Below are 57,390 nucleotides of genomic sequence, written 5' to 3' on the forward strand. Positions count from 1 at the left end.
CAATCGCTTCCTTCACCAAATCACCAATCGACAGCAGCCCGATCAGTTGCTCGCCGTCCAGCACCGGCAGGTGGCGCAGGTGGCTGTCGGTCATCACGGCCATGCAGCGTTCGATGCTGTGCTGGCTGTCGGCGGTGACCACGGGGGCGCTCATGATGGCGCGGACCGGGGTGCCTACCGATGAGCGGCCTTGCAGCACCACCTTGCGCGCATAGTCGCGTTCGCTGATGACGCCGACCACCTGCCCGGCTTCCATCACCGGCAGCGCGCCGACGTTTTTCTGCGCCATCATCTGCAGTGCTTCGAGCACCATCTGATCCGGGCCGATGCTGTGCACCTGGCGGTTTTCCACGGCCTTCAACTTCAGCAACTGAGCAGCGGTTTTCATGGGCGTCTCCGATACTTGAGCAACAGGGGTTCCGGCCCCGCGCCACAAGGCGCGGAGTCAGGCATGGATCTGGGTTGCGCGCGGCTTAGCGCACGCCGATTTCCACCACGTCGCCACGCAGCCGCGCCGGCCAGGTGCGCAGGCGTTGCTCCGGGTATTCCAGGCAGGTGCCGTCGGCCAGGCGGAAGTGCTGCTTGTACAGGGGCGAGGCGATCACCAGCTCATCCTTGATGCAGCCCACCAGGCCGCGGCCGATCACATTGGCGCCGGACTGCGGGTCATGGTTGTCGATGGCGTAGAGGGTCTGCTGCGCGGCATCCGGCAGGTAGATCAGCGCCACCTGGGCGCCGTCGTGCCAGACCACCACGCCGCTGTGGCTGACCAGGTCCTGGCGGCTGCACACCGCCTGCCACTGCACGCCGGGCTGCTCGACGAATCCACTTTCGATAGGTTGCAGGCTTGGCGACAGGCTCATCAGAGCACCTCCTCGGTGACAGGGATCAGGTTGAGTTCGGCGGCCATGATCGGCCGGCGCTGGCCGCGTTCCTCGACAAAATGAATGTCCGGGTCGGGGCGCTGGTCGTTGACGAAGGTGCGGAAGCGCTTGAGCTTTTCCGGGTCCTTGAGGGCGTTGGCCCATTCGCATTCGTAGCGGTCCACCACCAGCTGCATCTGCGCTTCCAGCTCGGCGCCCAGCCCCAGGCTGTCGTCGATCACCACCGCCTTGAGGTAATCCAGGCCGCCCTCCAGGCTTTCGCGCCACACCGAGGTGCGTTGCAGGCGGTCGGCGGTGCGGATGTAGAACATCAGGAAGCGGTCGATGTAGCGGATCAGCGTCTGGTCGTCGAGGTCGGTGGCGAACAGCTCGGCGTGGCGCGGGCGCATGCCGCCGTTGCCGCAGACATACAGGTTCCAGCCGTTCTCGGTGGCGATCACGCCGACGTCCTTGCTCTGCGCCTCGGCGCATTCGCGGGTGCAGCCGGACACCGCGAACTTCAGCTTGTGCGGCGAACGCAGGCCCTTGTAGCGGTCCTCGATCTCCAGGGCCATGCGCACACTGTCCTGCACGCCGTAGCGGCACCAGGTACTGCCCACGCAGGACTTCACGGTGCGGGTCGACTTGCCGTAGGCATGCCCGGTCTCGAAACCGGCCGCGATCAGCTCGGCCCAGATGTCCGGCAGCTGGTGCAACTGGGCGCCGAACAGGTCGATGCGCTGGCCGCCGGTGATCTTGGTGTAGAGGTCGTATTTCTTCGCCACCTGGCCGATCACGATCAGCTTGTCGGCGGTGATCTCGCCACCGGCGATGCGCGGCACCACCGAGTAGGTGCCGTTCTTCTGCATGTTGGCCATGAAGGTGTCGTTGGTGTCCTGCAGCGGCACCAGGGAGCGGTCCATGATCGGCTGGTTCCAGCACGAGGCGAGGATCGAGCCGATTGCCGGCTTGCAGATATCGCAGCCGACGTGGCCACGGCCGTGCTTGGCGAGCATCTCGTCGAAACTGAGGATGCCCTCGACCCGCACCAGCGCGTACAGCTCCTGGCGGGTATAGGCGAAGTGTTCGCACAGGCTCTTGTCGACGCTGACGCCACGGGCGATCAGCTCATGCTCGAACACCTGCTTGAGCAGGCCGGCGCAGCCGCCGCAACCGGTGCAGGCCTTGGTCCGGGCCTTGAGCTGGCCGAGCTCGGAACAGCCACCGTCGATGGCCGAGCAGATCGCGCCCTTGGTCACGTTGTGGCAGGAACAGACCGTGGCCGACTCGGGCAAGGCGCCCGGGCCAAGGGTCGGCGCGCCGGCGCTGGACGGCAGGATCAGGCCGGCCGGTTCGGCGGGCAAGGCGATGCCGTTCTGCATGTATTGCAGCAAGGTGTCGTAGTAGCTGTTGTCGCCCACCAGCACCGCGCCGAGCACCTGCTTGCCGCTGGCATCCACCACCAGGCGCCGGTAGCTGGCGGTGGCCTCGTCGATGAACTGGTAGCTGCGTGCGCCCGGGGTCAGGCCCTGGGCATCGCCGATGGAACCGACATCCACCCCCAGCAACTTGAGCTTGGTCGACATGTCCGCGCCCATGAAGGGCTCGCCCGGCTCGCCGCACAGCTGGGCGGCGACGCTGCGGGCCATCTGGTAACCCGGGGCCACCAGGCCGAAGATACTGCCGTTCCAGCTGGCGCACTCGCCGATCGCGTAGATGTGCGGGTCGCCACTCAGGCACCGGTTGTCCACCACCACGCCGCCACGCGGGCCGATCTCCAGGGCGCAGTCGCGGGCCAGGGCATCCTGGGCGCGAATCCCGGCGGAGAACACGATCAGGTCGGTTTCGAGGAAGTCGTCGCCGGCGAAGTTCATCCGGTAGCGGTACTGCTCGCCGGCGCTGATCGACTGGGTGCCCTTGCCCAGGTGCACGCCGACGCCCAGGGCTTCGATCCGCGCCTTCAACGCGCGACCGCCCTGCTCGTCCAGCTGCACCGGCATCAGCCGCGGCGCGAACTCCACCACATGGGCTTCCAGGCCCAGGCTCTTCAAGGCGTTGGCCGCCTCCAGGCCGAGCAGCCCGCCGCCCACCACCACGCCGCGCCGGGCATTGGCGGCCGCGGCGCGGATGGCGTCGAGGTCTTGCAGGGTGCGATAGACCAGGCGCGAATCGCCTGCGGCGCCCTCGATCGGCGGCACGAAGGGATAGGACCCGGTGGCCAACACCAGCTTGTCGTAGTGCACCGGGCCGGCGGCGGTGATGACCTGGCGGTGCTCGCGGTCGATGCGCAGCACCGCCACCCCCAGGTGCAGGGTCAGACCCGGGGTCCGGTACAGCGCGGCATCGCCCAGGGCCAGGGATTCGGCGTCGCGACCGCTGAAATACTCGGACAGGTGCACTCGGTCGTAGGCGCGCATCGGCTCTTCGCTGAAGACGTGCAGGCGGTACTGCTCAAGCGCGCCGTGCGCCACCAGCTGTTCGACGCAATGATGTCCGACCATGCCGTTGCCGATCACGATCAGGGTTTTGTGTGTGTTCAAAGGGGCAACAATGGCATTCATAAATAGCACCCGACCCAAGCCAATCACGGTTTTTTTAAAGCAAAAAAAAGCGCCTGAAACCTCACGGTTCCAGGCGCCTTTGCCTGTTATTTGCGGTGTGCGATCGGGCTGCTGTGCCTGACTCACCGAGTGCCCATGGCCGGTTGGCCGATCGATCCGCGTTGACCGATGGGGCGGCCCGCCCGCGACATGCGCGGTGGGGCGTTAACGGCTGTCTTGCAGCCTTTGTGCCAGGCGGCGCCGCACGCCTTGAAAGGCCGTGCTGGCGGGGTTGCGCGGTCATTCTGCAAGGCTCCCGGATAGCCTACCCCGGGCCAGGAATCGCCTTAGCCTGGTGCAAGGCCGGAGCCGCGAGCCTTATAAAAGTGCAAACCCGGCCGGTTTGCCGACGCGTCAGCGGGTGGCAGCCAGGCGCTGCAAGAATGCCGCGCGCCGCTCGCGGTCCTGCTCTTCCTTGGCCAGCAGCTGCGGCAACAGCGCCTCGGCCCGTTGCCGGTCGAGGATGAACACGCCGTCGTCGTCGCCGATGGCAATATCCCCCGGGTTGACCCGCACCCCGGCCACTTCGATAGGCAGGTTGACCTCCCCTTGCTCGCCGATGCCGCGGGTGGTGTAGGCGCTGATGCCACGGCTGAACACCGGCAGGCGATGCTCGCGCAGGGCGGCGACATCGGTGACCGCGCCCTCCACCACCACCCCGGCCAGGCCCTTGATCAACCCGGCCAGGGTGCGCAGTTCGCCCCAGCAGGCGCACTCCTGATCGCCCACGCACTGGACCACCAGCACATCCCCCGGTTCGCTGAGCAGCAGCGCGTCGCGCAGGATGGCGCCATCCGGGGCGAAGACCTTGACCGTCACCACATTGCCGAGCATGCGCAGCCCGTCGAACAGCGGGCGGATGCCGCGCAGGTAACCCTCGTCGCCAAAGTGGCCGAGGGTCGAAGGCGCGATACCGCGGTAATGCTCGAGCAAGGCGGCGCTGGCGTGGTGTTGGCGTGGAGCGATCATCGGCATTTCCTCGGGCGCAGCAGCGGGCAGGTCGAGCAGTATTCGGCGGGCTCGGTGGCCTCGTAATAGAAGCAGCAGGTGCGGCGAAAGCGGATGCTCTTGCCCTCCTCCAGTTGCGTCGGCGGCCGACGGAAGTGCCGCAGCGGGTTGTAGTCCAGGCCGAACAGCGCTGGCGCGGCCTCTTGCAGCAGCCAGTCGAAGTCCGCCTCGTGGCGCAGGCGGATCAGCGGATCCTCGACCTTGCCCATGCGTTTTTCGTACAGCGAGTAGACCCGCACCGCGGTGTTTTCCCAGAGGATGCGCCGGGAGATGCCGCTGACCCGGTTGAAGGTCTGCCACAGCGGCGCCAGCAGCCCGGCGAACAGCGCCTCGACAATCGCCACGCGCCAGGCGTCGCGCTCACCCGCGGCATACGCCTGGGGCGGCCGGTCCGCCAGCGGCATCGACGATGTCCAGAGCCCGTCGTCATGGCCGTACTCGATCACGCAATCGTCCAGGGACAGCAGCAGGCCCTGGTCGCACACCGACATGGCGTACAGGCAGGCGCCGGTGGCGAGGAAGGAAAAACGCTTGGCCAGCAGCGAGGCGGTGATCGCCCGGGTCGGCGAACCGATCACCGGCCCCAGCTGGTCGAGCAGCGCGATACAGGTTTCATCGTCGAGTAAAGTGCGGGCGCTGAGGGAGCGCTGGCGGTCGCGTTGGGCCATGGGTTTCAGGCGCAGCGGCCCGGATAGCACGCTCCAGTCTTGCGGGTTGAAGGCGGCTTGCAGATTCATTGCGGCAGTTCCCGGCCAAAGGGAATGCACAGCGGCGTGCCGAAAAACGGATCGGGGATGATCCGGCAGTTGAGGTCGAACACCTGCTTGACCAGTTCCTCGGTCAGGATCTCCGCGGGCCGGCCCTGGGCGAACGCGGTGCGCTGGTGCACCGCCACCATATGGTCGGCGTAGCGGCAGGCCAGGTTGAGATCGTGCAGGACCATGACGATGGTCTTGTTCTCCTGGCGATTGAGTTCGCGCAGCAGGTCCAGCACTTCGATCTGGTGCGCCAGGTCGAGAAAGGTGGTGGGCTCGTCGAGCAGCACGATCTCGGTGTCCTGGGCCAGGGTCATGGCGATCCACACGCGCTGGCGCTGGCCGCCAGACAAGGCATCCACCGGCCGCTCCGCCAGCGCCTGCACCCCGGTCTGCAACAGGGCACGCTCGACCATGGCTTCGTCCTGGGCCGACCATTGCTGCATCCAGTTCTGGTAGGGATAACGCCCCAGCGCCACCAGCTGGCGCACGGTGATGCCTTCGGGAGCGCTGGGCATCTGCGGCAGGATCGCCAGTTCGCGCGCCACCGCCGCGGTGGATTTGCGCTGGATATCCTCGCCATTGAGGATCACCGAACCCTGCTGCGGCTTGAGCAGCCGCGCCAGGGATTTGAGCAGGGTGCTCTTGCCGCAGCCGTTGCTGCCGATCAGCACCGACACCTGGCCCGCCGGCAGTTGCAGGTCCAGCCCGTCGATAATCACCTGGCGCTGATAGCCCAGGGTCAGTTGCTGGGTTGCCATCGAGGACATCGGGAATTCCTTAGTGCCGCTGGTTGATCAAAAGATAAAGAAAGAACGGCGTGCCCAGCACCGCGACAAAGATCCCCGCCGGCAGGTCCAGCGGCAGGAACAGGGTGCGCCCGATCAGGTCGGCGAGCATCACCAGGTTGGCGCCGACCAGCGCCGCCATCACCGCCTGCCCGGCAAAGCCCGGGGCCACCAGGCGCTTGGCGATATGCGGCGCGATCAGCCCGACAAAGGCAATCGCCCCGCCCCAGGCCACCGCCGCCCCGGCCAGGGCCACGCTGACCAGCAACAGGCCGGCGCGCAGCCACTGTACCCGCACGCCGATGCCCTGGGCCAAGGCATCGTCCAATTGTTGCACCCGCACCTGGCGCGCCAGCCACACCAGCAACGGCAGGATCGCCAGCAACCAGCCGGCCAGGGCCCGCGGCTCCGGCCAGCTGGCGCCGTAGACGCTGCCGGTGAGCCAGACATAGGCCGACAAGGTGGTGGTCAGCGGGCTGAACACCAGGACAAAGGTGGTCACCGCCGCCAGCAGCGCCGACACGCCGACACCGATCAGCACCAGGCGCAGCGGCGAGGTGCCCTGCTTCCAGGCCAGCAGGTAAATGGCCAGGGCCGCCAGCCCGGCGCCGAGCATCGCCGCCAGTGGCAAGAACTGCGGGCCCAGCAGCAGGGAAAAGAACGACAGGTACAGCACCGCCGCGGCACTGGCGCCGCTGGTGATGCCCAGCAGATCGGGGGACGCCAGCGGGTTGCGGATGATGCTCTGCAAAATCAGGCCGGACACCGCCAGCGCCGCGCCGACCAGGGCCGCCAGCAGCAGGCGCGGCAGGCGCAGTTGCTCGACGATGAACAGCAGGCGCTCGTCGCCGCCGCGCCACAGCAGCTCCAGCACGGTCAGCGGCGACAGGTTGAGCTTGCCCAGGGACAAGGCGCCGAGCATCACCAGCGCCGTCGCCAGCACGGCCAGCAACAGCCGCCACAGGGTCGCCAGGTCGATGCGCCGCGAAAAGCCGGCGGTGCGCAGGGTCAGGGTGTTATTCATAACGACCTCCACGACGGGCCAGGAAAATAAAGAACGGCGCGCCGAACAACGCGGTCATCACCCCCACCGGCACCTCCTGCGGCAGAATCACCAGGCGCCCCAGGGTGTCGGCCAGCAACAGCAGGATCGCCCCCAGCACCGCGCACCCCGGCAGCAACCAGCGATGGTCGATGGACAGGCCCTTGCGCACCATGTGCGGCACCAGCAGGCCGATGAAACCGATGCTGCCCGCCAGCGCCACCGCGCTACCCGCCAGGCCGATGATCAGCACGCTCATCAGCCAGCGGATCAACCCGGTGCGCTGCCCCAGGCCGATGGCGATGGCTTCGCCGGCGTTGAGCACATTGACCTGCCCGGCCAGCAGCAACGCGCCGAGCAAGGCCAGCAAGACGCCCACCAGCAGCGGCGCGGCCAGCGCCAGGTCGCGCTCGGACAAAGAGCCGGCGAGCCAGAACAGCACGGTGTCCAGCCCCTCCTCGTTGACCACCAGCAGCGCCTGGCTGAAGGCGGAAAACAACGCGGTGATCGCCGCCCCCGCCAGGACGATGCGCAGCGGGTTGAGGCTGCCCTGCCCGCGATTGCCGATCAGCCACACCAGGCTGCCGGCCAGCGCGGCGCCGATAAAGGCGCACCACAGCCACTGGCTCATGGACGACAGGGCAAACAGCGACGAGCACAGGATGATCGCGAAGGTCGCCCCGGCATTCACCCCGAACAACCCCGGCGATGCCAGCGGGTTGCGGGTCAGCGCCTGCATCAGCGCCCCCGCCACCGCCAGGCTCGCACCCACGGCGACGGCCATCAGGGTGCGCGCCAAGCGACTGTTGAAGATCAACTGCTGGCCGGCGCTGAGGCTGTCCGGTTGCAGCAGGCCCTTGAGCAACTGCGACGGTTCGATCCAGGTCGCCCCGGCCGCCAGGCTCAGGCCAGCGCACAGCAGCAGGACGACCAGCGCCAGGCCGAGTTTCAGCCCACGGCTCATGAAGACGCCACCAGGCGGGCAATGTCGTCGAGCATCAGGTTGGCGCCGAGGATCCCTCCGGAGAAACTCCAGGCGATGCCATCGACCCGCCACACTTGCTGCTGTTGCACGGCGCGCAGCTGTTGCCAGAACGGGTAATGCACCAGCCGTTCATAGTTGTGCTGCACCGCCTGGCTGTCGCGCTGGAATACAAAAAACAGGTCGGCATCGACCACGGGCAAGTTCTCTTTGCTGGTGAGTTTGATATAGGTGCTCCGGGACTCGCGGGCGACCGGGTTCCAGGCGAAGCCCAGCTCCGTGAGCACCGAGCCGGCGAAACTGCTCGGCAGGTAACTGCGGATGTGGTCTTCACGTACATCCAGCACCGACACCGTGGGCGGCCAGCGCCCGGCGAAAGTCACCTGCAACTGCTCGCGCAAGCGCGCCACCCGCTGCTGCCATTGCCCCAGCAGGCTGCTGGCCTGCTGCTGACGGTTCAGGGCCGCGCCCATCAGCGCCAGGGTGCGCTTGAACTCGAAGACTTCCTCGAGCATCAGCACCGTGCCCATGCGTTCGAGCAGCGGCGCGATGCGCTGGTGGCGAAAACGCGAGGCGACGATCACGTCCGGCTCCAGCAGCACGATGTCCTCAAGGCTAGGCTGGGTTTCCAGGCCAACATGAGGAACCTTCGCCAGCGCCGGGCGCAAATAACGGAAGGTCGGCTTTTCGCTCGAAGACTCCACTACGCCGCAGGGCGTCACGCCCAGCGCCACGGCGCTGTCGGTGGCGCCCTGGAACAGGGTGACCAGGCGCAGCGGTTCGGCGCGGGCGATCCGTGGCAAGGCCAGCAACCCCAGGGACAGGCGCAACAGCGTGCGCCTGCAAGGATGGAGCACCGGGTCAGGCATCGGAAGCCAGCCGCTGGAACGGGTTGACCACCTCGCCCTTGCCGAACGGCATGCTGCCCGGGCCGCCGGCGCGTTCGATCATCGGCGTCAGCAGCAGCTTCTGCGGCCAGCGCGGCGCTTCGAACAGCTGGTGCCTGATCATCGCCCGCGCCTCGTCGTCGAAGTCGATGCTCTGCAACAGAGCGTCCAGCACCTGGCGCAAGGTGCGCCACAGTGCAGTGGCCGGCACGGCGTAGACCTGGGCCAGGGTGTCGATGATCGCCCGCACGTTGACCTGGATCGCCAGGGTCTGCAGCCAGAACAGCAGGTCTTCGGGACGCTGGTGATACAGGGTGTTGGCGTGACCTTTCTTGATCCGGTACTCCGGGTCGGCCATGCCGTTGCGCTCCAGCCACGGCACGAAGATGCGCAGCGAATCGTGGTCGCGCAGCAGCAGGCCCTGGGCCTGGCCGGCCTTCCACACCAGCACCGCGTTCTGCCCGTGCACCTCGCCGAGCATGCCGAGGCGGAACATCCGCAGGTTGACGTCGAAGAAGCGCTGGCACAGCTCGCTGAACAGGGTCAGCACCGAAGCCTGGGTCGCCGGCAGTTCGCGGTACTGCATCCACTCATCGAAGAAGTGCCGGTTGCTGCCGGGCAATGGCGTGCCCAGGGCGGCCATCGGCAGCAGGCGGCAGTCCGGGTCGTCGAGCAAGGCTTGCGGGTAACCACGGACCATCGCCGACAGGTGCCGCGGCGCCTCGTCGAACAGGGTCGCCTGGGGCGGCATGAAGGCCCACCACTTGCTCTCGTCGCACAGGTGCAGGCTCTGCTCCAGCACCGGGTCGAGGCGCCGCACCTGATGCAGCAGCGCCTCGCTGAGGCCGCCGTTGATCATCTTCACCGCCGGCAGGTAGCGCGAGGCGCCCAGGGAATAGATGGCCATCGGCAGCTTGAGGTAGTCGGCGCTGGCGAAACAGGGGGTCATCGAGCGCAGCGACGAGGTGGCGAAGACCGTGGCCTCGCTGAAGTCCAGGCGCTGGCAGTCGCCGCGGGCGAAGGCATCGCCCAGTTGCGCCGGCAATACATGCTCGAACTGCCACGGGTGCACCGGCAAGGCCACGTGGCTGTCACCGATGCCGCGTTCGCGCAGCTCCCCGGCCAGGTGTTCCTGCAAGGTTTCGGGCAACAGGTAGCGCGCCGGGTAGACCTGTTCCAGGTCTGTCACGCCCGCGCCGCCTTGCAGCAGGTCCTTGCGCACCGCCACCCAGTTCAGCGCCACCGGCTGGGCGAACTCGGCCTGGTACTGCTGGTATTCGGCCTGCAGCAAACCCTGCTTGGCCTTGGCCAGCGGGTGGTACGGACGATCGCGCAGCGAAGCCCACTGCTCCATGGTGCGGAAAAAGGTGGCGCCGTCCTGGGCCATCAGGCCTTGGTGGTCGACCCGGTGCTCCAGGGACAAGGCGGTCTGCCAGACGCTGATATGCAGCACTTCGAGGAACAGCGTCAGGCCCTTTTCATTGTCCTGGAAGCGCGGGCCCATGCCGGTGAACACCCGGCGCATGAAGTCCACCGGCCCCAAGGCGGTCCAGCGTTGCTCCTGGCGGGCCAGAACCTGCGTGCCCGGGACCTTTTCCCACTGCTGGGTGATGCCCGGGCGCAGGGCGATGCTGATAAAGCGCTGTTCCTGGGCGTCGCAGCACCACTCCCAGATCCGTTGTTGCCCATCCGCGCTTTCAAGGATTGAGGCTTCAAGGGCTGGCGCTTCAGGATGGGCCTGGCGCCATTGGCTGGCGGTCAGCAACGGCAAGGGTTCGCGGCCAAAGAAGTCTTCGGCGAGCAGGCAATCGATCAGGTCCTGCATCACCAGCTCGGCGGCCATGGTTGTGAAGTTCATCGGATTATTTTCCTTCTAGAGAAAGGGTGGCCAACCTGGCCTGGAGAGCACGAAAGGCAATGCCGCGTTCGTCGCCGAGGACAAAGGCCCGGACCCCGCGCTCGCGCCAGCGTCCCAGATCGCCCTGCTGTCGGGGAATGGCGCAGTACGGCACGCCGGCATGGTCCGCCGCCTGCCAGGCATCGAGCAGCGCCTGCCGGACCGCCGGCTGGTCGATCTGCCAGGGCATGCCGAGGGATTGCGAGAGGTCGGCCGCGCCTTCGAGGATCATGTCCAGGCCCGGTACCGCGGCGATCTGCGCGGCGTTGCGCACGCCGGCGGCGCTTTCGATCATCGCCACCAGCATGATCTGCTCGTTAGCCTGCCCCACGTACTGCGCCAGGCTGTGCTTGCCGAAACTGCCGGGGCGCCCGGCGTTGAGGCTGCGCTGGCCCAGCGGGTGGTATTTGCAGGCGGCAATCGCCGCCTGCAACTGCTCGGCGGATTCGATCATCGGCAGCACGATGCCCTGGGCGCCGCCGTCGAGCAGGCGCAGCATTGTCTTGGGGTTGAGGTCGGCGACCCGCACCAGCGGCGTCAGCTCGTAGGCCTCGGCGGTGCGGATCATGTGCTCGACGGTTTCCGGATTGATCAGCACGTGTTCCATGTCGATGATCACGAAGTCGAACCCGGCCTCGGCGATCAGCTCGATGGCCGCCGGCGCCGGGATCGAACTGATCAACCCGTACACCGCCTGCCCGGCCGCCAGTTTGCGTTTCAGCTGGTTGCTTCTCAGCATGCTTGCGGCCTGTAGGCATGAAGTGGATTGGGCACCGACTTGAAGCGCCGCTCACCGTCGCCCAGCAGGCGGCGCTTGGTCAGCTCTTCCACCTCGTAGCTCGGCGCGAACACGTCGAACAGGCCGAAACGGTCGCGGTGCTGCGGATGGGCGTCCTGGTAGTCGAGGATTACCTCGGCGGTCATTTGCCAGAACTGGCTTTCGTCAAGCTGGTAGTGCTGGCGCAGGAAGATCGCCATTTCCGCCAGGCAGATAAAGAAGAAGCAGTCGCAGGAGAAATCGCGCACCGCGTTGACATCGTCGGTAAGGATGAAGGAGTTGCGATTGAGCTTGGCGTGGCTGGCCGGCAGCGGCACCAGTTCCGGGCACAGTTCGGGACGCGCCAGGTGCGCCGGCGAGTAGCGCACGCCGTCGTGGAAGTCCTTGAGGGCGATGCGCTGCGGCCAGCCCTGCTTGACGATCAGCACGATGTTCTGGCCGTGGGATTCCATGCCGATGCCTTCGGCGTAGAGCATGTGGATGATCGGCGGCACCGTCACCTGCAGCAGCTGGCGGGTCCAGGCCTGCAGGCCGTACTGGCGGATCCAGGCGTCGATGAACGGCTGCTGCGGCCCTGTGCCGTAGCGGTTCTCCACATGGCTCAGGCCGTTGAACGGCACCGCCTGCTCGTCCGCCTTGAGGTACTGATGGAGGCTTTCACGCCAGATCGCCCCCAGGGTGCCGTAGGCCTGGGGACTGCGGGACGGAGGGAGGTGCTGGTAGTCGAAGCTGACCCCGGCCACTTCGCCGAGGATCACGAAATCCAGCTGGCGCGCGGTGCTGTCGCTGGCGATCAGCTGTTGCAGCCAGTCGGTGATGATCGGCCCGTTCAACACCGTGTGCCGCGCTAGGATGCGCGTGCTGGAAGTGTTGGTCATGCTCATGGCCAGCTTGACGTAGGGCCGCTGCTTGGCCGTGGCATTGGCCAGGGTGCGGATCGACTGCTGGGCCTTGTACTGGTCATCCGAGGTGCCGAGGTAGATCAGCTCGCCGCTGAGCAGCTCCGGGTAGAAGGTCGAGACAATCAGGTTTTCCCACTGCCACGGGTGCACCGGCAGCAGCTGGTAGTCGTCCAGCGCCCTGCCCTGGCTGGCCAGTTGTCGCTCGACCTGCTGCCAGCGCTCGGCGCCCAGTTCCTGGCGGATAAAGGCCGGGAAGTCGAGTTTCTGCGAATGGTTGAGCGAGGCCCGGTTGCGCGCGACCGCCAGCCACACCACGGCGATCGGCGCGGCGAACTCCGGGCCGTAGGCCTGGTTGTCCGCCAGGGAAAAGCCGATGCGCGACTTGTAGCACGGGTGGTAGCTGTGGGCGTCCATGAAGTGCTGCTCCAGGGCGTCCACGTCCAGCTGGTGGGCCGGCTTTTCGGTCTGGTAGCCCTGGCTGCGCGCTTGCAGATCCTTGAGCTGGGTCTGCTCCAGTTCCTGGATGAAACGCCCCAGGTGCGGGCTGTCCTGGTAGTCGCCGAGCAGTTCGGCCAGGGCCTGGTGCAGGTCCGGCACGCTGCGCTGGCCACGGCTGTCGAGGCGTTCGAGGCTGGCGGAATCGAGGCGGATCAAATCGAAGCTGGCGCTGAGCAGGCCGTTGCAGTGGTACTCCACCCGCTGCTGCTGGCCGTCGATGCCGAGCACCACGAAACGCCGCTGGCCGCTGTCATGGCCGTGCGGGCCGCCCTCCAGCGGCTGGCTGTCGAACGGCAGCACGCCTTCATACAGCAGGGTCTGCAACAGCTGGCCGACCACCCGCTGCTGGACTTTTTCGTCGATACGCCCATCCACCGTGGCCAGCCAGGCACCGGGGCCGGAGGGCTGGCTTGAGGTTGTCAAGATTGCAGTCGCCATGTTCATACCTTGTGCGAAGAAGGGTTAACGGTGTTCGAGGGCGCCGGGCACAGCCTCGGCGGTCTCGTCGGAAAGGGGAAAACGCCAGGCGCAGGGCAACGCCAGCAGGATCAGCAGGCCGGTGGCCACGAACACCTCGCTGATGGCGGATGACATGCCCGCCTGGGCCTGCACGCCGCCATCGACCAGGCGGAACTCCAGCCACAGCGAGGCGATGACAATGCCCAGGGACGACACCAGGCGCCGCGAGATGTTGTTCATCGCCGCGCCCTGGGTGACCATCGGCTCGGGCAAGGCATTCAGCCCGGCGGTGGTCACCGGCATGTAGGACAGGCCCAGGCCGGCGCCGCGCAGCATCATCAGCGCGAACACCAGGCCGATCGCCGCATTGGCCGGGAGCAAACCCAGCGCCAGGGTCGACAGCCCGGTCAGCAGCAGGCCGATGGACACCACCCGGCGCGGCCCGTGGCGATCCAGGGCGCTGCCGCCCATGCGCCCGAACAGGCTGGCGAACACCGCCGTGCACAGCAGCGCCAGGCCGGTCCAGATGGCGCTGTAGCCGAGCACCGTCTGTACCAGCAACGGCAGCAGCACCAGGCACTCGAACATGCCCACCGACTGCACCACGGCGATGATCACGCTCAGGCGGTAACCGCGCAGGGCGAAGATCCGCAGGTTGAGCAGCGGCGCCTCGCGGCGCAGCTCCAGGCGGACAAAGGCCACCAGGCACAGCAGCGCTACCAGCAGCATTCCCAGGTTCATAGGGTCCATCAGCCCGGCGGCGTGATGCAGGCGACTGATGGCGATCATCAGCAGGCCGATGCCCGAGGCGATCAGCAGGTAGCCGGCCAGGTCGAACGGCTTGCGCTCGGCCGGCTCGGAAGCCGGCAAGACCGCAAGCCCCATCAGCAGCGCGACGACGCCGATCGGCACGTTCATCAAAAACAGCGAGCGCCAGCTGAACCACTCCAGCAGCAGGCTGCCGCACAGCGGGCCCACCGCCGGCGCCAGCATCACAGCCGCGCCCCACAGGCCGGTGACCCGACCGCGCTCGTCCTTGGCGTACACCGCGAAGATGATCGCCAGGGACAGCGGGATCATCAGCCCGCTGGCGATCCCCTGCACCACCCGCGCGGCGATCACCAGGGCGATGGAATCGGCCTGGGCACCGAGCAGCGAACCGCCGATAAACAGCGCCACGCCCCACAGGTACAGGCGTCGCCGGCCCAGGCGCTGGCTGAGGAAGCTGGTCAGCGGCATGGTCATGCCCATGCTGGTCATGAAGGCCGCGACTATCCAGGTGGCCATCAGCGGGCCGATGGCGAACGCCTGCATGAACGCCGGCAGCGCCGGGTTCAGCGAGCTGTTGTTGAGGCTGACGGTCATAGTGCCGAGCAGCACGTTGACCACCACCCAAGCGCGCGGTGCCTTGAAACTCACAGACCGGCTCCTTCGAGCAATTCACCCTGGCGCAGGAAGTGCTGCGCTGGCCGTGGATGACAGAGGAAGTCGGCGTGGGAAATGTTGTAGCCATAGGCCCCGGCCATCGGCAGCACCAGCAGGTCGCCGACGCTGACGCCCTTGAGCGGCTGGGCCCGGCTCAGCACATCCTTGGGCGTGCACAGCTGGCCGACCACGGTCCAGGCCTGCTCTGTGCTGTGCGCCGGCTGCGGCGTGCGCGGCAGGTGAATCAGCGGGTGGTCGTGGCTCTGCGCCGCGGGCAGGCGGAACTGGTGGGTGCCGCCGCGGCACACCAGGAAGTGCTCGCCGTGGCTGGTCTTGGTGTCCAGCACCTCGATCACGTAGTAACCGCAAAAAGCACTGATAAAGCGCCCCGGCTCGAAGCGCAGGATCGGTGCCTCGCTGCCCTGCTCCGCCAGCCGGCGTTCCAGGTAGCGGCACAGGCGCTGCCAGTCGAACTGCTGGCCACTCAGGTAATCGACGCCGATGCCGCCGCCGACATTCAGGTGGGTCAGTTGCTCGGGATGCGCCGCCAGGGCCTTCCACAGCGGCCAGCGTTGCAGGTAGAAGTCCAGCAACTGCTCATGGCGCTCCACCGACTGCTGGTGGGACATGGCGTGCACATGGAAACCCTTGAGGCGCAGGTGGCTGGCGCGGTCGACCCTTTGCACGGCCTCGGCCAGTTCCGCCTCGTCGATGCCAAACGGCGTGGCGGTGCCGGCCATGGCCAGCCGGCTCGACTGGTTCTGCGGCAACTGCGGGTTGATGCGGATGAATACCGGCTGCACCCGCCCGGCTTCTTCGGCCAGGCGTTGCAGGCGCTCGATCTCGTTGAGGCTTTCCAGGTGCACGGCTTCCACCTGATGGGCCAGGGCCGCGCGCAGGTCGGAATCGAGCTTGCCCGGGCCGGAAAACACATAGGGTTTGCGGGTCGGACAGGCCACCACCCGCTCGATCTCGCCGCCCGAGGAAATCTCGAAACCACTGACCAGCGGGGCCAGCGCCGCCAGCACTGGCGCCTCGCTGTTGGCCTTGATCGCGTAATACAGCTCGACCCCGGCCGGCAACGCTGCCATTACCTGGCGCACATGGGCCTGCAAGGCGTCCAGGTCGTAGATGAAGGCCGCCAGCGGATCGGCGCTGCCGGCCCGGGCCTGGTCGATGGCGCGCAGGACCGCCTGGGACAACTCAGCCATAACGGGCCTCCTCGCTCCACGGCGAACTCAGGCTGACGTAGCCGGCCTGGCGGTCGGCCTTGGCGGCCAGGCGCACCTTGAGGTTGGTCTTGCAGGCAATCGGCTGGCCGGCGATCAGCGCGTCCAGCTCCGGCGCCGGGCGTACCAGCTCGTCACGGATGCGCCGCAGCTGTTGCTCGACCCGTTGCCACATCAGCGGCGCCAGGTGCGGGCGTTCCCAACTCAGGGCCAGCACCGCTTCCGACAGGTTGTTGATCAGCAGGCAATAGGTGATCCGGCTCCAGCCCTGCTCGCGGGAATACAGCAGCGACTGGCGCACCCGCGGGTGCAGGCCGACCTCGATCTGCGCCATACCCAGTTCGTCGGTGAGCTTGACCCCCTCGAAGTCCCGCAGCAGCAACTGTCGCGGCTGGCCCTGGTCGTGGATCAGCACAGTGTTCTGCAGGTGCGGCTCCATCACCACGCCGTGGTTGAAAAACAGCGCCAGCACCGGCCGCAGCAGCAACGCCTGATACTGGTCGAACCAGTCCACCAGTTGCTCGTCCGCCAGTTCGCGGGCGTTGAAGCCTTGCAGGAAGTCATGCACCAGCGGCCGCGAATGGATGTCGCGGGCAAACAGGGTGCCGGCCATCACGCTGCGCTCGGCACCGGCGCGGCGGCAGAAGTTCTCCCGCAGGATCGCCCCGGTCTGTTCGCGAAACCAGTGGGCGTCGGCTTCGCTGGCCTGGGCCGGCGCCCAGCTCATGGAACCCGGCTCGGCCACCGCCGACAGCCCGCCGAGGGTCTCGGCCTGGGTCCGCTGCAGGCGCTGGAACAGCTGGTCGATGATCAGCGTGCTTTCCAGCTCGTACCAGGCGTTCTTGCGCACGCAATTGGTGATGCGCACGTTCAGCGAGCCCTTGATGAAAAAGTCGTGGTCCTCGATGTACCAGGTGCGCATCGAGGCCGTCGGGCTGGCGAGCGGCCCAGTCGGCCCGTGGTCGATCACCTCGCCCAGCTCCAGCAAGCGCTGCACGCGGCGGTCCTGCATGAACAGCTCGGCCTGCACCGGGTGCATGCAGATCATCGCGTGCCCCGGGCGCGTCCGGCCCTGGTCGGCGAAACCGGCCATCACCTGCTCTTCGCTGAGGCCGCTGGCGGTCACCCGCAGGCCCTGGCGCGGCACCTCGAACAGATGCAGCGCGGTCTCGGCCTGGAATTCCGGGGCATAGGTTTCCTGGGCCAGGTGTGCCGGCCACAGCCGCGCCTTGGGCGCCGGATGGTTGGGGTGGCCGAACCACAGGCCCTGCTCGCTGGCCAGATAGCCGCTCAGCGGCGCCGGGCCCTGGCCGTCCATGTTGTGGGCGACGATGGCGGCGGTCAGCGACTGGCTTTGCAGCACCTGGTCCAGCAGCTCGTCGTTGCTGGCCCGGGTCATGTGTTCGCAGGCGCCGAGCAGTTGCTCGACGAACTCGGCAAAGGCCAGGCAGCGCCAGGTCTCGCCTGCTTCGCGCCGGGCATACACGTCCGACAGGTAACGGTGGCTGCCCAGGTGGTCGCGGCGGTCGACCATGACGAAGAACTGCTGCCGGTTGGGCAGGTCGATGGTCAGCGGAATGCCCTTCCATTCCAGGCCGTCCAGGTAACTGCCGGGCGCGATGCCCTGCATCTGTGTCGGCCAGCTGTAACTGAGGCAGTTTTCCGGCAAGGCGAACTCTTTGATCAGGCAATTGAGCAAGGCGCGAGTGGTCGCCAGCTCACTGACCATCTTCGATAAAACACGCTTTGATAAAACATCGCGATCTGAATAATTCATACATGCTCCACAGTAGCCCGTGCGGTCACTGGCTGCGTACTGTCGCGGCAAATAGTTAGTTGCTCTTCGGCCATACCGAAAGCCGACAGATACCCGTCGAACGAACTCGTCCGCTTGCACTTTCCTGCAACCTTGAACAAGAAAAACCTGTCACCTGACAGTTATTCAATCAAGACTTAAAAGTGTGAAAAACGACACACTTTCATCGAATACGCTTCATTTCAAAAACAGCACTTCAAGCACGTGCCTGCAATAAGGCGTCCGCCATTGCGCGAGTAAATCGCTGGATAACTTGCTGGCACTGTTCGTCGTCGATGACCAGCGGCGGCAACAGGCGGATCACATTGCCGCGGCGTCCGCCGCGCTCCAGCAGCAGGCCCTGTTTGAAGCAGTGCTGCTGGATGGCCACGGCCAGGCCCGGGTCCGAGGGGAAATGCCCGTGGCGGTCGGCCGGCTGGCGTTCGTCGACGATCTCGATGCCCAGCATCAGGCCACGCCCGCGCACCTGGCCGAGGGCCGGATAGCTCGGCTGCAAGGCCATCAGCTGCTCCTTGAGCCACTGCCCGCGGCGCTCGGCCAGGGCCGCGATGTTCTGCTCGCGCAACACCTGCAGGGTCGCCAGGCCCGCGGCCATGGCCATCTGGTTGCCGCGGAAGGTGCCGGCGTGGTTGCCCGGCTCCCAGGCATCGAATTCGCGCTTGATGCCCAGCACCGCCATCGGCAGGCCGCCGCCCACCGCCTTGGACATGACGATCATGTCCGGCTCGATGCCGGCGTGCTCGAAGGCGAACATCTTGCCGGTGCGGGCAAAGCCGGCCTGCACTTCGTCGAGGATCAGCACGATGCCGTGCTGGCGGGTCACTTCGCGGATCGCCCGCAGCCAGCTGGCCGGCGCGCAGTTGACCCCGCCCTCGCCCTGCACCGCCTCGAGAATCACCGCCGCCGGCAGCGACACGCCGCTTTCCACGTCTTCGATGAACTGGGTGAAGTAATGGGTCAGCGCCTCGACCCCGGCCTCGCCGCCGATCCCCAGCGGGCAGCGGTATTCGTGGGGGTACGGCATGAACTGCACGCCCGGCATCAGGCCGGCGATGGCGTGCTTGGGCGCGGTATTGCCGGTCAGCGCCAGGGCGCCGTGGGTCATGCCGTGGTAGGCCCCGGAGAAACTGATGACGTTGTGCCGCCCGGTATGGGTCTTGGCCAGCTTCAACGCCGCTTCCACCGCGTCCGCCCCGGACGGCCCGCAGAATTGCAGGCAGTAGTCGCGGCCCTGGCCCGGCAGCAGGCTGAGCAGGGTTTCGCTGAAAGCGTCCTTGACCGCGGTGGTCAGGTCCAGGGTGTGCATGGGCAGGCCCGAGGCCAGGAAACTGTCGAGACTGGCCATGACCGCCGGGTGGTTGTGCCCCAGGGCCAGGGTGCCGGCGCCGGCCAGGCAGTCCAGGTAGGTCTTGCCTTCGACGTCGGTGACCCAGACCCCATGCGCCTTGGCGATGGCCAGCGGCAACTTGCGCGGATAACTGCGCACATTGGATTCGAACTTGCCTTGCCGGGCCAGATAGTCGGCATTGGTCTTTTGCAGAGGACTAGTGCGCAATATGCCATCATTCAACATCTGTTCACCCTCGTTAAATTCGACATGCAAATTATTATCATTAATAAAAACACGCAACTACTTATTCAAACTTATTTGGAATAGTCGCATGCTACTTGCAGATATAAGTCAACTATCGCGCCCACGCCGAAAACCAAGTTGATAAACTTGGTAAAACGTCATTTATGACGTATGAAACTGCCATGTTATTGCCATCTTTCCGACAACTTCATTAGTTGCCATTAAATGGCCAACACCTCATTCAAGAGGCGAGCAAGTTGATCAACTGATAACGGGCATACTTTCTTCCTCGACCAAAGGAACCGGTCATGACCAACACGGCGGTGCGCCCTTCCCTGTGGCGCCAGTCCGCATCGTTTCTTAGAAACCCACGGTTGCCGAGAGCAACAGGGTCCGTGGCGTCGCCAGGGTCAAGCCCGGCTCGCTGTCGTCCGAGGCCCCGGCCGAACTCCAGTAACGCTTGTCCAGCACGTTCTCGACATTGGCGCGCAAGGTGATGTCCTTGTCGTCGAGCTTGAAGGCGTAGCGCGCGCCCAGGTCGAAACGTTCCCAGGAGTCGATTTCCTTGCTGTTGGCCTGGTCCAGGTACTGCGAGCTGGAATAGATGCCGCGCGCGGTCAGGGTCAGGCCCTGGACCTTCGGCACGTCCCATTCGGCCCCCAGGTTGACGTTGTACTTCGGCGTGGCCGGCGCGCGGTTGCCGTCGAAGGTGCCGTTGGTGGTGTCCTTCAGTTCGCTGTCGATGTACATCACCCCGCCCAGCAGGCGGAAGCCCTTGAGCGGTTCGCCGAACACGCTGAGCTCGACGCCGTCGTTCTGGCGCTTGCCGTTCGGGCCGAAGACCCGGGTGGTGGCGTTGGTCTCGTAGGCCGGCTGCTTGATGCGGAACACCGCGGCGGTCAGGGCGAAGGCCCCGGCGTCATACTTGGCGCCGGCCTCGACCTGGCGGCTGATGAACGGCGGGAAGATTTCGTCTTCGTTGATCGAGGTCGACGGCGCGATCTTGCCCTGGCTCAGGCCTTCCATGTAGTTGACGTACAGCGACAACTGATCGGTGGCCTTGAACAGCAGGCCACCCGAAGGCGAGACCTTTTCCTCGTCGTAGGCGGTGTCGCCTTTGACGCCGTCGCTCCAGTCGTCGACCTTGACCCGCTGCCAGCGCGCGCCGAGGGTCAGCAGCAGGCGGTCATCGAAGAAGCCCAGGGTGTCGGACAGCGCCACGCCGCTGAAGCGGTTCTCGGTGTAGACCTTGGGGTCGAAACGCGTCGGCCGCGACGGGGTCGGCGTCGGCCGCGGGTTGTAGAGGTTGCTGGGAGACGCGGCATAGCGCGCGCCGCCGTTTTCGAAATCCATGTAGAAGTAGCTGGCCGCCAGGTTGACCTCATGGCTCACCGGGCCGGTGTGGAACCAGCTGCGCACGCCCGCCGTGGTGGTGCGCACGTTTTCGTCGCGGGTGAAGTCGCGCGGCTGCACGCTGAAGTCGCCGGCGTCGTTGGTGATCGACACGGCATGCCGGAGGAAGTCGTGGTTGCTTTTGCGCGCGCCGACGCCGCCGTACAGCATGATCGAGTCGTTGACGTCGTATTCGGCGTTGACCGTGCCGAAGGTGTCCTTGGTGCGTGCCTTGCTCCAGGACTGCGCATAGTTGTGCCGCACGTCATCCGCGTCCGGCACCTTGGCGTTGGCGCCTATCTGCACCCGCTCCTGGGGCGCGTCGGTGTCGCGCTCGGTGTGGCCGATGTCGGTCGACAGGCGCAGGCGTTCGCCACGGAAGTCCAGGCCCAGCACCGCCATCTCGCGGTCGACGCTCTGGTGATCCCATTCGGTGTCGCCGGACTGCTTGACCGCGTTCAGGCGCACGCCGAACTTGTTGTCCTCGCCGAAGCGCCGGCCGATGTCCACCGCGCCGCCGAGCTGGCTGTCGGAGGCATAGCTGCCGGTGAATTCGGTGATGGGCTTGTCGGTGGCGCGCTTGGGCACCACGTTGATCCCGCCGCCGACGCTGCCCCGCGGCGAGATGCCGTTGATCAACTGGGTCGGGCCCTTGAGGATGTCCACCCGGTCGGCCATTTCCATGTCGATGGTGTAGGTCGGCAGCACGCCGTACAGGCCGTTGTAGGCGACATCGCTGTTGAACAGGCTGAAGCCGCGGATGGTGAACTGCTCGTAGCGGCCGCCCGCCGGGTTGGTGGCGCGCACCGAGGGGTCGCTGGCGATCAGGTCGCCGAGGGTCCGCGCCTGCTGGTTCTTCACCACTTCGCTGGTGTAGGTGGTCATGCTGAACGGCGTTTCCATGAAGTCCTTCGAGCCCAGCAGGCCTTGCGAGCCACGGCGCGCCACCTGGCCACCGGCGAAGACGTCGCTGTCGGTCGCGCCGCTGGCGCCGAGAATCGAAGTCGGCGCCAGTTGCAGGCTGCTGCCTTGCGGAGCCGGGGTCAGGATGTACGCCTGCTCACCCACCGGTTGCAGTTGCAGGCCGGAGCCTTGCAGCAAGCGGGCAAAGCCCTCCTCCACCCCGTACTCGCCGGACAGGCCGCTGCTGTTGCGGCCGCTGACCAGCTGCGGGTCCACCGACAGGTTGACCCCGGCGAGGCCGGCGAAACGGGTCAGCGCGGCACTCAGCGGGCCGGCCGGCACCTGATAGCTGCGCCGCGCGGCGTCGTCGGCCCAACTGGCCTGGATGAATAACGGGCTGGAACTGAGTGTCAGGATGAGGCCCAACTGCAACAGTCCGGGGGAAACCGGACGCAAACGGTATGGCAATACTACGGGCATGGGAGGAAGCTCTCGTTTTTTTGTTCACTTACCTGGAATGACCGGCGAGGCGAAAAAAAGGGACAGGCTTCAGCCAATATTTTTTTGCGGGGGGTTTGTCGGCGGGATTTCTTTGGCCGAAGTCAGGGTGACCCAATAACGGGTGCGCGAATGCACCTCCAGCGGCAGGCTGGCGGCCAGCAGCGACAGCACGCGGTCGGTGTTGTCGAGACGGAAGCTGCCGGTGACGCGCAGGGCTTCCAGTTCCGGTTCCCAGCGCAGCAGGCCCGGGCGATAACGACCGAGCTCGCGCAGGAAATCCCCCAGGGGCTGGTTCTGCGCCATCAGCACGCCGTCGCGCCAGCCCGGCAACTGCGCATCGAAGGCATCGATCTGCCCGGCGCCGTCCACCCGCAGTCGCACCCGCTGGCCTTCGCCCAACTGCAGTTGCGGGCCGAACAAGGGTTGCAGCTGCACCGAGCCGCTGACCACCGACACCCGGCAATCATGTTCATTGAGGCGCACGCAGACTTCGCTGCGGCTGACAACGATGCGGCCATAAGGCGCCTGGATGGTCAGCGGCGCGCTGCCGGTGACCTTGAGCGCCATCTCGCCGCGCACCAGGGTCACCTGCCGGGCGCCCAGGTCGACGTTGACCGCGCTGGCGGTGTTCAACTGCAAGGCGCTGCCATCGGCCAGGGATAATTTGCGATGTTCGCCGGTGCCGGTCTGCAGGTCGGCGCGCCATACGTCCAGGGGCAACTGGCGCCCCAGCAGCCAGGCGGTCGGCACCAGTGCGGCGACGCCGAGGGCGCGCTTGAGTACCGCGCGCCGCGACGGCTCGGGACGATCCAGGGTGGCCAGCGCCAGGGCCGAGGGCAGCGCGGAGAAACGCTGGCGCAGCAGCTGCGCCTTCTGCCAGGCGCTTTCGTTCTGGCTGTTGCTGTTGCGCCAGTGCTGCAGGCGCGCGTGATCGTCGGCGTTGGCCGCGCCGGACTCCAGCAGCGCCAGCCACTGGGCCGCCGCGCGGGCCACCTCGCGGGTTTCGCTGGACGGCGCCGAGCGCATCACAGCTCCACCAGCAGGCAATGTTCGTAGGCCTGGGCCATGTAGCGCTTGACGGTGCGTTCCGAGACGTCGAGGCGTTCGGCGATCTCGCGGTAGCCCAGCCCTTCCAGCTGGCTCCAGAGAAACGCCCGGCGCACCAGGGGCGGCAGGCCGTCGAGCAATTCGTCGAGGGCTTGCAGGGTTTCCAGCAGCACCCAGCGCTGTTCCGGGGACGGCACGCTGTCTTCGGGCAGGCTGGCCAGCGCGTCCAGGTAAGCCTGCTCCAGTTTGCGCCGGGTGTAGAAGTTGCTCAGCAGGCGCTTGCCCACGGTCACCAGATAGGCCCGCGGCTCGCGCAGGTCGACCAGTTGCTGGGAACTGGTGAGCACGCGCAGGAAGGTGTCCTGGCTCAGGTCCGCCGCATCCCAGGCGTTGCCCATGCGCTGGCGCAACCAGCTCTCGAGCCAGCTGCGATGGTCGCGGTACAGGGCATGTAGGCTTTGCTCCGGTGGCGTCGCTGCTTCAATCATGTCAAGAGCCCTGCGCGAAGGATTATTCAAATGAGACTGATTCTAATTAATATTCATAAGGCAAACCAAGTCCTTTCGTGTGATTGGGTTCTGGTTTTCGTCTGCTGGGGAACATCGGCGGGTGCTCTGGAACCAGGGTCCCAGGGCTGAAGTGATCCAGGTGAAGCACCCGGTCGGCTGCTGAAACAGCGCCCGGCCCCTTGCGGGCCGGGCACGGGTGCGCGGTTTACACGCCCATCAACGGGTCGCTGATGCTGTGCGCACCGGTTTCCAGGCGCCCGGCCAGGCGCCGCAGCCAGCCGCCCTCGCCGCGCAGGGTCAGGTCGTACCAGCCGCCGCTGGCCTGGCAGGCGAACATCTGGTGGACCTCGCTGCGCCCGGGCACGTCGAAACGCCATGGCCCCTGATGGGTGTAGGGGCAACGCTCGATGGTGATCGACACCGGCTCCTTGCCCGGGTTGCTCAGGGTCAGCTGCAGGTTGTTGCCGCGGCTGAACATCGACACCTCGGGCTGGCGCTCCAGCAGGTTGCCGTGGAAGCTGCGGTGGAAGCCGTTAGGCCCCAGCAGCCACAGCTTGTAGCGGCCCGCGGTCTGCCAGCTGTCCTTGAGCTGCTTGCCCGCCTCCACCGTATAGCGACGGGGAATGTCCAGCAGGTGCAGGCGATCGTAGACATGGAACACCGCGCCCTGCTCGCCGCTGTTCTGCAGGCTCAGGGTCAGGCTCAACGCCTTGCGCTTGGCCTTGGCCTCGACATTCAGCCGATACGGCAAGGCCCGCGATGGCCGGGCCACGCGTTGCTGCTGCGGCAGTTGCTGGCGGCTGGGGTCCGGCAGCGGCACCTGGGCCAGTTGTTCCTGGCGCTGGCGCAAAAGGTCCGCGGCCTGGCGGGTGGTGGTGTGCAGCGGCGGGAGGATTTCGCTGTTGGGATTGACGAAGTTGAAGGCCGAGGTCAGGTCGCCGCACACCGCGCGCCGCCAGGCGCTGATGTTCGGCTCGCGCACGCCGAAGCGCTTCTCGAGAAATTGCAGGACCGAGGTGTGGTCGAACGCCTGGGAGTTGACCCAGCCGCCACGGCTCCAGGGCGACAGCACCAGCATCGGCACCCGCGGGCCGGGGCCGTAGATGCCGCCGTCCGGACGCGGTTGCTGGGTGGTCCCCGGTGGCGCCGGGTGGGTGAACACCTCACTGTCGAAATCCACCGTGGACTTGCCGGCGAAGCTGCCGTCCAAGCGGCGTGAAGGTGCCGAGGGCGACGGCAGGTGGTCGAAGAAACCGTCGTTCTCGTCGTAGTTGACCAGCAGCACGGTCTTGCTCCAGACCTCGGGGTTGTCGGTCAGCGCCTTGAGGATTTCCTGGGTGAACCAGCCGCCCTGCACCGGGCTCGACGGCCCCGGGTGCTCGGAATAGGTAGCCGGGGCGACGATCCAGCTGACCTTGGGCAGCTTGCCCTGCTGCACATCGTTGCGGAACCCGGCGATCATGCCCTCCAGGTCGCTGCCGCTACGGGCCGGCAAGGTGTTGCCATTGCCCTTGTACAGCGGCACCCGGGCATTCAGCGCATCGCTGTACGGCACGAAGGCGGTGAAGTCTTCCGGCGGCTGCGCCGGGTTGCCGGCCGCCACGCTGGCGCGGCGGTACTGGCGGAAGCCGGCCAGCGGGTTGTCGCCGAAGTTGTCCGGCAGGTACTGGTAGATCTTCCAGCTGACGCCCCGCTCTTCCAGGCGCTCGGGGTAGGTTTTCCAGGTGTAGCCGACGTCCACCGCGCCCGGGCCGTCCCATTCGTTGACCACCGCCGCCACGTTGGCGCCGGTCGGGCCGTTGGTGCCGGTCCAGTGGAACAGGCGGTTGGGGTTGGTCCCGGCGTGCACCGAACAGTGGTAGGCATCGCACAGGGTGAAGGTGTTGGCCAAGGCGAACTGGAACGGCAACTCCTGCTCGCGGTAGTAGCCCATGGACGTGTTGGTCTTGAAGGTCGGCCAGGCGCTCATGCGCCCGCTGCCCCAGGCCGCGTGCTCGTCGATCCACGAATGCGGCGTGCCGTTGACCCGCTGCGCGTTGCCCCGCGAGCTGTCCAGGTGGTACGGCAACACCACTCGCCCAATGCCCTGCTGCTCCCACACCGAACGCTTGCCGGGCAGCGGGATGGTGAAGCGGTCGCTGAAACCGCGGACCCCGGGCAAGGTGCCGAAGTAATGGTCGAAGGAGCGGTTTTCCTGCATCAGGATCACCACGTGCTCGACGTCGCGGATGGTGCCGGTGCGGTTGTTGGCGGGGATCGCCAGGGCCTGGCGGATGGAGTCTGGCAGTAAGGTAAAGGCCGAGCCGATGGCGGCGGCCTGCATGAGCTTCCTGCGAGTGAGAGTAGGCATACGCGGTTGAATTCCTTGAAGTTACAGGGCGGGAAATAGCGACCCACGCAAAGTAGTGACCTCAAGTAACAAGCAAGTTACACGGCGGTTGCAGGCTGCGGTCAAGACATTCATAGATCTTGATACAGCCGCATTAACTCTCTAAGCCGATGATTTTTAATTACATTTCTAAATAAAGAATATTTCGTGAACTTCATCCCGAGTTGCTCCTTGTATTCGGAAAAATGTGACGGCGTTCTGCTTTAATCCTATTTGCACAATGCCACTACTTCAGTTTGCAAGGAGCAATCATGGACTCGACCCAGCACTACGAGGGGGAAAGGAAGCGCATCGAGAACCGCCGTACTGCATTGGGTCTCAAATACCTTGCCGCGCCGGCCGGCCAGCCTCCCAGGATCTGGGGGCTGGCGCTGTCCGGGGGCGGCATCCGCAGCGCCACCTTTTGCCTGGGGGTGCTGCAGGCGATGGCCCGGGCCAATGCGCCGGAACAGGCCAACCCACGACCGTCGAAGACACCGCAAGACAACCTCACCACCACCCTGCTGCCGCGTTTCGACTACCTCTGCACGGTCAGCGGCGGCGGTTATATCGGCAGTTTCTTCTCCAGCCTGTTCATCCCCAATCGCCTGCGCCGGGAGCAGGCCCAGGAGCGCGCCGAAGCCTCGCACCTGTCGCCCGCCCAGCAAGCGGCCAGGACCGCGGCGGTCAACGCCTATGAGGTCCTGCACTATGAGCCGCCGGGACGTATCAGCACCCACACCGACTACGCCAACGCCAGCGACAAAGACATCGGCAAGGGCCCCACGGCCTGGCTCCGGGAGAACGGCCGCTACCTGACCCCGACCGGCTCGGGGGACGCGCTCTACGCCCTGGCGATCACCTGGCGCAACTGGCTGTCGCTGCACTTCGTCATCGGCATGCCGATCGTCCTGATCCTGTCGTTGCTGATGCTGTTGCAAGTGAAGTACCTGCCCAATCTGTTCCTGCTGCCCGGCGCGGTGTTCCTCCTCGGCTTGCTGCCCTGCTGCCTGGCCTACTGGCTGGTGCTGCCGAAAAACAGCCTGAGCAATCCTCCGGCCCTGAGCAACCTGGCGGCCGTGGCTTGCACGGTGATGGCGCTGGTCTTCATCGGCATCTGGGCCCTGCTGCAACAGCCGGACGACAGGCCCAACGTGCGCCACCTGTTCCTCGGGTTCGCCGCCATCGCGCTGCTGGGCATCGCCTACGCCTGGCTGCTGATCTGGCGCCTGAAATACCGCACCCGCAAGGCCAACGACGAAGACGGGATCTTTACCGTGCGCAACTACCGGGTCGAGGTCACCCGGGTGCTGTCGCAGATCATCATGGCTCTCGGGGTACTGCTGTTCGCCGCGTTCCTGGTGTCGCTCTCCGAAACAATCTACCTGCACCTGCAGACCCTGACCCAGGGCTCCATCGGCATTCTCCCGCTGCTGATCTGGCTGGTGCGCCGCCTGGCGCTGTTGCGGGACGAGAAGAGCCTGCCGGACTGGCTGCGCCTGCTGCCCCTGGAGGTCATGAGCCTGGTCGGCGGCCTGCTGTTGCTGGCGGCGGTCTGCCTGGCGTGGATGCTGTTCGTGATATGGGTCACCGCCGATGGCAGCATCCGCCTGCAGGAAGACGGCTATGTGCTGCGGCTGGCCCTGCTGGCCGGGGTGGCAGCGGCCCTGACCTGGGTCAGCAGCCGCTTCGTCGGTTTCCTCAATACCTCGTCGTTGCAGTCCTACTACAGCGCGCGCCTGGTCCGCGCCTACATGGGCGCCACCAACGGCAAGCGCTTCGACGGCACGCCCGAGCAACGGCGCAAGCACATGAGCGTGGCCGAGCCACTGAGCAACGACGACATCAGCGTCGAGCACTACTACGGCACGCCGAACGCCGGCCCGCTGCACCTGATCAACGTGACCATGAACCTCACGGTCGACCCCGCCGAGCAACTGGTGCAGCGCGACCGCAAGGGCAAGCCGCTGTGCCTGGCGCCGGGCAGCGTCAAGGGCGAAGGGGCCTTCATCCTCGATGGCAAGGTCTATCAGCGCGACCTGGAGAATATCCCCGCTTCGGAAATCGCCTACCCGCTGACCATCGGCCAGTGGATCGGCGTTTCCGGCGCGGCCTTCACCACCGGCCTGGGGCGCGCCACCAGCCTGGGCATGTCGCTGCTGCTGGGCCTGGCCAACGTGCGCCTGGGCAACTGGTGGCCCAGCCGCTTTATCGACACTAAACCGGAAAAGCCCAGGCAATCCCTGGGCCTGAAGCTGTCGCGCTGGCTGCCGACCCAGACCTACCTGTTCTACGAACTGACCGCGCACTTCCATGGCCATCGGCGCGCCTATCAGTACCTCTCGGACGGCGGCCACTTCGAGAACACGGCGGCCTATGAACTGCTGCGCCAGGAGCGCCAGGTCGAGCTGATCGTGATGTGCGACTGTGGCTGCGATCCCGATTACCGGTTCGACGATCTGAGCAATCTCATCCGCCTGGCGCGCATCGACCACGGCCTGGAGATCAGGGAAGACGCAGAGATCGTCGGGGACGATGTACTGGGCAAAGTGTTCGGGCGCATGGAGGACTTCAAGATCGCGCCGTCGCCGGCGGACCCGCATTGCGCGCTGCTGCTCAACGTCTACGCCTGCACCGAGCCGGACACCCTGGTCAGTCGCATCCTGGTGCTCAAGCCCCGGCTGATCCCCTCGGTATCGCCGGATGTGCAGAACTACGCGCTGATCAACACGTCCTTCCCCAACCAGCCCACCGTCGACCAGTTCTTCGACGAGGCGCAGTTCGAAAGCTACCGCCAGCTCGGCTTGAGCATCGGCCAGCAGGTCTTCGGCAAGGGGGGCAACGGCGATGCCATCGCCCAGGCACTGTGGCGCTACCTGCGCGACCACCCTGTGGGAAGCGCGCACGAGGATGACCAGCCCAAGCCGCCGCGGCCGAGCCGCAATGGCCAGCGCCGCCCTTCGGCAGACAGGCATCCCCGCGCATGACACTGGAAATGGCGCCGACCCTGCGGGCCCGCGGTCAGGAATAGCTCAACGCTGGCCGCGGCGCAGGGTCTCGCTCGGCAGTTCCTTGAACAGCGCGCGGTAGCTGCTGGAAAACCGCCCGAGGTGCCAGAACGACCAGCGCATGGCCACCTCGGCCACGGTGGTTTCGTCCGGACCGCGGCGCAGCAGTTCGCGGTGCGCACTGTTCAGCCGGCGCAGGCGCAGCCACTGGGTCGGCGCCATGCCGGCGAAGGCCTTGAACGCGCCTTGCAACTGGCGCAGGGAAACCCCGGCCACCTGCGCCAACTCCAGCAGGTTGAGGCTGTCTTCCGGGCCGTCCGCCGCCCACTGCGCCACCCGCTGCATGATCGCCCGCTCCTCGGCGCGCCGGCGCAGGCCGCCACCGTCCAGGCGCACGCAGGCGTTGTCGAGGATAAACAGGCAGTCCTCGAGCAACTGCTGGGTCAGGGCTTCGCGGCTGGGTGGGTCGAGGGTCTGCGACAGGCGGGTCAGGGTCGTGCTGAGCCAGCGGCTGAACAAGGCGTTCTGCCCGCAGTTGAGCGGCGCCAGGAACAGGCCGTCGAGGCGCTGCGCGTCGAGGCCATGGCCGCGGACGAATTCCGGGCCGAACACCACGGCGATTTCCTGGTAGTTCTCCGGGGTGATCCAGATGTTGCGGCTCTCGCCATTGAGCAGGTACAGGGCGTTGTCGCTGCGATCGAAACAGAACGCCAGGGAATCCTCGGGCGCGCTGAAATTCTGCTCGACCCGGGTGTTCATGCATTCCTCGTAGATCTGCACCCCTTGCAGGTCCAGATAGCGCACCTGCCCGGCGAAATGCCCGGGCGACATCTGCTGGTAATGCTGCACCCAACCCGGGGTGGCACGGATCTGATCGGCCACATCGAAGGTGTTGAAGGCCTGGACCTGGAGAGCTGTCGACGCTGTCATGAAGGGACCTTGCGCACTCTTTTGGTGCGCTTTGGTGCTGCTTAAAGTGGATAGATGGAACCGCGAGGCTTGCCCAAGATAGTCGTCAACGCGCCACAGGGGAAGCCTTGATGGGCGACTCCAAGTGCTGGCGCGTCACCGACAATCATTGACGAGGTCCTTATGAATGCCCCTTTCGATCAGCTGTCTGCCTGGCTGAAAGAACACAAGATTACCGAAGTGGAATGCGTGGTCAGCGACCTGACCGGCATCGCCCGCGGCAAGATAGCGCCCACCAACAAGTTCCTGCATGAGCGAGGCATGCGCCTGCCGGAAAGTGTGCTGTTGCAAACGGTAACCGGGGACTTCGTCGACGACGACATCTACTACGACCTGCTGGACCCGGCGGACATCGACATGGTCTGCCGCCCCGACGCCTCGGGCATTTACCTGGTGCCCTGGGCCATCGAGCCGACCGCCATCGTCATCCACGACACCTTCGACAAGTTCGGCAACCCCATCGAGCTGTCGCCGCGCAACGTGCTGAAGAAAGTGTTGCAGCTGTACGCCGACAAGGGCTGGCAGCCGATCGTCGCGCCGGAGATGGAGTTCTACCTGACCCAGCGCTGCGAAGACCCGGACCTGCCGCTGAAGGCGCCGCTGGGCCGTTCCGGCCGGGCCGAAAGCGGACGCCAGTCGTTCTCCATCGACGCCGCCAACGAATTCGACCCGCTGTTCGAGGATGTCTACGACTGGTGCGAAGCCCAGGGCCTGGACCTCGATACACTGATCCACGAAGACGGCCCGGCGCAGATGGAAATCAATTTCCGCCACGGCGACGCCCTCGACCTGGCCGACCAGATCACCGTGTTCAAGCGCACCCTGCGCGAGGCCGCGCTCAAGCACAACGTCACCGCCACCTTCATGGCCAAGCCGGTGGCCGACGAACCCGGCAGCGCCATGCACCTGCACCAGAGCGTGGTCGACAGCGCCACCGGCAAGCCGATCTTCGCCGACGCCGAGGGCCGCATGAGCGAGCTGTTCCGCCACCATATCGGCGGGTTGCAGAAGTACATCCCCCAGGTGCTGCCGATGTTCGCGCCCAACGTCAATTCGTTCCGCCGCTTCCTGCCGGACACCTCGGCGCCGGTCAATGTCGAATGGGGCGAAGAGAACCGCACCGTCGGCCTGCGCGTGCCGACCTCCGGCCCGGAAGCCATGCGCGTGGAAAACCGCCTGCCCGGCGCCGACGCCAACCCTTACCTGGCCATCGCCGCCAGCCTGCTGTGCGGCTACCTGGGCATGGTCGAGGGCATCGAGCCGAGCGCCGCGGTGGAAGGCCGGGCCTATGAGCGGCGCAACCTGCGCCTGCCGATCACCATCGAAGACGCCCTGACCCGCATGGAAGAGTGCCCGACCATCGAGCGCTACCTGGGCAGCAAGTTCGTGCGCGGCTACGTCGCGGTGAAACGCGCCGAGCACGAGAACTTCAAGCGCGTGATCAGCTCCTGGGAGCGCGAGTTCCTGTTGCTCAGCGTCTGAGGCCTACGCGATTCGGGCGCTGCCGCGCACACCGTTGTAGCCGCTGCCGAGCCTGCGAGGCTGCGATCGATGGCGCAGCCATCGCCAACCCGGCAATCGCGTTGTATCAGGCGTACCGCGTGCACTGGTTTTGCGTCGGCTGCGCCGCCGATCGCAGCCTCGCAGGCTCGGCAGCGGCTACAGGGCTACAGGGCTTCATGAATTTGGCAAACACCATAACAACCGCAAAAAGGGGTATCGCTATGCGTCTATGGAAATCAGTGGTTCCGCTGGCCCTGACGGTGCTGTTCGGCGCCACGGCCCAGGCCGAATCGACAGTCAGCGTGTACAACTGGACCGACTATATCGGCGAGACCACCCTCGCCGACTTCCAGGCCAAGACCGGGACCCGGGTCATCTACGACGTCTTCGACTCCAACGAAACCCTGGAGGGCAAGCTGCTGGCCGGGCGCACCGGCTATGACCTGGTGGTGCCGTCCAACCACTTCCTGGCGCGGCAGGTCAAGGCCGGGGCCTTTCTCAAGCTGGACCGCGCGCAGCTGCCGAACTGGCAGAACCTCGACCCGAAACTGCTGGCCCTGCTGGAGCAGAACGACCCCGGCAACCAGTACTCGGTGCCTTACCTGTGGGGCACCAATGGCATCGGCTACAACGTCGACAAGGTCAAGCAGGTGCTGGGCATCGACAGCATCGATTCCTGGGCGGTGTTCTTCGAACCGGAGAATCTGAAAAAGCTCAGCCAGTGCGGGGTGTCGATGATGGACTCGCCGGACGAGGTGTTCCCGGCGGTGCTCAACTATATGGGCCTGGACCCGCGCAGCGAAAACCCCGCGGACTACAAGAAAGCCGAAGCCAAGCTGCTGGCGATCCGTCCCTACATCACCTACTTCCACTCCTCCAAGTACGTCTCGGACCTGGCCAACGGCAACATCTGCCTGGCCTTCGGTTATTCCGGCGACGTGTTCCAGGCCGCCAACCGCGCCAAGGAAGCCAAGAACGGGGTGAAGATCGCCTATTCGATTCCCAAGGAAGGCAGCAACCTGTGGTTCGACCTGCTGGCGATCCCGGCGGACGCCAGCAATCCCAAGGAGGCCCATGCCTTCATCAATAACCTGCTGGACCCGCAAGTGATCGCCAAGGTCAGCGCCTATGTCGGCTACGCCAACCCCAACCCGGCATCGCAGCAATACATGGACCCCGAGCTGGTGAACAACCCCGAGGTCTACCCACCCCAGGCGGTGCTCGACAAGCTGTACATCTCCAGCACCCAGAGCCCGCAGACCATGCGCCTGATGACCCGCGCCTGGAGCAAAGTGAAGTCCAACCAATGAACCAGCACAGCCATGCACAACACACCCGCTCCTACTACGCCGCCTCGGCCAACGCGCTGCCGGACTACCCGCCGCTGAATGCCGACCTTAGCGCCGATGTCTGCGTGATCGGCGGTGGTTTCACCGGGGTCAACACCGCCATCGAACTGGCGCAGCGCGGCCTCTCGGTGATTCTCCTGGAAGCCCGGCGCATCGGCTGGGGCGCCAGCGGGCGCAACGGCGGGCAACTGATCCGCGGCATCGGCCACGACGTCAGCGGCTTTGCCCGCTACGTCGGCGCCGAGGGCGTGCGTTACCTGGAGCAGGCCGGCATCGACTCGGTGGCGCTGGTCGGCCAGCGCGTGCGCGAGCACGGCATTGACTGCGACCTGCGCTGGGGCTTCTGCGAGCTGGCCAACACCCCGGCCCAGTTCGCCGCGTTCCAGGCCGAGCAGGAACACCTCGCGGCCCTGGGCTACGTGCATGAAACCCACCTTGTCGCCCCGCAGGACATGGCCCGGGTGGTGGCGTCCTCGGTCTATGCCGGGTGCCTGGTGGACATGGGTTCCGGGCACCTGCACCCGCTCAACCTGGTGCTCGGCGAAGCCGCCCTGGCCCGGACGCTGGGGGTGCGGATCTTCGAGCAGAGCCCGGTGCTGGAGCTGATCCACGGCGACAGCGTGCGGGTGCGTTGCGCCAGCGGCACGGTGCGCGCCGCAAGCCTGGTGCTGGCCTGCAACGCCCACCTGGATGACCTGGAGCCGCGCCTTGCCGGCAAGGTGCTGCCGGCGGGCAGCTACATCATCGCCACCGAGCCCCTGGCGCCGGCCCTGGCCGCCGAACTGATCCCGCAGAACCTGGCGCTGTGCGACCAGAAGGTCGGCCTCGACTACTACCGGCTCTCGGCGGACCGGCGCCTGCTGTTCGGCGGCGCCTGCCACTACTCCGGGCGCGACCCGGCGGACATCGGCGCCTATATGCGGCCGAAGCTGCTCAAGGTGTTCCCGCAGCTGGCGAATGTGCGCATCGACTACCAATGGGGCGGCAAGATCGGTATCACCGCCAACCGTTTTCCCCAGGTCGGGCGCCTGCGCCAGTACCCCAACGTGTATTACGCCCAGGGTTACTCCGGGCATGGGCTCAACGTCAGCCACTGGACCGCGCGCCTGCTGGCCGAGGCCATCCACGCCGGCCACAGCCAGGGCCTGGACATCTTCAGCGCAGTGCCGCACATGACCTTCCCCGGCGGCCCGGCCCTGCGCGCGCCGCTGCTGGCGCTGGGCATGCTGTGGCATCGGTTGCGCGAGGTGCTGGGCTGAAAGCTCAACGGCTTTGCCCGCGGTTTCTCGGCTGAGGCGCCCGACGCCTTCGCCGGCAAGCCTGGCTCCTACGGGGTCGGAGGGCGTTCGCTAATGTGCGGCTGGCACGCGCTTGCGTAGGAGCCAGGCTTGCCGGCGAAGGCGATTTCAACTGCGCCCCCGTCATCGCCGGCAGCTCACTGCGAACATTGCCATTCAAGCTGGCCTGATACCTCGCGCGATGCGAAGATGCGCGCCGCAAATCGGCTTGCTAAGGAATGGCATCATCAAAGCGCTCACTGCTCTCGTCCTGCTCGGCACACTCGCCCTCTCGGGCTGCGGCACCCTGATGGCCCGTGCCAGCAATCAATACATTTCCTACGACTTCTACAAAGGCACCCAGCAAAATATCCAGCTGCTGACCATGCGTGACGCCCGCGGCTACGACGGCTACGCCACTATCTACTGCTGGATGAGCATCGTCTGCCCGCTGGTGGCGGTGGTAAGCCTGCCGGTAGATGCGGCGGTCGATACCGTGCTGCTGCCCTACGACGCCAAGGGCGTTTATTACTGAAGCCGCGGACTGCCGCTGGCGGCATGGGTGAATGGACTGCCGCCGTCATCTCTGACAAGCACCGGCAAACCGCCCCCGCTCAGTCCGCCACCACTCGCTCGGCCACCACCCCACGCAACCGGCACGGCACGCCCAGGCGGTCGAGCCGTGGCCGGCCGAACAGGTAGCCCTGGCCCCATTCGCCACCGCAGGCCGTGGCCAGGGCGCGGTCGGCTTCGCTCTCGATGCCTTCGATGATCACGCAGGGCGCCAGGGTCTTGCACAGCTGTACCAGGTGTTTCAGGGTCTGCACGCTGTTGGGTTCGCTGCGGGCGCGTTGCAGGTAACCCTGGTCGATCTTGACCATGTCGGGGCAGGTCCGGCGGATGAACTCCAGGGTGCCGAGGCCGGCGCCGAAGTCGTCCACCGCCACCCGGCAACCCAGCTCGCGCAGGCACAGGACAAACTCGATGGCCGCCTCGGTGCTCGGCGGCGTGGCGCTTTCGGTGATTTCGATCACCAGCCGCGCGGCCACTGAAGGGGCGTCGCGCAACTGCGCGAGGGTGGCGGACCAGAACGGATCGACGATCGCGCTCTGCGCCGAGATGTTGCAGCCCAGGCGCAGGTGCTCGTCCTCCAGCAGGCGCTCGATCACGCCCCCCACCACGCTGCGGTCCAGCTCGCGCATCAGCTGATGGCGTTCGAGCATCGCGAACGGGTAGACGCCATTGCCGGGCTGTTCGACATGGCGCAGCAAACCTTCCAGGTACAGCACCCGGCTGGTGTCGGGCAGCCGCACCACCGGCTGGAAGGCCAGCGCCAGTCGCCCCTGCGCCAGTTCCCGATAGAAGTCTTTGACGCTTTGCATGACAGATCCGTAGTCGAAGCGGCGACAGCGCGCCGGGTGGGCTTGGCCAGGATGCGTCGGCGCGCCCGACGTGATAATGGCTCATTGCTATTTATGATCCCCCCTGCCCGGACGGCTCGAAAGTGTTCCCGGATACCTTTCGTTTGTCCTTGGAAACACCGCACCGCCCTTTCTCGACTGTGGCCCGAGGTTTATTGCGATCATGCGCCAGCGCCAATGACATCAATTAGCCACCAGTCCAGGAAGTACTATGCACAGAATGACCGGCACCAGTTTCCGGGTGCTTGCCGATGTCCTGACCGATGCCGGAGTCAAGGTCGAGGCCTTGCTCAAGCGCCACGGCAGCAGCCACCAGGAGGCCTGTGAAAACCCCATGGGCGTCAGGCTGGAGCTGGTCTACGCGTTGCTGCAAGACGCCGTGCAGCTGTGCGGCAACCCGGACCTCGGCCTGCTGGCGTACACCAAGGCCCACCCGGCCAACCTGGAAGTGCTCGGCTACGCGCTGATGTCCGGCGCCACCCTGGACACCGCGCTGCAACGCCTGGTCGACTATCACTCGCTGGTCAGCAACGGCTTCTACCTGTGCCTGGAGCGCAGCCCCCAGGCCGTCACCCTGATCGGCTTCGACATCGCCCTCGAACCGGGCCTAGTGCCGCGGGCCTTCATCGATGCCGGCGCGGCGCAGACCCTGGGCCTGGTGCACTGGCTGCTGCCCGGGCACAAGCCGCAACCGCTGGCGGCGAGCTTCACCTACCCGCGACCGCCCGACACCCGCGCCCTGGAGCACCTGCTGGGCGCCAACCTGCAGTTCGAGGCGCCCTACAACAGCCTGAGCTTCAGCCCGCGCGATTGCGCCATGGCCCTGCCCAGCGCCGACCCGGCCCTGGATGTGCTGCACATGGAATACGCGCGAACCCGCCTCAAGCTGCTGCTCGACGGCTCGATGACCGCGCGGGTAAGGCGGGTGTTGTCCGAGCGCCTGGCCCAGGGCGGGCCCAGCGACCTGCGGCACATCGCGCAGTTGGTGGGGGTCAGCAGCCGCAGCCTGCAGCGACGCCTGGGCAACGAAGACATGCACTTCTCGGCGCTGCTCGACGAGGCGCGGTTGATGCTGGCCCACAGTTTCCTGCGCAACTCGGCGCGCAGCGTCAAGTACATCGGCGCCCTGCTCGGCTTTCGCGACCAGAGCAGCTTTCACAAGGCCTGCCGCCGCTGGTTCGGCATGACCCCGGGGCGTTATCGCCAGGAAGGCTGAAGCCGCCTGAACCTTGTAGGAGCGAGCTTGCTCGCGATAGCGGTGGATCAGTCAACGGATTGCGTGACTGTCGGGACGCCATCGCGAGCAAGCTCGCTCCTACAGAAGGGGTCGCCTTTTCAGCGATGGCTGGCCTGCAATGGCGGCTGCGCCTGGGGCATGGCCGAGGAATGGTGGTTGAGGATCTTCCACTGGCCGTCGATGCGCTCGTAGAGGAAGGTGTAGCGCGCCTGCACCTGGCGGGTCGCACCACCGGCCTCGTGCAGGGTGAAGGTGTAGACGCCGCTGTCCATGGCCGCATCCGTGCCCAGGTGGCGGATTTCCCGGTAGTTGATCTGGCCCACCGGCTTGCCCGCGAGGAAGTGCTCGAAGTAGTCCTGGATCTGCGCCGGGGTGGTGCGCACCTGGTTCGACACGGTCGGCTGGAGGATCGCGTCGGCGGCGTAAAGACTGGTTACGTTTTTTGCGCTGCCGGTTTGCAGGGCCGCGTTCCAGCGATCGAACAGGCCGGCGATCTCCCGGTCGCCCTGGTTCTGCGGCTGCTCGGCGACGGTGCGGTACACATAAGGCGTGGCGTCCAGGGCCTGGGCCAGGGGCGCGGTCAGGGCCAGCAACAGGGCAATGGCGGTGGTTGGCAGTTTCATCGGAAGGCTCCAGTGGGTTTCAATGCGCCCACTTTGCCCACCCGTTGCGGCCTCGCCATCGGCCAACCGGTGCCGGCGGCCTATGCCATTCGGCAGATAGGCCCACAGCCGGCAAGCGGGTCTAATGCCTGCTCGCGAGCGCACGCCCTTCACGCTGGAGCCTGTTTTTCATGCAAAGCCCGACCCACGACCCCGGCAGCGCCCTGGCCATTCGCAGCCAGTATCGCCAGGCGCAAAGCCGCGCGGCGCGCCTGCGCCTGCTGGTGGACACCGGCCAGGAACTGACCCAACTGCCGCCCGCAGCCATGCGCCAGCGCGCCCTGCAACGGGCCTGTGCCTTTATGGCGATGGACCACGGCCTGCTGCTGGAATGGCACCCCGCCCAGCCGCCCCAGGCCACCGCCCAGCACGGCGGCAGCGAACGCCTGGCCGCCCTGCATGAGCTGGCCAAGTCTGCGACCCTGCACCCCGAATGGCTGCCGCAGACCGATGCCGCCCTGCCCCAGGTGCTGCGCATTCCCCTGCCCGGCGCCGACGGCCAGGCCTTCGGCGCCTTGCTGCTGGCCAACAGCGTGGCCCTGGCCGCACCCGACAGCGAGGACCTGGAATCCCTGCAATTGCTGGCCACCCTGCTGGCGGCGCACCTGGAAAACCAGCGCTTGCTCCAGGCCCTGCAAGCCCGGGAACGCACCATGTCGGAACTGGTGCACCGGCTGTTCAGCGCCCAGGAAGACGAACGCAAGCGCGTGGCCTACGACCTGCACGACGGCCTGGCGCAAACCCTGGCCGGGCTGCACCAGCGCCTGCAGGGGTTTGCCGGACGCTGCCCGACATTGCCACAAGAGCTGCACAGCGAGCTGCAGACCATCCTGACCCTGGCCCAGGGCTGCGTCGGCGAGGGCCGGCAGTTGATCGGCGGCCTGCGCCCTAACGTGCTGGACGACTTTGGCCTGTACAAGGCCATCGACAAGGAAGCCGACCGCCTGCGCGACGCCGGTCTCGAGGTGCACTGGCGGCAACAGTCCAGCGCGCGCCTGCCGGGCGCCAGCGAGATCGCCCTGTTCCGCATCGCCCAGGAAGGCATCAACAACATCCTCAAGCATGCCCGCGCCAGCCGCGTCGAACTGAGCCTGCAACTGGCCGACGGCCAGGCCGCGCTGGCGCTGGCAGACAACGGCGTCGGCTTCGCGCTGGGCACCCCGCTGTCCAACTGCGGCGGCCAGCACCTGGGCCTGGCGGCGATGCAGGAGCGCGCCAGCCTGCTGGGCGGCGAGCTGTCCTGGCACAGCGCCCCCGGCCACGGCACCCGCCTGCTGGCCCGGGTGCCGCTGCCCGCTGCTGGAGAACAGCCATGAACCCTGCCCTGCGCCTGGTGCTGGCGGACGACCATGAAGTCACCCGCACCGGTTTTGTCGCCCTGCTGGCCGGCCACCCGGAGTTCGAGGTGGTCGGCCAGGCCCGGGATGGCCAGGAAGCCCTCGACCTGTGCGAGCGCCTGCAACCGGACATCGCCATCCTCGACATCCGCATGCCGCTGCTCAACGGCCTGGGCGCCGCGCGCCTGCTGCACCAGCGGCAACCGGCGATCAAGGTGGTGATCTTCACCATGGACGACAGCCCCGACCACCTGGAAGCAGCGATTGCCGCCGGCGCCGTCGGCTACCTGCTCAAGGACGCCAGCCGTGGCGAAGTGCTCGGCGCCCTGCAGCGGGTGGCCCAGGGCGAGGAAGCCCTCAACAGCAGCGTCAGCGCCCGGTTGCTGCGGCGCATGGCCGAACGCAACGCCGGCGGCAGCGGCGCTGCCCAGGTTGTCGCCCTGACCGCCCGTGAACGCCAGGTGCTGGGGCTGGTGGCCGGCGGTTTCAGCAACCGCGAGATCGGCGAAAAGCTCGGCATCACCACCGGCACCGCCAAGGCCCATGTGGAACGGGTGATCGGCAAGCTCGGCGCGGCGGACCGCACCCAGGCCGCGGTGCGCGGCATCGCCCTGGGGCTGGTGGCGCAGCCCGCGGGAGACTGGCCATGAGGCTCCTGGCCAGCCGGCACTGGCTCGACCTGCCCCTGCGCGGCAAGGCGCTGGTGGTGATCTCCCTGCCGCTGGTGATCCTGCTGCTGTCGCTGGTGCTGATCTACATCACCGAACGCCAGACCGCCCGCGCCGAGGAAGACGTGCGCCGGGTGCTGCTGGTGCAGGGCGACATCCAGACCGTGCACACCCTGCTGGCCGAAGCGGCGGCCAGCGTGCGCGGCTACCTGCTGACCCGCCGCGAAGACTTCCTGCCCAGCTACGAACGTGCCCAGCCGCTGATCCAGGCCGCGCTGCAACGGCTGGACAGCAACATTCGCGATGCGCGCATGCGCGACCACCTCAAGGCCATCGCCCCGCTGATCGGCCACAAGCTCGACGGCCTGGTGGCCCTGCGCAACGGCCGGCCCGACGACAGCGCCAGCATCACCGCGATCCTGATCGAGAACAAACAGGTGCTCGACGTGCTGCGCGAGCAGATCAGCGCCATGCGCGTCCGCGAAGATGGCTTGCTCGCCGAACGCAGCGCCGCGGCCTCGGCGACCCGCATGCGCCTGCTGCTGGCCACGCTGCTGGCGGCGCTCTGCGGCCTGTTCGGGGCGATTGTCGCGGTGCTGTTCTTGTCCAAGGGCATAGTCGCCCGGGTGCAGCAGGTGCAAGGCAACGCCCAGCGCCTGGCCCTCGGCCAACCGTTGCGGCCGCAAGCCCCGGAACAGGACGAAATCGGCCAGCTCGGCACCCGCCTGGTGGAAGCCGGGCAACTGCTGGCCGAGCGCGAGCGGGCCCTGCGCGACAACGAAGAACGCTTGCGGCTGATCATCGACGGGGTCAAGGACTACGGGATCTTCGCCCTCGACACCCAGGGCCGGGTCACCACCTGGAACGCCGGCGCCGAGCGGATCAAGGGCTACCGCGAACAGGAAATCCTCGGCCGGCACTTCTCGCTGTTCTACCTGGCGGAAGAATGCCCGGCGCACCCGGACATGGCCCTGCGCGAAGCCACCCGCGACGGCCATTACATGGAGGAGGCCTGGCGCTGTCGCAAGGACGGCAGCCGCTTCTGGGCCAGCGTGGTGATCACCGCGCAGTACGACGCCAGCGGCGCGTTGCGCGGCTTCTCCAAGATCACCCGCGACATCACCGACCGCCGCGCCGCGGAAATCGCCCTGCGTACCGCCCGCGAGGAAGCCGAAAGCGCCAGCCGCGCCAAGAGCGAATTCCTCTCGCGCATGAGCCACGAACTGCGCACCCCGCTCAACGCCATCCTCGGTTTCGCGCAACTGCTGGACATGGACTCGCCGAGCGGCCAACGGCCCCAGGTCGGCCATATCCTGCGCGCCGGCCAGCACCTGCTGACCCTGATCAACGAGGTGCTGGACATCGCCCGCATCGAGGCCGGGCACCTGGCGCTGAATGTCGAGCCGATCGCCCTGGCCGCGGTGCTGCACGAGGCCCTGACCCTGGTCTCGCCGATGGCCACCGACGCCGGCATCCAGCTGGCCGCCCTGCCCGCGCTGAGCGAGCACAGCGGGGTGATCGCCGACCGCCAGCGGCTGATCCAGGTGCTGCTCAACCTGCTGTCCAACGCCATCAAGTACAACCGGCCCCAGGGCCAGGTGCGGATCGCGGTCAAGGTGCTGGACACCCGGGTCGAAGTGGCGGTCAGCGACACCGGCGCCGGCATTCCCCTGGAGCGCCTGGACCAGTTGTTCCGGCCCTTCGAACGCCTGGGCGCCGACCCGCGGGTGGAAGGCACCGGCCTGGGCCTGGCCCTGAGCAAGAGCCTGCTGGAAATGATGGACGGCAGCCTGCGGGTGCACAGCACGCCGGGCCAGGGCTGCTGCTTTACCTTGCAACTGCCCTTTGTCCAGGTGGCCGCGACCGGCGCGCGCCAGGCCCTGGAGCAACAGCTATTGGAACAACCGACGGCGGTACTGCCGGCCCGGGTCGAGGCTGGGGCATACCGGGGCCAGGTGTTGTGCATCGAAGACAACCTGTCGAGCCTGGCGCTGATCGAAACCCTGCTGCAACGCCGCCCGGGCATTCGCCTGCTGTCGAGCATGCAGGGCCAGATGGGCCTGGACCTGGCGCGCCAGCATGCACCGCAACTGATCCTGCTGGACGTCAGCCTGCCGGACCTTGCAGGCCTGGAAGTGCTGCGCCGGCTGCGGGAGTCGCCGACCACCGCCAGCACCCCGGTCGTGATGATCACCGCCGACGCCAGCGCCCTGACCCACCGCGCCCTGTTGCAGGCCGGGGCCACGGCGATCCTGACCAAGCCCATTCATATCCCGGCGTTTCTCGCCCACCTTGAGCAACATTTACCGGAGCCCGCATGAACCACGATTTGCGCATCCTGATCATCGACGACCAGCGCCCCAACCTCGAGCTGATGGAGCAGTTGCTGGCCCGCGAAGGCCTGCACAACGTGCTGAGCAGCACCCAGCCGCTGCGCACCCTGGAGCTGTTCAACAGCTTCGAGCCGGACCTGGTGATCCTCGACCTGCACATGCCCGAATTCGACGGCTTCGCCGTGCTCGAACAGCTCAACCGGCGGATCCCGGCCCACGATTACCTGCCGATCCTGGTGCTGACCGCCGACGCCACCCGCGACACCCGCCTGCGCGCCCTGGCCCTGGGCGCCCGCGACTTCATCAGCAAGCCGCTGGACGCCCTGGAAACCCTGCTGCGGATCTGGAACCTGCTGGAAACCCGCGCCCTGTACAAAGCCCTGCGCCAGCAGGTGCCGGCGCAGCAGATCGAGCTGCTGCGCCGGCATCGGCAGTGAGTGGGCGAGCGACCCTAGAGGTTGTACTCATCCAGCCTCGGCGAGTCGCCCACCTGCTCGATCAGCGCGGCATCGATGCGCAACAGGTTTTCCGGCTGGTACGTCAGTTGGCTGCCCCAGGGCTGGTCGTCGGCCAGGGAGCCTTTCAGGCGGACGGCCACGGAGTCATGCACCCGGACTTTCTGCCCTGGTTTATCCGTGAGAATCTCCCGCGACCTGGGTTTGCCGAACGGCGGCATCGAACCGTACTCACGGACCCGCTTGTGGGTCTTCGAGTTCCAGACCAGGCGTGGCACCCACTCGGCGATCAGCCAGTTGCGGGTCAGGGAATCGTGGGCCTGGGCCAGCGGATCCTGTAGCACAGAGGGTGGATAGAGTTCTGCGCGACAGGCTTCGGCATCGATGCTCAACCCGGCCTCCAGGCACTCGCCGACCATCCAGCGCAAGGCAATCAACGCCAGCTGCGATTCGCCGGCGGGGTAACCGCCGCCCACATCCGAATGCACGCCGGCGAACCAGACCTGCTTGAGGTTCACCCCCTCGTCCTCTGTCCAGAGGTTCTGGCGGAAAAAGCTGCGGCGTTCGTCCAGGGACACCGCATGGCGGATGATCTTCACGTCCTTGTTCCGGCGGGTGTAGGGAACGATCAGCGGGTCGTACACCCAGCCCACCGAACTCACGGTGTCGAACAGCCCGAGAAAGTGAATGCTCACCTTCCGGGCAAAGCTGCCCTTGAACGCCTCCATCAAATCGAAATCCGGTTTTTTATCCGCGCTCATGCGCCACCAGGTGTAACTCATGGCCCGCTGGCGATTCGGCTTGGAATTATCAGCGGATTTCAAGCGAGTGGTCAGCAGCGACCAGGCAAAGTCCATCAGCTGGACCTGATGGGCCGGCAACAGGCCGATGGTATGCAGCAGCGCCGCCAGCACCCGCACCGCGTAGGAGCCGCGGGAGAAACCGAAGAGGAAGATCTGGTCGCCGTCCCTGTAGTTCTCCATCAGGAAGCGGTAGGCATTGAGCACGTTGCGCTTGATGCCCCAGCCGAACATCAGCCCGGCGATGCGCGACGGCACCTTCTGCCATTCGAACAGGGTTTCGCTGAGCCCGAAGGTGCCCACGCCCTGGTCGTAATAGGCCAGCAGCGTTTCGCTGTCCTTGGGTAGCGAGCGAAACAGCCGGACCACGTTGGTCGGTTCGTCACTGAAACGGTTGTTGGTGCCATCGATGCAGACGATCAGCTGGCGCGCCTTGATCCTTGTGTTCTCCACGACCTGGTTACCCCATGGCAGTCAAGTGAGGTTCCCGCGCGGCCAATCGGCCAGGCGAGGACCGGTGTCACCCTACGTCCGTGTCATGACAACTGCTGCGGTAAAGCCTGAAGGGCTCTCCAAGGCATAGCAGCATTAACGGCGCCCGGCCATAAAGCCCCGGGCAATAAATGTCCGGACCATGAAAACCCCTCCGCAAGGAGGGGCCGGGCGCTGACGGGCCGTGCCTGGGCCCTAGAACCTGCCGCCCAATGGATACTCGATCGCCAGCCGCAGCTGGTCGGCATCCAGCTCGGCCTGGGCTTTATTGCCGCGGTGCACGGCGTGGCGCAGGGTGACGGCGAGGTTTTTCGCCGGGCCGGACTGCACCACGTACTTGGCCTGCAGGTCGCGTTCCCAGTGCTTGCCGCCTTCGCCGTAGCCCAGCCAGGCGTAGCCGCCGCGCGGGTCCATGTGGCTGCCGTCGATGCCGCTGCCGCGCACGTACAGGGCGCTGAAGGTCAGGCCGGGCACGCTGTAGCCGGCCATGTTCAGGTCGTAGCGGGCCTGCCAGGAGGCTTCCTCAGGGGCGTTGAAGTCCGACAGGGCCACGGCGTTGCTGAGCAGGATCGCGCCGCGGGTGACGTAGTCGTAAGGCGTGTCGCCGTCGACCTTCTGGTAGCCCAGGCCAAAACTGTGGGCGCCACTCTTGTAGGTCGACATCAGGCTCCAGGTGGTGTTGTCGATGCGCCCCGACAGGGCCTTGCCGGTGTCCTGGGTGCGGTACAGGTTGAAGTCGAACGTCAGGTCCTGGCCCGGGCTCAACGGCAGGTTGTAGAGCGCGCCGAGGTACTGCTGGCGCCAGGTGTCTTCGTACAAGGCGCTGAACAGGCTGGCGTTGAGGCCCTTGATTGCCGTATTGCGCACACCGACCAGGTCGAAGCTGTCGCCCTGCTGGCCATTGGAATAATTGACCACGAACCCCTGGTCGTGGCTGGTGGCGTTGCGGTCGGTGCTTTCGTTGAAGTGGCCGCCGTACAGGGTGGTGTCGCTCAGCTCGCGGCTGGTGAGGAACCAGCCGGTGGCGGTCTCGGGCAGCAGGCGGCTGTCGGAGGAACCGAACACCGGGGTCTTGACCCGCTGCTCGCCGTAGCGCAGTTCGGTGGAAGAAAAACGCAGCTTGGCCACCGCGCCGCCGCGGCTGAATTCGTCCTTGGGATGGCCGTCGTTGTCCACCCCCAGCAACCGCGCCTTGCCGGCCCGGCCACCGCCGCTGTCGAGTTTCCAGCCGGAATACACATGGGCGTCCAGGCCGAAGCCGAGCGTGCCCTGGGTGAAACCGGAGCTGTAGTCGGCCATCAGGCCGTAGGCCCACTCCTCGGCCAGGTCGCTGCGTTCGGCGCGGGGCTTGTAGGCGTTGCGCGCGCCATTGCTCAAGGAGCCGTGACGATAGTCGCGACGGTCGTAGAGGCTGCGGTTGAACAGGCTCCACTGGCTGTCTTCGATAAAGCCCTTGGCATTGTCCTGCTCCGCGGCCAGCGCGAGCAGGCTCTGGCCTCCCCAATGCCAAAAAAATGCCAACAACAGGGTGTGTCGGGTCAAGGTCTTCACTGTGGAACTCCCGAAAATCGATAAATGGCGGGCGATAAGAGGCAGTGCGCCGCTATACGGGCGCACCACCGGGATCCCACTCAGAGGTATTTGAGGATCGCGATATCGCGGCGACGCTGCTTGAGGCCGGCGAACCAGCGCGTCGGGAAGAACAACAGCACGCCGAGGATCAGGCTCCACAGCCAGACGCCGGACAGGTTGTCGAAGCCGTAGTAAGTGCCCTGGTTGGCGCCCCAGATGGCCACGGCCACCAGGTACATAGCCTTGAGCACGTACAGGTGCAACAGGTAGAAGAACATCGGCGCGCCGCCGTAGATCGCCAGTTGCGCGGTCGACCAGCGTTCCTGGACCTTCTCGAAGTACGCCAGGAGGATCAGCCCCAGGCCCAGGGTCGGCATCAGGAACATCAGCGACGGCGGATACTTCTTGGCGCTCATGAAGCTCATGAAGGTGCGCAGCGCATCGCCGGTCTGCACCCAGGGTTTCTCGCCGTAGACGTTCAGGTAGCGGATGAACACGAAGGCCACCAGCAGGCCGCCGCCGACCTTGAGCAGCCGCGAAATGCGCGCCGCCGGCTGCACGTCCTTGCCGAACCACGGGCCGATGGCCCAGCCCAGCAGGATCACGCCGATCCATGGCAACACCGGGTAGGTGGTGCGGGCGCGGGTGAACTCGGTGATGTCGATGAACACCCGCTGGTGCAGGATCGACCAGGGCACGAAGAACGGCGACTCGGGGCCCACCACCACATCATCCAGCAGGTTGTGCCCGGCGACGATGGCCACCCCCAGCACGATCAGCCAGCTGCGCTTGAAGTGCAGCAGGCCGGCCAGCACGATCATGCAGATGCCGATGCACCAGATCACCTGCAGCCACAGGGTCTTGGGCGGGAACTCGGCGTTCCAGGCAAAACAGACGAAGGTCAGTTCGAGGAACACCAGGAACAGGCCGCGCTTGAGCAGGAACACCGAGGTTTCCCCGAGGCTGTGTTTCTGGCTGTAGAGCCAGGCCGACAGGCCGGTGAGGAAAATGAACACCGGCGCGCAGATCTCGCTGAGCATGCGGGTGAAGTACAGGTCCGGGGTCACGCTCAGGGCGTCGATCGGGTCGGTGACCTGGCGATGCAGGAGGAAGGTCTCGCGCACGTGGTCCACCAGCATGCACAGCATGACGAAGCCACGCAGGGCGTCGATCGCCAGCATCCGCGTATTGGCCTTGGCCACGCTGCCCGCCAGCGCAGGGGACGCAACGCCCGCCTGCCCTGCCAATCCAGTAGAAAGAGTCATATCAGTCACTTGTGTGGAAGGTCGTTAAACCTGGGCAGGACGGTCGCGGCGGGACGCGGGCTCGGGATGGTTCTTCGGGGTACAGGGGCTGGCCCAGTGGGGGTGTTTGCCATGCTCATTGGCATTGTCGTGTGCTCCTTTGGACTCTCATTCAACGAATCGCCTCCCCACGCTCTGATGGCGTTGCAATTGCTCGGGGAAAGACTGCGCGCCTGCCTCTGGCGGGCATTGCCGCGCGGTGCTTGGGTTGTCTGCTGGGGGCTGTCGTGCACAGGGCTTTGCCTTGCGCGCGCAACCCGCTGTCGGTCGAAGCTTCGTGGGCCGTTATCGCCCGGGTCTGGCAAATGGCCGGCCCAGACGCAAGCGCGCCCTTTTTGAGGCGCGCGCGGGAGTGAACGATCAGACGACGAAATGTTATCAGATAACATTTCATATTGAGAGTGGAACGAAGCGCTGGCGGAACAATTTACCCCGCGGCCTGCGATCTTTCGGGGGCAGCGAGCGAATTGCACCCTTTCCAACCCGGGGCAAACAACAACGGCGCCCTCGGGCGCCGTTGTCAGGTCGGGCGAAAAGCGCCCGGCGACTCAATCATCATCGTCGTCATCGTCACGGTCGCGACGATAGCGCCCGTCCTTGTCCCGCCGGTCGTAGCGGCGGTCGTAACGGTCGTCGTCACGATCGCGGTCGCGGTAGTAGTCGCGGTCATAACGGCTGTGGTCGCGCCAACCGTCATGGTCGCGATCGTAGCGTCGGCCGTCGTCCCAATGGGGGTAGCAGCCACCCAGCAGCAGCGTGGAGCAAAGGGTCAGGGTGAGTGTCGCGAATCGCTTCATGGAAGTGTCCTAGAACCTGGGTCAGAACGATGGGTTGGCAAAGCAGTCCGGCAACGCAGCGGGCCCTGTGCGAACCGGCGGCGCCGGCGCCTGCAACCACCCATGTGACTGTAAAACCAGCGTTTTATTCGATCCTGGCGAGGCACTGGCGGACCGACGGTCATGTCTTGTCCAATGCGAACGGTCACGCCTGCTCAATGGGAATTCCTGTCCCACAGCCAGTTCCACAGCCCCGGCAACCGCACCGGCTGTTCGCTGTTGGTGACGGTACGGGCCATGACCGCCCGTTGCAGCGCCGCGGTATCGTCGTAGAACGGCTTGGGCGCAGTCGCAAGGCCAGTGGCCTGGGCGCTGTCGAGCAGGATCTGCAGGTATTCCCGGGTGTGGCGGGCGGTGTAGCGATTGAGGTCGTGGAAGGTCACCACCACCGGGATCACTCCGTCCACCGTCGGCAACTGGCCCAGGGCAATGCGTTCGCGCACTTCCGACAGCTGGCGCAGCATATTGGCCCGGCGCCGTGGGCTGGCGTTGAAGCCCCAGACCTTGCCGTCGTTGGCGCTGAGGTCGGTGAGCAACACATGCAGGCCATGCCGTTGGTAGGCGGCGAAGGTGCGCTTGTCGTAGTTCCAGAATGGCGGGCGCACCAGGTTCGGCGGCACGCCGGTGATCAGTGCGATATCAGCGCTGCCGTCGTTCAGGGACGCCTCCAGTTCCGGTGGGTCGAGCGAGCGATGGTTGGTGTGCCTCGGCGTGGCGGTATGAAAGCCCAGCACATGGCCCTCGGTGTGCTCGCGGGCCATTATCCGCCGCCCTATGTCGCTGCCGCCGGCTCGCGAGGCGCGGGTCTGGACGAAGAACACCGCCTTGATCGCCGGTTGCAGTGGATTGTCGAGCAGGTCGTCGAGCACCCGTTCGGTCGGGTTGTAGAAACTGGAAGCGCTGGGGCCGTCGTCGAAGGTCAACAGAAAGCGGATCGGCGCCTGGGCGCGCAGGCGTTGCTCGGTCTGCGCGGTCATTTCGATGGGGGCAGCGATGCAACCGCCCAGACCAGCGGCGAGCAACAATGCGCAGAGAAGCTTGAAGCTTTGTTTCATGTTTTGCCCTGTGCCGGACCGTTGCGGTCGTCACCTCAATGGCAAAAATCCGTCGCCCATGGATCCCTCGCCCGGCCTGCACGCAGCGCCGGGCACAGCTTGGAGGGGCAACGGCGGTTTTGGTTCCGGAGCGCCCGCTTTCAGGCAGCCCGCGCCTTCATGCCGAACCGCCTTCGCAGGGCCGCTGCCAGGCACGCTGCAACAGGTCGATCACCTCCTCGTCCGAGGTCTGGGCAAAGTCCGCGTAACCATTGCCGATCGACACGAACCACAGGGGCGTGATCGGGCAGATCAGCTCGTCGACCTCGAAACTCAGGGTGTCGACGGTTTCCTGCGGCCCCAGGGGCACGGCCACCACGATCCGCGCCGGGTGCTGCAGGCGCGTCGCCTGCACCGCGGCGTGCATCGAGGCGCCGGTGGCCAGCCCGTCGTCCACCAGGATCACCACCTGGTCACGCAGGTCGGGCGCGGCCCGGTCGCCACGGTAGACCCGTTCGCGGCGCTGCAACTCCTGGGTTTCCCGTATGGTCACCGCTTGCAGCTCGGCATCACCGAGGTGATGGCTGCTCAGGACGTCCTGATTGAGGATGCGGATACCACCGCTGGCGATGGCGCCCATCGCCAGTTCTTCATGGCCGGGCACGCCAAGCTTGCGCACCAGCATCAGGTCCAGCCGCACCTCCAGGGCCCGGGCGATTTCCCAGGCCACCGGCACCCCGCCCCGGGGCAACGCCAGCACGATCACCTCGGGCCGGCGACTGTATTTCTGCAACGGCGCGACCAGCCCTTGCCCGGCGGCCTGACGGTTGCGCAGGGTCATCTGCAATGACGGATATTCGCTCATGTCTCACCTCCCAAGGCGCCCGGCTACAGCGCCAGCAGGCTGCAGGGCAGCTGATACAGCGCGTGCTCGGTGGTGCTGCCCACCAGTTTCTCCAGGCCCTGGCGATGCACGCGGCCCATGACCAGCACATCGGCCTGGTTCTCGGTGACGAAGTTGGCCAGCACGGTGACCGGTTGTCCGAGGATGAAATGCCGGCGTTCCTCGGGTACGCCATAACGCTCGGCCAGTTCCAGGAAGGCTTTTTCCAGGGTCACCCGCAGTTCCCGGGTCAGGTCCGCCAGCACCAGGCCACCGCCTCCGGCATCGCCCAGGTAGACCGACGACACGTCATAGGCGTGCAGCAGGTGCAGCTCGGCATCGCATTGCAGGGCCAGGCTGTTGGCTTCGTGGATGATCCGGTCGTTGAGCCCGTTGTGCTGGTACTCCGGCCGTGACGGGTCGACCGCCGCGACCACCATTTGCGGCAACGTATGGCCGTGGCGGCCCATCAGGTACAGCGGTACCGGGCACTGGCGCAGCAGGTGCCAGTCCATCGGCGTGAGAAAGGCGCGTTTAAGCGCCGGTTCGTGCTGCACGTCCTTGATCAGCAGGTCGGGCTGGATTTCCGCGACGTGCTGCAGGATTTCCTCCAGCAGGTCGTCGGCCCAGGTCACCTCGCCGTTGACCGTGACACCATGGCCACGCAGGCGATGCACCTCCTCCTGCAACCATTCCTGGTGCCCCAGGCGGTAACGTTCGCGCGCTTCATTGCGCACGTTGTGCTCGAACAGGGAAAGAATCGACGCCGGTTTCAGCAAGGCCGCGATATGCAGGCTCGCCCCGCTGGCCTTGGCCAGGGCAGCGGCACGCGGGATCGCGGGGGACTGGCGCATTGCCGGGTCGATGACCAGCAACAAGCGTTGATACTGGCTCATGGCGCACCTCCAGATAGGCTGGACGCCCACGCCGGCCACCGGCGCCCGCTTCTCTATACGCCAGTGCGTCAACGCCGGATCGAACGCCAGCATGACTTCAGACTTCCCACTGACAATGCGCCCGTCGCGGCGTTACGGCAAGTGCGTCCAGCGCCGGTGCAGACCACGGGCCAGGCTGTCCAGGGCAAAGCCCAGGGCGCCGATCAGCAGGACCATGGCCATCAGTTCCGAATAGGCCAGGCGGTCGCGGGTATCGAGGATGAAATAACCCAGGCCGGCGCTGACCCCGAGCATTTCGCAAGGCACCAGGACGATCCACAGTATGCCGATGGCCAGGCGCACGCCGGTCAGCACATGGCCCAGCACCCCGGGCAGGATCACCTTGCGCAGGGTTTCCCAGCGGGTGGCGCTGAGGCTGCGGCTCAGTTGCAGCCAGCGCGGGTCGAGCTGGCGCACCCCGGCCGCGGTATTGAGCAGGATCGGCCAGACCGCGGCGAAGGCCAGCAGGAAGTAGATCGGCTGGTCCCCTACCCCCATCAGCATCACCACCACCGGCATCCACGACAGCGGCGAGATCATCCGCAGGAACTGGAACGCCGGGGTGGTGGCCGCCTCCAGATGGCGGTAGCTGCCGATCAGCAGGCCCAGGGGCACGCCCACCAGCAAGGCCAGCGCCAGGCCGACCAGGATGCGCTTGAGGCTGACCAGCACATGCTCGTACAGCTCGGCGCGGCCCAGCAGTTCCAGCAGGCTGGCCAGGGTCGCCGCCGGCGAAAAGCGCGCCGCCAGCCCGTCGGCGCTGCCAAACAGGCGCACCCCCAGCCACCACAACAGCAGCAGGCCCAGCAGCCCCGCCACGCCCAGCAGCCCGTGCAGGTTCGATGCGGATCGCTTGGCCATCAGAGGCTGAACTCCTCGCTGCGTTCGAAGCTGTCGGGCAAGCCGAATGCCTTGAGCCCGCCGACCGACGCGATGGCGTTGCGCACGAAGCGCTCGTCCACCAGATCGCGGGCGGTGTGTTGCGGGTCGAGGCTGGCCAAGAAGCCCTTGTCGCCTTCGATCAGGGTGTCCTTGAGGCGCTTGACCAGTTCCTCGGTGTAGCTGGGGAACGGGTACGGCTGGAAATCGATGCGCTGCTCGTCCCACTGGGCGTGCTGGATCGCGCCGTCGGCCAGGTACTGCTGGCGTTCGCTGGCACTCGGCGCCAGGACCCGGCTCAGCACCTGGGGCGCATGCGGGGTGTAGCGGTTGGCGCCGTCGCGGGACAGCAGACTGGCGGCCTCGGCGCGGTGGTCGCGGGTCCACAGCTGCGCCTTGACGATGGCATTGACCACCTTCTGCGACCATTCGGGGCGGTTATTCAAATCCTGCTCGTGCATGAACACCACGCAGCAGGCGTGGTTGCGCCAGATATCCCCGGTAAAGCGCTGCACCCGGCCGACCTTGAGTTCCTCGGCCAGGGCGTTGAAGGGTTCGGCGACTATGTAGCCGGCGATGCGCTTGCTGGCCAGGGCCGGCGGCATGTCCGACGGCGGCAGCACCAGCAGGTTGACCTCGTTGGCCGCCAGCGGGCTGCTGGCTGGCCGGCTGACCGGGGTCAGGCCGTTGTCGCGCAACAGTTGCTGCACCACCACGTTGTGGATCGAGTACCAGAACGGAATCGCCAGCGCCTGCCCGCCCAGCTGCCGGACCTCGGTGATGCCCGGCGCCACGGTCAGGCCGGAGCCGCCGACGTGGTTCCAGGCCACCACCTTGGCCGGCACCCGGCTGCCATAGCGGGCCCAGACGGTCATCGGTGACAGCAGGTGGATCACATTGACCTGCCCGGAAATGAACGCCTCGATCACCTGCGCCCAACTGCGCAGCAGCACCGGGCGCTCGGAGCGGATGCCCTCGGCCTCGAACAGGCCATTGTTATGGGCCACCAGCAAGGGCGTGGCGTCGGTGATCGGCAGGTAGCCGATGCGCACCGGCGCGTCCGGCTCCGCGGCGGCGCGGGCCTGCAGGCTATTGAGCAACGGTAAGGCGCCGCCGGCGGTGAGCAAGGCGCTGAGTTTGAGGAAGTCGCGACGGCTGTGGGTGAAGTCATCCAGGCACATGGTGTATCTCCGATCATTCGGGCAAGGGGTTGAACCCGGCCATTACCGCCTTTTGCGGCTCATCCGGCTCGTCCGGCTCTTATGTAGGAGCGAAGCTTGCTCGCGAATGACCTCAACGCTGACGGGGTGTCTGGGACCCTGCGCCGCACTGACATTTTTATCGCGAGCAAGCTTCGCTCCTACAGAGACAGAGGTGCGGGCTGAGGCAGCAAGGCTTGGGGTTGTGCAGCGCGGCTCGCCCGCCGAAGGGTTTTGAGAATCTCGATACGCAGGGCGCCCAGTTCTTCCACCAGCTCGGCGCGCGGCTGAGGCAGGTCGATGCGCCACTCGCCGAGGGTCCGCGCCGGGCTGTTACCCAGTAGCAGGATTCGGTCGGAAAGCAGCAGGGCTTCGTCGATGTCGTGGGTGATCAACAGCGCCGCGGTGCGGTGCTCGGCAATCACCTTGAGCAGCAGTTGCTGCATGTCGGCGCGGGTCACTTCGTCCAGCGCGCCGAAGGGTTCGTCGAGCAACAGCACCTGTGGCTGGCGCGCCAGGCAACGGGCCAGCGCGGTGCGCTGGGCCATGCCGCCGGACAGCTGCGCCGGGTAGTGCCCGCGGGCATGCTGCAGGCCGACCTCGGCGATCGCCTGGTCGATCCGCGCCTGGCGCTGCCGGGCGTCCAGCGCCGGCTGGCGAGCGAAGTCGAGGCCGAAGGCGACGTTGTGTTCCAGGTTCAGCCAGGGCAGCAGGCTGGGGTCCTGGAACGCCACGGCCACCCGTGGATGCGGCCCGTCCAGCGTCTGGCCCAGCAGGCTGACGCTACCACTGTGGGGCGCCTGCAAGCCGGCCAGGACCCGCAACAGGCTGGACTTGCCGACGCCGCTGGGACCGAGGATCGACACCACCTCCCCTGGCTGCAAGCGCAAGTCGAAGCCTTCCAGCACCGCTTGCCAGCCTGCTTCACCGGGGTAGCCGAGGCTGATCTGCCGGGCTTCGAGCAAGGCCGCGCTCATGCCGCCGCGTCCCGGGCCTGGCGCTGCAACTCGGCGCGCAACTGCACCAGGCTCGGCGTGACGATCGGCACGAAGGCCGACTCGCGCCAGCGCCGGGCAAAACCGCCGCCATGCTCGCTCAGGTAGGCCTTGCCGCCACTGGCCTGCAACTCCAGCTGCACGGCATTGGCGGCAGCTTCGGCCAGGGCGATGCGCAGCCGGAACAGCGCTGCGGGCTGGGTCAGGAAACGCCCCTCCAGCAAGCCGCGCTTGAGCTCGGCGACGCTCTCCTCCAACTGCTGGCGTTGCTCCTGCAACGGCTCGCGAAGAATCGAACGCCCGCTGTGCAGGTGCGTCTGCACTTCATCCAGCGCGCGCCGCGCCAGGCCGATGGCCATGCCGCATTGCAGGCCGAGAAATGCCGGGCGCACCGCTGGCAGAAAGGCCTTGGCATCCTCGTGCAGCAACCAGTCGTGGCCGACCTCGACCTGTTGCAGTTCCAGCGCCGCGGTGTTGCTCGACTGCAAGCCCATCAGTTGCAGGTCCTCGGAACGTTGCAAGCCGGCCAGGCCCGCGGGGATCGCCAGGATAAAGGGCGCGCCGCCCTGCTCGTGCTCGATGGCCGCGGCCACCACAAAACCGCTTTTGCGCAGATTGGTCACCCAGTGCAGGCGCCCGTTCAGATTCCAACCACCAGCCCGTGGCTGCGCGCGGACTTGCAGGGCCTCGATGCCGGAGAGGAACTTCATGGCGTTCGACAGCCCGGTGGCCCCCGCCAGTTCGCCGCTGAGCAAGTCCGGCAACAGACGTTCGCGCAAGGCCGCGTTGGGGCTGTGCAGCAGGTATTCGATAAAGGCCCGCTGGCCCCAGAACACAAAGGCCGCCGCCAGGGAACGGCTGGCCACCGCGGCCACCGCCTCCACGGCGTCGCCCAGGTCGCCGTCGCTACCGCCCTGCCCGGCCGGAATGCCGATGCGCAGCACCTGCGCCTCGGCCAGTCGCGCCAGCACCTGCTGTGGGTCGCAGTGGCCCAGATCCAGGGCCTGGGCCTCGGCGTCCAGCCATTGACTGAATGCGGGGTTGAGCATGTGGTTTTCTCCTTTTTACGCGGCACCGGCCAAACGGCCGTGCCTTGAATCCAGCCGCTGCATCATTGCTGCGGCGCTTGCCAGCGGTACTTGGCCAGTTCCGGGTTCAGCGGCGTGCGGGCGAACACGTTGGCGAAATTGCATAGGGTCGCCAGGCTCACCCCGAGTATCACTTCCAGGGCATTGCCCTCGCTGTAGCCGGCGGCCTTGAACGCCGCGAACGTCGGCTCGCTGACATTGCCGCGGGTGGCGATCACCTCGGCGGCGAAGGCAGCCAATGCCTGCAGTTTTTCCTCCGGCACCGGGCTTTGCTCACGCAACGCGCTGATCACTTCGTCCGGCAGTTTGGCCTTGTTCTGCGCCACCGCAGTGTGCCCGGCCACACAGAAATCGCAACCGTGGGTGGTGGCAGCCACCAGTTGCACCACCTCCCGTTCGGCCAGGCTCAGCTCGGCCTTGCCATTGAGCGCCGATACCGTAACGTAGGTCTCCAGCGCCGCCGGGGCATTGGCCAGGATGCCCAGCAGATTGGGGATGAACCCCGAGTTGTTCTGGGCGTTCTGCAAAAACGGCCGGGCCGCTTCGGGAGCGCTTTGCAGGCTGTGTAGAGTGATGCGCGACATGCGGTGGACTCCTGCTGTGTTGGTGTCCGGCCAGTCTGTTGGTTATAAGAATTCCGATCCATATTCTAAAGTAGCGATTACTTGCTCCTGAGTGTTTCCATTAGATGATTTCGTCCAGCCCACTGGTTGATTGGTTATTAGAAAGCCTCGAACTCGACGCCAGCCTGTTCCATGTCGGCCGCTACTGCGGCGGCTGGCACGCCAGCACCCACGGCCTGGCCCGGGCCAGCTTCCACCTGATCGTGCAGGGCCATTGTTGGCTGCACATCGAGGGCCAGGAGCCGGCCCAGCGCCTGAATGCCGGGGATGCGCTGTTCCTGCTGCGCGACCTGGACTATCGCCTGTCCAGCGCCCAAGCGCATGGCGCCGCCCTTGAACTGCCACGCAGGGCCATGCAGGCGCTCGACGCTCACGCACAAGATCAGGCCGAGGATGGCGTGGGCCTGGTCTGCGGCTTCTTTCATTTCAAGTCCGGGCTGTCGTCGCTGATCATCGACGGCCTGCCGGACTGGATCGTGCTGCGCGCCGGCGACCCGTCCCTGAGTGCGGCGCGGGCCCTGTTCGAGCTGATCCTGCAAGAGTGCCAGCGCACGCCCGCGCCCTCCTCGGCGCTGCTGGAGCGCCTGAGCCATCTGCTGTTCCTCTATGTGTTGCGCCAGCAGGTGGCCGACAACCAAGGCCTCGGCGGGCTGGTGGCGCTGGCCCGGCACCCGGCTTTCGCGGCGCTGCTGGAACAGTTGATCGAACACCCCGAACAACCCTGGCCCCTGGAAAGCATGGCGGCCTGTACCGGGCTGTCGCGCTCGGCCTTCTTCAAGCGCTTCAACGAACTGGCCGGGCAATCCCCGGGCCAGGTCCTGCTGGCGCTGCGCATGCGCCATGCCTGCCAGTTGCTCAAGGCCAACCACACCGTGGAACAGGTCGGCGCGGCAGTGGGTTATCAATCGGTCGCGGCCTTTACCCGCGCCTTCGCCAAGGCCGTGGGCGTGCAGCCGGGGGCTTATCGGCGCCAGCACGAAGGGCGTTGAATGCGCCGGGGCCTGTGACCTGCCCCCGGCAAGGCGTCACTGGCTCAGGGCCTGGGTAAAGGAAGTGTCGACAACAGTCGCGGTGGCCAAGGGCGCCGGCAGCGCCTTGACCTTGAACAGGAAGTCCGCGGTGCTTTGCAGGTCGGCGGCGGCCTGCGGGTCCACCGGGCCGACGCTCATGTGCGCCTGGCGCAGCCAATGGCGCGAGACGTTCGGGTCGAGGTTGGCCTTTTTCGCCCACAGGTCGGCGTACTGGTCGGTGTGGCTGTCGACCCAGGCCCGGGCCAGCTTCAGGCGGCCGAGGAAGTCGGCGATGGCGGCGCGCTTGTTGTCGATGGCCGGGGTCGAGGCGGCGATGGCGCTGAGGCCGGGCATCAGGTTCTTCGCGGTGAGGATCGGCCGCGCGCCGGAGAACAGGATCTGCTGCGAGATATAGGGTTCCCACACCGGGAAGGCGTCGATACTGCCCTGGGGCAAGGCCGCGGCGGCGTCGATCGGCATCAGCTTGATGAACTCGACATGGTCCTCCGGCAGGCCGGCCTGCTCCAGGGCGCGCAGGGTCAGTTGCTGGCTCCAGGCGCCGGGCCAGTAGGCGACTTTCTTGCCCTTGAGGTCGGCGATGGTCTTCACCGGCGAATCCTTGGGCACCAGCAAGGCGATGGTGTCCGGGTTCTGCCGCGAGACGCCGATCAGCTTCACCGGCGCTTGCTTCGCGGCGAGGAACAGAAAGCCCGAATCGCCGAGAAAGCCCAGGTCCAGGGCGCCGGTGTTCAGCGCCTCGGCCAGGGGCGCGGCGGCCTGGAAGTGTTTCCAGTCGACCTGGTAGGGCGCGCCTTCGAGCACTCCCGAGGCCTCCACCGAGGCTCTTACGTTGTAGTAGTTCTGGTCGCCGACCTGCAGCACCAGCGGCTCGGCGGACTGGGCCAGGGGCGCCGCGAACAGGGTACTGAAGAGCAGACGGCGCAAGCGTCGGGAGAGCGTCATGGGAAATTCCTGGATGATTGGAAAAGCGGATTTTCTAGAACATAACGCTCTTAGAATCCGATTTTGAAATTCTGTTAATGCATAAGCTCATAGCCGCTCTGGCATCCGCAACCGGGGCTGTTGGCGGAGCAACAGCACGGCAACAGACTGTCGGCCAGGCAACATCGCCAGAGGCTTTTTCCTGTTGGCAACGCCTCGAAACCGCCCTTCCCCGGCTATGGCACAGAGCCTGCAATATTCCTTTCCGACAGGATTTGTTCCTGCCTTCCGCGACTTTTGAAATAAGCAGCGGAAATAACAACATTGCCCTCTCGCCGCCTTGTCCGGAGCCATCCA

48 protein-coding genes (1 of these 48 only partly in view) are annotated in these 57,390 nt (G+C 66.3%); 12 read left to right on the forward strand and 36 right to left on the reverse strand.

Features of this window, described 5'->3' with window-relative positions; genetic code table 11:
* From J4E58_RS24600 to J4E58_RS24695, 20 genes are all read right to left on the reverse strand, one after another.
* On the reverse strand, positions 1-388 hold a 388-nt coding region (locus J4E58_RS24600; protein ID WP_207255337.1), incomplete at its 3' end, for a CBS domain-containing protein.
* 85 nt (positions 389-473) lie between these two features.
* Entirely contained in the window at positions 474-863 is a 390-nt protein-coding gene (gene nirD / locus J4E58_RS24605; protein ID WP_087090888.1) for a nitrite reductase small subunit NirD, read from the reverse strand.
* Positions 863-3,424 (reverse strand): nitrite reductase large subunit NirB, encoded by a 2,562-nt coding sequence (nirB, locus tag J4E58_RS24610; RefSeq protein WP_087090887.1) that lies wholly within the window; start codon positions 3,422-3,424, stop codon positions 863-865. Before nirB ends, nirD begins: the two co-directional genes overlap by 1 nt.
* 393 nt (positions 3,425-3,817) lie before the next feature.
* Entirely contained in the window at positions 3,818-4,432 is a 615-nt protein-coding gene (locus J4E58_RS24615) for an RraA family protein (RefSeq protein ID WP_087090886.1), read from the reverse strand.
* The gene (locus J4E58_RS24620; protein ID WP_087090885.1) at positions 4,429-5,208 is read right to left on the reverse strand and encodes an IucA/IucC family C-terminal-domain containing protein; all 780 of its coding nucleotides are present in this window, start codon (positions 5,206-5,208) and stop codon (positions 4,429-4,431) included. The genes J4E58_RS24615 and J4E58_RS24620 overlap by 4 nt, the downstream gene beginning before the upstream one ends.
* On the reverse strand, positions 5,205-5,996 hold the full coding sequence (locus J4E58_RS24625) for an ABC transporter ATP-binding protein (RefSeq protein ID WP_009043984.1): 792 nt from the start codon (positions 5,994-5,996) through the stop codon (positions 5,205-5,207). Before J4E58_RS24625 ends, J4E58_RS24620 begins: the two co-directional genes overlap by 4 nt.
* Before the next feature lie 10 nt (positions 5,997-6,006).
* Entirely contained in the window at positions 6,007-7,038 is a 1,032-nt protein-coding gene (locus tag J4E58_RS24630; RefSeq protein WP_087090884.1) for an iron chelate uptake ABC transporter family permease subunit, read from the reverse strand.
* Positions 7,031-8,020, reverse strand: coding sequence for an iron ABC transporter permease (locus J4E58_RS24635; RefSeq protein ID WP_007925440.1), 990 nt, complete (start codon positions 8,018-8,020; stop codon positions 7,031-7,033). The genes J4E58_RS24630 and J4E58_RS24635 overlap by 8 nt, the downstream gene beginning before the upstream one ends.
* Positions 8,017-8,907 (reverse strand): iron-siderophore ABC transporter substrate-binding protein, encoded by an 891-nt coding sequence (locus J4E58_RS24640; RefSeq protein ID WP_087090883.1) that lies wholly within the window; start codon positions 8,905-8,907, stop codon positions 8,017-8,019. Before J4E58_RS24640 ends, J4E58_RS24635 begins: the two co-directional genes overlap by 4 nt.
* Positions 8,900-10,783: an IucA/IucC family siderophore biosynthesis protein gene (locus J4E58_RS24645; RefSeq protein WP_087090882.1), complete on the reverse strand. Its 1,884-nt coding sequence runs from the start codon at positions 10,781-10,783 to the stop codon at positions 8,900-8,902. Before J4E58_RS24645 ends, J4E58_RS24640 begins: the two co-directional genes overlap by 8 nt.
* Positions 10,784-10,787: 4 nt before the next feature.
* Complete coding sequence (locus J4E58_RS24650) at positions 10,788-11,561, reverse strand: HpcH/HpaI aldolase/citrate lyase family protein (RefSeq protein WP_087090881.1); 774 nt, start codon at positions 11,559-11,561, stop codon at positions 10,788-10,790.
* Positions 11,555-13,444: an IucA/IucC family siderophore biosynthesis protein gene (locus tag J4E58_RS24655; RefSeq protein ID WP_172962991.1), complete on the reverse strand. Its 1,890-nt coding sequence runs from the start codon at positions 13,442-13,444 to the stop codon at positions 11,555-11,557. The genes J4E58_RS24650 and J4E58_RS24655 overlap by 7 nt, the downstream gene beginning before the upstream one ends.
* Positions 13,445-13,462: 18 nt before the next feature.
* Complete coding sequence (locus J4E58_RS24660; protein ID WP_087090880.1) at positions 13,463-14,878, reverse strand: DHA2 family efflux MFS transporter permease subunit; 1,416 nt, start codon at positions 14,876-14,878, stop codon at positions 13,463-13,465.
* A complete protein-coding gene (locus tag J4E58_RS24665) occupies positions 14,875-16,095 on the reverse strand; it encodes a type III PLP-dependent enzyme (RefSeq protein WP_087090879.1) in 1,221 nt (406 codons plus the stop codon). The genes J4E58_RS24660 and J4E58_RS24665 overlap by 4 nt, the downstream gene beginning before the upstream one ends.
* Positions 16,088-17,890 carry an IucA/IucC family siderophore biosynthesis protein gene (locus J4E58_RS24670; protein ID WP_087090878.1) on the reverse strand — a complete coding sequence of 601 codons (1,803 nt, stop codon included), beginning with the start codon at positions 17,888-17,890 and terminating at the stop codon, positions 16,088-16,090. Before J4E58_RS24670 ends, J4E58_RS24665 begins: the two co-directional genes overlap by 8 nt.
* Positions 17,891-18,125: 235 nt before the next feature.
* Positions 18,126-19,502, reverse strand: coding sequence for a diaminobutyrate--2-oxoglutarate transaminase (locus J4E58_RS24675; RefSeq protein ID WP_087091166.1), 1,377 nt, complete (start codon positions 19,500-19,502; stop codon positions 18,126-18,128).
* A gap of 360 nt (positions 19,503-19,862) precedes the next feature.
* Positions 19,863-22,277 (reverse strand): TonB-dependent receptor, encoded by a 2,415-nt coding sequence (locus tag J4E58_RS24680; RefSeq protein ID WP_007925425.1) that lies wholly within the window; start codon positions 22,275-22,277, stop codon positions 19,863-19,865.
* A gap of 69 nt (positions 22,278-22,346) precedes the next feature.
* Positions 22,347-23,324, reverse strand: coding sequence for a FecR domain-containing protein (locus J4E58_RS24685; RefSeq protein WP_087090877.1), 978 nt, complete (start codon positions 23,322-23,324; stop codon positions 22,347-22,349).
* A complete protein-coding gene (locus J4E58_RS24690) occupies positions 23,324-23,833 on the reverse strand; it encodes a sigma-70 family RNA polymerase sigma factor (RefSeq protein WP_007925423.1) in 510 nt (169 codons plus the stop codon). The genes J4E58_RS24685 and J4E58_RS24690 overlap by 1 nt, the downstream gene beginning before the upstream one ends.
* Positions 23,834-24,059: 226 nt before the next feature.
* The gene (locus tag J4E58_RS24695) at positions 24,060-26,204 is read right to left on the reverse strand and encodes a phosphocholine-specific phospholipase C (protein ID WP_037034589.1); all 2,145 of its coding nucleotides are present in this window, start codon (positions 26,202-26,204) and stop codon (positions 24,060-24,062) included.
* A gap of 290 nt (positions 26,205-26,494) precedes the next feature.
* On the opposite strand from J4E58_RS24695, the gene J4E58_RS24700 reads away from it, so the two are divergent.
* Positions 26,495-29,209, forward strand: a complete 2,715-nt coding sequence (locus J4E58_RS24700; RefSeq protein ID WP_087090876.1) for a hypothetical protein — start codon at positions 26,495-26,497, stop codon at positions 29,207-29,209.
* Between the two features lie 45 nt (positions 29,210-29,254).
* Here the strand turns inward: J4E58_RS24700 and J4E58_RS24705 are convergent, their stop codons facing one another.
* Positions 29,255-30,160, reverse strand: coding sequence for a helix-turn-helix domain-containing protein (locus J4E58_RS24705; protein ID WP_009043999.1), 906 nt, complete (start codon positions 30,158-30,160; stop codon positions 29,255-29,257).
* Between the two features lie 162 nt (positions 30,161-30,322).
* Between J4E58_RS24705 and J4E58_RS24710 the strand changes: the two genes are divergently transcribed.
* From J4E58_RS24710 to J4E58_RS24725, 4 genes are all read left to right on the forward strand, one after another.
* Complete coding sequence (locus J4E58_RS24710; protein WP_087090874.1) at positions 30,323-31,681, forward strand: glutamine synthetase family protein; 1,359 nt, start codon at positions 30,323-30,325, stop codon at positions 31,679-31,681.
* Between the two features lie 242 nt (positions 31,682-31,923).
* On the forward strand, positions 31,924-33,012 hold the full coding sequence (locus J4E58_RS24715) for a polyamine ABC transporter substrate-binding protein (RefSeq protein WP_087090872.1): 1,089 nt from the start codon (positions 31,924-31,926) through the stop codon (positions 33,010-33,012).
* On the forward strand, positions 33,009-34,310 hold the full coding sequence (locus J4E58_RS24720) for an FAD-binding oxidoreductase (RefSeq protein ID WP_087090870.1): 1,302 nt from the start codon (positions 33,009-33,011) through the stop codon (positions 34,308-34,310). Before J4E58_RS24715 ends, J4E58_RS24720 begins: the two co-directional genes overlap by 4 nt.
* Positions 34,311-34,557: 247 nt before the next feature.
* Positions 34,558-34,863: a YceK/YidQ family lipoprotein gene (locus tag J4E58_RS24725; RefSeq protein WP_028684074.1), complete on the forward strand. Its 306-nt coding sequence runs from the start codon at positions 34,558-34,560 to the stop codon at positions 34,861-34,863.
* Positions 34,864-34,942: 79 nt separating this feature from the next.
* Here the strand turns inward: J4E58_RS24725 and J4E58_RS24730 are convergent, their stop codons facing one another.
* On the reverse strand, positions 34,943-35,710 hold the full coding sequence (locus J4E58_RS24730) for an EAL domain-containing protein (RefSeq protein WP_087090868.1): 768 nt from the start codon (positions 35,708-35,710) through the stop codon (positions 34,943-34,945).
* Positions 35,711-35,960: 250 nt separating this feature from the next.
* Here J4E58_RS24730 and J4E58_RS24735 point away from each other — a divergent pair, with 250 nt between their 5' ends.
* A complete protein-coding gene (locus tag J4E58_RS24735) occupies positions 35,961-36,965 on the forward strand; it encodes an AraC family transcriptional regulator (RefSeq protein ID WP_087090866.1) in 1,005 nt (334 codons plus the stop codon).
* 119 nt (positions 36,966-37,084) lie between these two features.
* On the opposite strand, the gene J4E58_RS24740 is transcribed toward J4E58_RS24735, so the two are convergent.
* Entirely contained in the window at positions 37,085-37,609 is a 525-nt protein-coding gene (locus J4E58_RS24740) for an SgcJ/EcaC family oxidoreductase (RefSeq protein WP_087090865.1), read from the reverse strand.
* Between the two features lie 170 nt (positions 37,610-37,779).
* Here J4E58_RS24740 and J4E58_RS24745 point away from each other — a divergent pair, with 170 nt between their 5' ends.
* From J4E58_RS24745 to J4E58_RS24760, 4 genes are read left to right on the forward strand one after another with little or no spacing between them, the layout of a single operon-like run.
* Positions 37,780-38,964 (forward strand): sensor histidine kinase, encoded by a 1,185-nt coding sequence (locus J4E58_RS24745; protein ID WP_087090863.1) that lies wholly within the window; start codon positions 37,780-37,782, stop codon positions 38,962-38,964.
* Positions 38,961-39,635, forward strand: coding sequence for a response regulator transcription factor (locus tag J4E58_RS24750; RefSeq protein WP_087090861.1), 675 nt, complete (start codon positions 38,961-38,963; stop codon positions 39,633-39,635). The genes J4E58_RS24745 and J4E58_RS24750 overlap by 4 nt, the downstream gene beginning before the upstream one ends.
* Positions 39,632-41,974 carry an ATP-binding protein gene (locus J4E58_RS24755; RefSeq protein ID WP_087090859.1) on the forward strand — a complete coding sequence of 781 codons (2,343 nt, stop codon included), beginning with the start codon at positions 39,632-39,634 and terminating at the stop codon, positions 41,972-41,974. The genes J4E58_RS24750 and J4E58_RS24755 overlap by 4 nt, the downstream gene beginning before the upstream one ends.
* Positions 41,971-42,423 (forward strand): response regulator, encoded by a 453-nt coding sequence (locus J4E58_RS24760; protein ID WP_009044010.1) that lies wholly within the window; start codon positions 41,971-41,973, stop codon positions 42,421-42,423. The genes J4E58_RS24755 and J4E58_RS24760 overlap by 4 nt, the downstream gene beginning before the upstream one ends.
* Before the next feature lie 14 nt (positions 42,424-42,437).
* On the opposite strand, the gene J4E58_RS24765 is transcribed toward J4E58_RS24760, so the two are convergent.
* From J4E58_RS24765 to J4E58_RS24820, 12 genes are all read right to left on the reverse strand, one after another.
* Positions 42,438-43,694, reverse strand: a complete 1,257-nt coding sequence (locus J4E58_RS24765; protein ID WP_087090857.1) for a DUF2235 domain-containing protein — start codon at positions 43,692-43,694, stop codon at positions 42,438-42,440.
* Between the two features lie 234 nt (positions 43,695-43,928).
* Complete coding sequence (locus J4E58_RS24770; protein WP_087090855.1) at positions 43,929-45,284, reverse strand: OprD family porin; 1,356 nt, start codon at positions 45,282-45,284, stop codon at positions 43,929-43,931.
* An 80-nt stretch (positions 45,285-45,364) separates the two neighbouring features.
* On the reverse strand, positions 45,365-46,570 hold the full coding sequence (locus J4E58_RS24775) for a DUF1624 domain-containing protein (RefSeq protein ID WP_087090853.1): 1,206 nt from the start codon (positions 46,568-46,570) through the stop codon (positions 45,365-45,367).
* A gap of 587 nt (positions 46,571-47,157) precedes the next feature.
* Positions 47,158-47,406 carry a hypothetical protein gene (locus J4E58_RS24780; protein ID WP_087090851.1) on the reverse strand — a complete coding sequence of 83 codons (249 nt, stop codon included), beginning with the start codon at positions 47,404-47,406 and terminating at the stop codon, positions 47,158-47,160.
* Positions 47,407-47,600: 194 nt separating this feature from the next.
* The gene (locus tag J4E58_RS24785; protein ID WP_087090849.1) at positions 47,601-48,500 is read right to left on the reverse strand and encodes a polysaccharide deacetylase family protein; all 900 of its coding nucleotides are present in this window, start codon (positions 48,498-48,500) and stop codon (positions 47,601-47,603) included.
* Between the two features lie 157 nt (positions 48,501-48,657).
* On the reverse strand, positions 48,658-49,344 hold the full coding sequence (locus tag J4E58_RS24790) for a phosphoribosyltransferase (RefSeq protein WP_087090847.1): 687 nt from the start codon (positions 49,342-49,344) through the stop codon (positions 48,658-48,660).
* 23 nt (positions 49,345-49,367) lie between these two features.
* Positions 49,368-50,258 (reverse strand): universal stress protein, encoded by an 891-nt coding sequence (locus tag J4E58_RS24795; RefSeq protein ID WP_007929034.1) that lies wholly within the window; start codon positions 50,256-50,258, stop codon positions 49,368-49,370.
* A 132-nt stretch (positions 50,259-50,390) separates the two neighbouring features.
* A complete protein-coding gene (locus J4E58_RS24800) occupies positions 50,391-51,158 on the reverse strand; it encodes an ABC transporter permease (protein ID WP_087090845.1) in 768 nt (255 codons plus the stop codon).
* Entirely contained in the window at positions 51,158-52,357 is a 1,200-nt protein-coding gene (locus J4E58_RS24805) for an ABC transporter substrate-binding protein (protein WP_087090843.1), read from the reverse strand. The genes J4E58_RS24800 and J4E58_RS24805 overlap by 1 nt, the downstream gene beginning before the upstream one ends.
* Positions 52,358-52,536: 179 nt before the next feature.
* A complete protein-coding gene (locus J4E58_RS24810; RefSeq protein ID WP_087090841.1) occupies positions 52,537-53,352 on the reverse strand; it encodes an ABC transporter ATP-binding protein in 816 nt (271 codons plus the stop codon).
* On the reverse strand, positions 53,349-54,419 hold the full coding sequence (locus tag J4E58_RS24815; protein ID WP_007929039.1) for an acyl-CoA dehydrogenase family protein: 1,071 nt from the start codon (positions 54,417-54,419) through the stop codon (positions 53,349-53,351). Before J4E58_RS24815 ends, J4E58_RS24810 begins: the two co-directional genes overlap by 4 nt.
* A 62-nt stretch (positions 54,420-54,481) precedes the next feature.
* Positions 54,482-55,042, reverse strand: a complete 561-nt coding sequence (locus J4E58_RS24820) for a carboxymuconolactone decarboxylase family protein (protein ID WP_087090839.1) — start codon at positions 55,040-55,042, stop codon at positions 54,482-54,484.
* A gap of 104 nt (positions 55,043-55,146) precedes the next feature.
* Here J4E58_RS24820 and J4E58_RS24825 point away from each other — a divergent pair, with 104 nt between their 5' ends.
* Positions 55,147-56,070, forward strand: coding sequence for an AraC family transcriptional regulator (locus J4E58_RS24825; protein ID WP_087090837.1), 924 nt, complete (start codon positions 55,147-55,149; stop codon positions 56,068-56,070).
* A 36-nt stretch (positions 56,071-56,106) separates the two neighbouring features.
* Here the strand turns inward: J4E58_RS24825 and J4E58_RS24830 are convergent, their stop codons facing one another.
* Complete coding sequence (locus J4E58_RS24830) at positions 56,107-57,054, reverse strand: ABC transporter substrate-binding protein (protein WP_087090835.1); 948 nt, start codon at positions 57,052-57,054, stop codon at positions 56,107-56,109.
* Positions 57,055-57,389: 335 nt separating this feature from the next.
* Here J4E58_RS24830 and J4E58_RS24835 point away from each other — a divergent pair, with 335 nt between their 5' ends.
* Position 57,390, forward strand: a 1-nt sliver of a protein-coding gene (locus tag J4E58_RS24835) for an aliphatic sulfonate ABC transporter substrate-binding protein (protein WP_087090833.1). It continues 1,004 nt past the right edge of the window; only 1 of the gene's 1,005 nt is visible here; only part of the start codon is in view: it crosses the right edge, with 1 base visible at position 57,390; its stop codon lies beyond the right edge, outside the window.

The sequence above is a fragment of the Pseudomonas sp. FW305-25 genome, from assembly GCF_017351415.1.
Taxonomy (GTDB): domain Bacteria; phylum Pseudomonadota; class Gammaproteobacteria; order Pseudomonadales; family Pseudomonadaceae; genus Aquipseudomonas; species Aquipseudomonas chlororaphis.

Excerpts from the sequence above, each read along its gene's own strand:
- nirD (WP_087090888.1), bottom strand. The coding sequence starts at position 863 with ATGAGCCTGTCGCCAAGCCTGCAACCTATCGAAAGTGGATTCGTCGAG.
- nirB (WP_087090887.1), bottom strand. The coding sequence starts at position 3,424 with ATGAATGCCATTGTTGCCCCTTTGAACACACACAAAACCCTGATCGTG.
- J4E58_RS24615 (WP_087090886.1), bottom strand. The coding sequence starts at position 4,432 with ATGATCGCTCCACGCCAACACCACGCCAGCGCCGCCTTGCTCGAGCAT.
- J4E58_RS24620 (WP_087090885.1), bottom strand. The coding sequence starts at position 5,208 with ATGAATCTGCAAGCCGCCTTCAACCCGCAAGACTGGAGCGTGCTATCC.
- J4E58_RS24625 (WP_009043984.1), bottom strand. The coding sequence starts at position 5,996 with ATGTCCTCGATGGCAACCCAGCAACTGACCCTGGGCTATCAGCGCCAG.
- J4E58_RS24630 (WP_087090884.1), bottom strand. The coding sequence starts at position 7,038 with ATGAATAACACCCTGACCCTGCGCACCGCCGGCTTTTCGCGGCGCATC.
- J4E58_RS24635 (WP_007925440.1), bottom strand. The coding sequence starts at position 8,020 with ATGAGCCGTGGGCTGAAACTCGGCCTGGCGCTGGTCGTCCTGCTGCTG.
- J4E58_RS24640 (WP_087090883.1), bottom strand. The coding sequence starts at position 8,907 with ATGCCTGACCCGGTGCTCCATCCTTGCAGGCGCACGCTGTTGCGCCTG.
- J4E58_RS24645 (WP_087090882.1), bottom strand. The coding sequence starts at position 10,783 with ATGAACTTCACAACCATGGCCGCCGAGCTGGTGATGCAGGACCTGATC.
- J4E58_RS24650 (WP_087090881.1), bottom strand. The coding sequence starts at position 11,561 with ATGCTGAGAAGCAACCAGCTGAAACGCAAACTGGCGGCCGGGCAGGCG.
- J4E58_RS24655 (WP_172962991.1), bottom strand. The coding sequence starts at position 13,444 with ATGAACATGGCGACTGCAATCTTGACAACCTCAAGCCAGCCCTCCGGC.
- J4E58_RS24665 (WP_087090879.1), bottom strand. The coding sequence starts at position 16,095 with ATGGCTGAGTTGTCCCAGGCGGTCCTGCGCGCCATCGACCAGGCCCGG.
- J4E58_RS24670 (WP_087090878.1), bottom strand. The coding sequence starts at position 17,890 with ATGAATTATTCAGATCGCGATGTTTTATCAAAGCGTGTTTTATCGAAG.
- J4E58_RS24675 (WP_087091166.1), bottom strand. The coding sequence starts at position 19,502 with ATGTTGAATGATGGCATATTGCGCACTAGTCCTCTGCAAAAGACCAAT.
- J4E58_RS24680 (WP_007925425.1), bottom strand. The coding sequence starts at position 22,277 with ATGCCCGTAGTATTGCCATACCGTTTGCGTCCGGTTTCCCCCGGACTG.
- J4E58_RS24685 (WP_087090877.1), bottom strand. The coding sequence starts at position 23,324 with ATGCGCTCGGCGCCGTCCAGCGAAACCCGCGAGGTGGCCCGCGCGGCG.
- J4E58_RS24690 (WP_007925423.1), bottom strand. The coding sequence starts at position 23,833 with ATGATTGAAGCAGCGACGCCACCGGAGCAAAGCCTACATGCCCTGTAC.
- J4E58_RS24695 (WP_037034589.1), bottom strand. The coding sequence starts at position 26,204 with ATGCCTACTCTCACTCGCAGGAAGCTCATGCAGGCCGCCGCCATCGGC.
- J4E58_RS24700 (WP_087090876.1), top strand. The coding sequence starts at position 26,495 with ATGGACTCGACCCAGCACTACGAGGGGGAAAGGAAGCGCATCGAGAAC.
- J4E58_RS24705 (WP_009043999.1), bottom strand. The coding sequence starts at position 30,160 with ATGACAGCGTCGACAGCTCTCCAGGTCCAGGCCTTCAACACCTTCGAT.
- J4E58_RS24710 (WP_087090874.1), top strand. The coding sequence starts at position 30,323 with ATGAATGCCCCTTTCGATCAGCTGTCTGCCTGGCTGAAAGAACACAAG.
- J4E58_RS24715 (WP_087090872.1), top strand. The coding sequence starts at position 31,924 with ATGCGTCTATGGAAATCAGTGGTTCCGCTGGCCCTGACGGTGCTGTTC.
- J4E58_RS24720 (WP_087090870.1), top strand. The coding sequence starts at position 33,009 with ATGAACCAGCACAGCCATGCACAACACACCCGCTCCTACTACGCCGCC.
- J4E58_RS24730 (WP_087090868.1), bottom strand. The coding sequence starts at position 35,710 with ATGCAAAGCGTCAAAGACTTCTATCGGGAACTGGCGCAGGGGCGACTG.
- J4E58_RS24735 (WP_087090866.1), top strand. The coding sequence starts at position 35,961 with ATGCACAGAATGACCGGCACCAGTTTCCGGGTGCTTGCCGATGTCCTG.
- J4E58_RS24740 (WP_087090865.1), bottom strand. The coding sequence starts at position 37,609 with ATGAAACTGCCAACCACCGCCATTGCCCTGTTGCTGGCCCTGACCGCG.
- J4E58_RS24745 (WP_087090863.1), top strand. The coding sequence starts at position 37,780 with ATGCAAAGCCCGACCCACGACCCCGGCAGCGCCCTGGCCATTCGCAGC.
- J4E58_RS24750 (WP_087090861.1), top strand. The coding sequence starts at position 38,961 with ATGAACCCTGCCCTGCGCCTGGTGCTGGCGGACGACCATGAAGTCACC.
- J4E58_RS24755 (WP_087090859.1), top strand. The coding sequence starts at position 39,632 with ATGAGGCTCCTGGCCAGCCGGCACTGGCTCGACCTGCCCCTGCGCGGC.
- J4E58_RS24760 (WP_009044010.1), top strand. The coding sequence starts at position 41,971 with ATGAACCACGATTTGCGCATCCTGATCATCGACGACCAGCGCCCCAAC.
- J4E58_RS24775 (WP_087090853.1), bottom strand. The coding sequence starts at position 46,570 with ATGACTCTTTCTACTGGATTGGCAGGGCAGGCGGGCGTTGCGTCCCCT.
- J4E58_RS24780 (WP_087090851.1), bottom strand. The coding sequence starts at position 47,406 with ATGAAGCGATTCGCGACACTCACCCTGACCCTTTGCTCCACGCTGCTG.
- J4E58_RS24785 (WP_087090849.1), bottom strand. The coding sequence starts at position 48,500 with ATGAAACAAAGCTTCAAGCTTCTCTGCGCATTGTTGCTCGCCGCTGGT.
- J4E58_RS24790 (WP_087090847.1), bottom strand. The coding sequence starts at position 49,344 with ATGAGCGAATATCCGTCATTGCAGATGACCCTGCGCAACCGTCAGGCC.
- J4E58_RS24795 (WP_007929034.1), bottom strand. The coding sequence starts at position 50,258 with ATGAGCCAGTATCAACGCTTGTTGCTGGTCATCGACCCGGCAATGCGC.
- J4E58_RS24800 (WP_087090845.1), bottom strand. The coding sequence starts at position 51,158 with ATGGCCAAGCGATCCGCATCGAACCTGCACGGGCTGCTGGGCGTGGCG.
- J4E58_RS24805 (WP_087090843.1), bottom strand. The coding sequence starts at position 52,357 with ATGTGCCTGGATGACTTCACCCACAGCCGTCGCGACTTCCTCAAACTC.
- J4E58_RS24810 (WP_087090841.1), bottom strand. The coding sequence starts at position 53,352 with ATGAGCGCGGCCTTGCTCGAAGCCCGGCAGATCAGCCTCGGCTACCCC.
- J4E58_RS24815 (WP_007929039.1), bottom strand. The coding sequence starts at position 54,419 with ATGCTCAACCCCGCATTCAGTCAATGGCTGGACGCCGAGGCCCAGGCC.
- J4E58_RS24820 (WP_087090839.1), bottom strand. The coding sequence starts at position 55,042 with ATGTCGCGCATCACTCTACACAGCCTGCAAAGCGCTCCCGAAGCGGCC.
- J4E58_RS24825 (WP_087090837.1), top strand. The coding sequence starts at position 55,147 with ATGATTTCGTCCAGCCCACTGGTTGATTGGTTATTAGAAAGCCTCGAA.
- J4E58_RS24830 (WP_087090835.1), bottom strand. The coding sequence starts at position 57,054 with ATGACGCTCTCCCGACGCTTGCGCCGTCTGCTCTTCAGTACCCTGTTC.